The 57671-nt window shown below is 70.9% G+C and carries 43 protein-coding genes, 1 tRNA gene and 1 riboswitch (2 of these 45 running past the window's edge); of the genes, 21 read left to right on the forward strand and 23 right to left on the reverse strand.

Annotated features, from left to right (window positions below; all coding sequences use genetic code 11):
• A protein-coding gene (locus ACZ4AA_RS21925) for a rod shape-determining protein (protein WP_467604752.1) crosses the window boundary here: on the forward strand, nt 1–531 show its 3' portion. It extends 486 nt beyond the left edge of the window; the window shows 531 of its 1017 coding nt (coding positions 487–1017); its start codon lies beyond the left edge, outside the window; it ends in the stop codon at nt 529–531.
• A gap of 102 nt (nt 532–633) precedes the next feature.
• A complete protein-coding gene (locus ACZ4AA_RS21930; RefSeq protein WP_467604755.1) occupies nt 634–1251 on the forward strand; it encodes a hypothetical protein in 618 nt (205 codons plus the stop codon).
• Nucleotides 1252–1359: 108 nt separating this feature from the next.
• On the opposite strand, the gene ACZ4AA_RS21935 is transcribed toward ACZ4AA_RS21930, so the two are convergent.
• From ACZ4AA_RS21935 to ACZ4AA_RS21945, 3 genes are all read right to left on the reverse strand, one after another.
• Nucleotides 1360–1800, reverse strand: coding sequence for a VOC family protein (locus ACZ4AA_RS21935; RefSeq protein WP_467604758.1), 441 nt, complete (start codon nt 1798–1800; stop codon nt 1360–1362).
• Nucleotides 1801–2451: 651 nt separating this feature from the next.
• Nucleotides 2452–2961 carry a hypothetical protein gene (locus ACZ4AA_RS21940; RefSeq protein ID WP_467604762.1) on the reverse strand — a complete coding sequence of 170 codons (510 nt, stop codon included), beginning with the start codon at nt 2959–2961 and terminating at the stop codon, nt 2452–2454.
• Nucleotides 2962–3250: 289 nt separating this feature from the next.
• Nucleotides 3251–3859 carry a TetR/AcrR family transcriptional regulator gene (locus ACZ4AA_RS21945; protein WP_467604768.1) on the reverse strand — a complete coding sequence of 203 codons (609 nt, stop codon included), beginning with the start codon at nt 3857–3859 and terminating at the stop codon, nt 3251–3253.
• Between the two features lie 256 nt (nt 3860–4115).
• Between ACZ4AA_RS21945 and ACZ4AA_RS21950 the strand changes: the two genes are divergently transcribed.
• Nucleotides 4116–5699, forward strand: a complete 1584-nt coding sequence (locus ACZ4AA_RS21950) for an MDR family MFS transporter (RefSeq protein WP_467604771.1) — start codon at nt 4116–4118, stop codon at nt 5697–5699.
• Nucleotides 5700–5889: 190 nt separating this feature from the next.
• Here ACZ4AA_RS21950 and ACZ4AA_RS21955 read toward each other — a convergent pair whose 3' ends face one another.
• Nucleotides 5890–6723, reverse strand: a complete 834-nt coding sequence (locus ACZ4AA_RS21955) for an alpha/beta fold hydrolase (protein ID WP_467604774.1) — start codon at nt 6721–6723, stop codon at nt 5890–5892.
• Between the two features lie 231 nt (nt 6724–6954).
• On the opposite strand from ACZ4AA_RS21955, the gene ACZ4AA_RS21960 reads away from it, so the two are divergent.
• The 3 genes from ACZ4AA_RS21960 (at nt 6955) to ACZ4AA_RS21970 (ending at nt 8861) form a co-directional block, all read left to right on the forward strand.
• Nucleotides 6955–7371 carry a MarR family winged helix-turn-helix transcriptional regulator gene (locus tag ACZ4AA_RS21960; RefSeq protein WP_467605244.1) on the forward strand — a complete coding sequence of 139 codons (417 nt, stop codon included), beginning with the start codon at nt 6955–6957 and terminating at the stop codon, nt 7369–7371.
• A 139-nt stretch (nt 7372–7510) separates the two neighbouring features.
• On the forward strand, nt 7511–7975 hold the full coding sequence (locus ACZ4AA_RS21965; protein WP_467604777.1) for an SRPBCC family protein: 465 nt from the start codon (nt 7511–7513) through the stop codon (nt 7973–7975).
• 241 nt (nt 7976–8216) lie between these two features.
• Complete coding sequence (locus ACZ4AA_RS21970) at nt 8217–8861, forward strand: dihydrofolate reductase family protein (RefSeq protein WP_467604780.1); 645 nt, start codon at nt 8217–8219, stop codon at nt 8859–8861.
• 165 nt (nt 8862–9026) lie between these two features.
• Here ACZ4AA_RS21970 and ACZ4AA_RS21975 read toward each other — a convergent pair whose 3' ends face one another.
• The 4 genes from ACZ4AA_RS21975 to ACZ4AA_RS21990 all read right to left on the reverse strand — a co-directional run bounded on the left by ACZ4AA_RS21975 (nt 9027) and on the right by ACZ4AA_RS21990 (nt 12092).
• Nucleotides 9027–9341, reverse strand: a complete 315-nt coding sequence (locus ACZ4AA_RS21975) for an SCO5918 family protein (RefSeq protein ID WP_467604784.1) — start codon at nt 9339–9341, stop codon at nt 9027–9029.
• Between the two features lie 85 nt (nt 9342–9426).
• Entirely contained in the window at nt 9427–9633 is a 207-nt protein-coding gene (locus ACZ4AA_RS21980; protein ID WP_467604786.1) for a hypothetical protein, read from the reverse strand.
• Between the two features lie 241 nt (nt 9634–9874).
• On the reverse strand, nt 9875–11371 hold the full coding sequence (locus tag ACZ4AA_RS21985; protein ID WP_467604789.1) for a DEAD/DEAH box helicase: 1497 nt from the start codon (nt 11369–11371) through the stop codon (nt 9875–9877).
• A gap of 517 nt (nt 11372–11888) precedes the next feature.
• Entirely contained in the window at nt 11889–12092 is a 204-nt protein-coding gene (locus tag ACZ4AA_RS21990) for a cold-shock protein (RefSeq protein WP_103550103.1), read from the reverse strand.
• Nucleotides 12093–12934: 842 nt separating this feature from the next.
• Here ACZ4AA_RS21990 and ACZ4AA_RS21995 point away from each other — a divergent pair.
• Nucleotides 12935–16603 (forward strand): S8 family peptidase, encoded by a 3669-nt coding sequence (locus tag ACZ4AA_RS21995; RefSeq protein WP_467604793.1) that lies wholly within the window; start codon nt 12935–12937, stop codon nt 16601–16603.
• A 137-nt stretch (nt 16604–16740) separates the two neighbouring features.
• Nucleotides 16741–17742 (forward strand): helix-turn-helix domain-containing protein, encoded by a 1002-nt coding sequence (locus ACZ4AA_RS22000; protein WP_467604796.1) that lies wholly within the window; start codon nt 16741–16743, stop codon nt 17740–17742.
• 289 nt (nt 17743–18031) lie between these two features.
• Here the strand turns inward: ACZ4AA_RS22000 and ACZ4AA_RS22005 are convergent, their stop codons facing one another.
• Nucleotides 18032–18595, reverse strand: a complete 564-nt coding sequence (locus ACZ4AA_RS22005) for a dihydrofolate reductase family protein (RefSeq protein ID WP_467604799.1) — start codon at nt 18593–18595, stop codon at nt 18032–18034.
• A gap of 398 nt (nt 18596–18993) precedes the next feature.
• Nucleotides 18994–19067: transfer RNA gene (locus ACZ4AA_RS22010), tRNA-Met, on the reverse strand.
• A 283-nt stretch (nt 19068–19350) separates the two neighbouring features.
• Between ACZ4AA_RS22010 and ACZ4AA_RS22015 the strand changes: the two genes are divergently transcribed.
• The 5 genes from ACZ4AA_RS22015 to ACZ4AA_RS22035 all read left to right on the forward strand — a co-directional run bounded on the left by ACZ4AA_RS22015 (nt 19351) and on the right by ACZ4AA_RS22035 (nt 24573).
• Nucleotides 19351–20622 carry an ABC transporter substrate-binding protein gene (locus ACZ4AA_RS22015; RefSeq protein ID WP_467604802.1) on the forward strand — a complete coding sequence of 424 codons (1272 nt, stop codon included), beginning with the start codon at nt 19351–19353 and terminating at the stop codon, nt 20620–20622.
• Nucleotides 20619–21557: a carbohydrate ABC transporter permease gene (locus ACZ4AA_RS22020; protein WP_467604805.1), complete on the forward strand. Its 939-nt coding sequence runs from the start codon at nt 20619–20621 to the stop codon at nt 21555–21557. Before ACZ4AA_RS22015 ends, ACZ4AA_RS22020 begins: the two co-directional genes overlap by 4 nt.
• A complete protein-coding gene (locus ACZ4AA_RS22025; protein ID WP_467604809.1) occupies nt 21557–22390 on the forward strand; it encodes a carbohydrate ABC transporter permease in 834 nt (277 codons plus the stop codon). The genes ACZ4AA_RS22020 and ACZ4AA_RS22025 overlap by 1 nt, the downstream gene beginning before the upstream one ends.
• A 53-nt stretch (nt 22391–22443) precedes the next feature.
• Entirely contained in the window at nt 22444–23640 is a 1197-nt protein-coding gene (locus tag ACZ4AA_RS22030; RefSeq protein ID WP_467604812.1) for an ABC transporter ATP-binding protein, read from the forward strand.
• Between the two features lie 117 nt (nt 23641–23757).
• Nucleotides 23758–24573: a DUF2785 domain-containing protein gene (locus ACZ4AA_RS22035; protein ID WP_467604815.1), complete on the forward strand. Its 816-nt coding sequence runs from the start codon at nt 23758–23760 to the stop codon at nt 24571–24573.
• Between the two features lie 84 nt (nt 24574–24657).
• Here ACZ4AA_RS22035 and ACZ4AA_RS22040 read toward each other — a convergent pair whose 3' ends face one another.
• Nucleotides 24658–25323, reverse strand: coding sequence for a DUF4097 family beta strand repeat-containing protein (locus tag ACZ4AA_RS22040; RefSeq protein WP_467604819.1), 666 nt, complete (start codon nt 25321–25323; stop codon nt 24658–24660).
• A 477-nt stretch (nt 25324–25800) separates the two neighbouring features.
• Here ACZ4AA_RS22040 and ACZ4AA_RS22045 point away from each other — a divergent pair, with 477 nt between their 5' ends.
• Nucleotides 25801–26583, forward strand: coding sequence for a VOC family protein (locus ACZ4AA_RS22045; RefSeq protein ID WP_467604822.1), 783 nt, complete (start codon nt 25801–25803; stop codon nt 26581–26583).
• Nucleotides 26584–26863: 280 nt separating this feature from the next.
• Here ACZ4AA_RS22045 and ACZ4AA_RS22050 read toward each other — a convergent pair whose 3' ends face one another.
• Nucleotides 26864–27448 carry a TetR/AcrR family transcriptional regulator gene (locus ACZ4AA_RS22050; RefSeq protein ID WP_467604826.1) on the reverse strand — a complete coding sequence of 195 codons (585 nt, stop codon included), beginning with the start codon at nt 27446–27448 and terminating at the stop codon, nt 26864–26866.
• 127 nt (nt 27449–27575) lie between these two features.
• On the opposite strand from ACZ4AA_RS22050, the gene ACZ4AA_RS22055 reads away from it, so the two are divergent.
• Complete coding sequence (locus ACZ4AA_RS22055; protein ID WP_467604829.1) at nt 27576–28811, forward strand: FAD-dependent oxidoreductase; 1236 nt, start codon at nt 27576–27578, stop codon at nt 28809–28811.
• 230 nt (nt 28812–29041) lie between these two features.
• Here ACZ4AA_RS22055 and ACZ4AA_RS22060 read toward each other — a convergent pair whose 3' ends face one another.
• A complete protein-coding gene (locus ACZ4AA_RS22060) occupies nt 29042–29491 on the reverse strand; it encodes an RICIN domain-containing protein (RefSeq protein WP_467604831.1) in 450 nt (149 codons plus the stop codon).
• Nucleotides 29492–29561: 70 nt separating this feature from the next.
• Nucleotides 29562–30026, reverse strand: coding sequence for an RICIN domain-containing protein (locus ACZ4AA_RS22065; RefSeq protein ID WP_467604833.1), 465 nt, complete (start codon nt 30024–30026; stop codon nt 29562–29564).
• A gap of 288 nt (nt 30027–30314) precedes the next feature.
• Nucleotides 30315–30401: riboswitch (ZMP/ZTP riboswitch) on the forward strand.
• A 21-nt stretch (nt 30402–30422) separates the two neighbouring features.
• On the opposite strand from ACZ4AA_RS22065, the gene ACZ4AA_RS22070 reads away from it, so the two are divergent.
• The 3 genes from ACZ4AA_RS22070 to ACZ4AA_RS22080 all read left to right on the forward strand — a co-directional run bounded on the left by ACZ4AA_RS22070 (nt 30423) and on the right by ACZ4AA_RS22080 (nt 32027).
• A complete protein-coding gene (locus ACZ4AA_RS22070) occupies nt 30423–31289 on the forward strand; it encodes a bifunctional 5,10-methylenetetrahydrofolate dehydrogenase/5,10-methenyltetrahydrofolate cyclohydrolase (protein ID WP_467604837.1) in 867 nt (288 codons plus the stop codon).
• A gap of 295 nt (nt 31290–31584) precedes the next feature.
• Nucleotides 31585–31830 carry a DUF3761 domain-containing protein gene (locus tag ACZ4AA_RS22075; protein WP_467604840.1) on the forward strand — a complete coding sequence of 82 codons (246 nt, stop codon included), beginning with the start codon at nt 31585–31587 and terminating at the stop codon, nt 31828–31830.
• Nucleotides 31831–31919: 89 nt separating this feature from the next.
• Nucleotides 31920–32027: a DUF6193 family natural product biosynthesis protein gene (locus ACZ4AA_RS22080; RefSeq protein WP_467604843.1), complete on the forward strand. Its 108-nt coding sequence runs from the start codon at nt 31920–31922 to the stop codon at nt 32025–32027.
• Nucleotides 32028–32078: 51 nt separating this feature from the next.
• On the opposite strand, the gene ACZ4AA_RS22085 is transcribed toward ACZ4AA_RS22080, so the two are convergent.
• Together ACZ4AA_RS22085 and ACZ4AA_RS22090 are read right to left on the reverse strand one after the other, a co-directional pair.
• Nucleotides 32079–32723: a GAP family protein gene (locus ACZ4AA_RS22085; RefSeq protein WP_467604848.1), complete on the reverse strand. Its 645-nt coding sequence runs from the start codon at nt 32721–32723 to the stop codon at nt 32079–32081.
• Between the two features lie 328 nt (nt 32724–33051).
• Complete coding sequence (locus ACZ4AA_RS22090; protein ID WP_467604851.1) at nt 33052–34206, reverse strand: CaiB/BaiF CoA transferase family protein; 1155 nt, start codon at nt 34204–34206, stop codon at nt 33052–33054.
• 45 nt (nt 34207–34251) lie between these two features.
• On the opposite strand from ACZ4AA_RS22090, the gene ACZ4AA_RS22095 reads away from it, so the two are divergent.
• Entirely contained in the window at nt 34252–34446 is a 195-nt protein-coding gene (locus ACZ4AA_RS22095) for a hypothetical protein (protein ID WP_467604855.1), read from the forward strand.
• 140 nt (nt 34447–34586) lie between these two features.
• Here ACZ4AA_RS22095 and ACZ4AA_RS22100 read toward each other — a convergent pair whose 3' ends face one another.
• A complete protein-coding gene (locus ACZ4AA_RS22100; RefSeq protein WP_467604859.1) occupies nt 34587–36563 on the reverse strand; it encodes a lamin tail domain-containing protein in 1977 nt (658 codons plus the stop codon).
• A gap of 269 nt (nt 36564–36832) precedes the next feature.
• Between ACZ4AA_RS22100 and ACZ4AA_RS22105 the strand changes: the two genes are divergently transcribed.
• On the forward strand, nt 36833–38200 hold the full coding sequence (locus ACZ4AA_RS22105) for an MATE family efflux transporter (RefSeq protein ID WP_467604861.1): 1368 nt from the start codon (nt 36833–36835) through the stop codon (nt 38198–38200).
• Between the two features lie 68 nt (nt 38201–38268).
• Here ACZ4AA_RS22105 and dacB read toward each other — a convergent pair whose 3' ends face one another.
• Nucleotides 38269–39855 (reverse strand): D-alanyl-D-alanine carboxypeptidase/D-alanyl-D-alanine endopeptidase, encoded by a 1587-nt coding sequence (gene dacB / locus ACZ4AA_RS22110; protein WP_467604866.1) that lies wholly within the window; start codon nt 39853–39855, stop codon nt 38269–38271.
• A gap of 292 nt (nt 39856–40147) precedes the next feature.
• Nucleotides 40148–40534, reverse strand: coding sequence for a MerR family transcriptional regulator (locus tag ACZ4AA_RS22115; protein ID WP_467604868.1), 387 nt, complete (start codon nt 40532–40534; stop codon nt 40148–40150).
• Between the two features lie 68 nt (nt 40535–40602).
• Between ACZ4AA_RS22115 and ACZ4AA_RS22120 the strand changes: the two genes are divergently transcribed.
• Nucleotides 40603–41880 carry an MFS transporter gene (locus tag ACZ4AA_RS22120; protein ID WP_467604871.1) on the forward strand — a complete coding sequence of 426 codons (1278 nt, stop codon included), beginning with the start codon at nt 40603–40605 and terminating at the stop codon, nt 41878–41880.
• Here ACZ4AA_RS22120 and ACZ4AA_RS22125 read toward each other — a convergent pair.
• The 4 genes from ACZ4AA_RS22125 to ACZ4AA_RS22140 all read right to left on the reverse strand — a co-directional run.
• Nucleotides 41877–42656, reverse strand: a complete 780-nt coding sequence (locus ACZ4AA_RS22125) for an alpha/beta fold hydrolase (protein ID WP_467604874.1) — start codon at nt 42654–42656, stop codon at nt 41877–41879. The genes ACZ4AA_RS22120 and ACZ4AA_RS22125 overlap by 4 nt on opposite strands.
• 70 nt (nt 42657–42726) lie before the next feature.
• Nucleotides 42727–43863 (reverse strand): alpha/beta hydrolase, encoded by a 1137-nt coding sequence (locus ACZ4AA_RS22130; RefSeq protein WP_467604877.1) that lies wholly within the window; start codon nt 43861–43863, stop codon nt 42727–42729.
• A complete protein-coding gene (locus ACZ4AA_RS22135) occupies nt 43860–46520 on the reverse strand; it encodes a thioester reductase domain-containing protein (RefSeq protein ID WP_467604880.1) in 2661 nt (886 codons plus the stop codon). The genes ACZ4AA_RS22130 and ACZ4AA_RS22135 overlap by 4 nt, the downstream gene beginning before the upstream one ends.
• Nucleotides 46521–46593: 73 nt before the next feature.
• Nucleotides 46594–57671: the 3' portion of an SDR family NAD(P)-dependent oxidoreductase gene (locus ACZ4AA_RS22140; protein ID WP_467604883.1), read on the reverse strand. The gene runs 3403 nt beyond the window's last position; the window shows 11078 of its 14481 coding nt (coding positions 3404–14481); the start codon falls outside the window, past its right edge; its stop codon occupies nt 46594–46596.

Below are 57671 nucleotides of genomic sequence, written 5' to 3' on the forward strand. Positions count from 1 at the left end.
CTGGAGCAGGCGTGGGCCGCCGTCGTCCACGGCGGTGCGTTCGCACCATCGCCGTGGATGCCAGGACCCGGGCCGGTGTACGGAACGGTGATCACCGAGGGCGGGCCCCCTCTTCGGCCGTCGGGCGAGGTCACGCTGTCGGCAGCCGAGATCCGCGCCGTGGTGACCCCCGCATACCAGCCCGTGGCGGGTCGCGTGGCACAGGTGTTGCGTGACGCGCCGCCGGAGACCGCCCGGCAGGCGAGCGCCGGCGGGTTGGTGGTGACCGGCCCGCACCCGCCCGGTGCGGAGAACCTCCTGACCGATCTGACCGGGTTGCCCGCTCACCGGGCCACCGAACCGAAGGCCGGGCTCGACCACCCCCGGGTCCTCCGCGACGGGGTGGCCCGTCTGCTCGCCGAGAACCCACCGGCCCCCGCCCTCGCCCTGGACGGCGTCACGGACCACGACGCCGACGCGGCAAGGCAGTTGCGCCTCCTGGAGCTTCTCGCCCTGCTGCCGAAGCGTGATCCGAACGCCGACGAGCGGTAGACCGCGCGGGGGAGTCATCCGGCCGGCGTCTGAGAGGCTTCCGCGGCCCGGCCACCGCAACGACGGCGATCGTCACGGCGGAGCGGACTTGAGGGGGGATCTGTGAGGACGACCGGGCGGACATGGGCCGTGCGGCTGTTGTGGACGGTACTCGCGGTACCGGTGAGCGCGGCGCTGACGGCGATGGCGTTCGGGCTCGTCTACGGCGCGTCACTGACGCCCGTCGGATGGCGGAACACGATGGTGCTGGGCTTCGGCGGGCTCGTGCTGGCCGGGGGTCTGTGCGGGCTGGGGTTCGCGCTGTACTCCTTGCGGGAGGAGAGCGTGGTACGGGAGACCGCGGTCGCCGCCTGCGTCGCGGTGTCCATGTTCGTGTTCTGGCTCGTCCTCAAGGATCAGGCGTTGCACGAGCGGGGCCGACCCGTCCGGGCGGTGGTGACGGCCCTGGAGGGCAGCGCCGGCGTGTACGACGGCGGAACGGAGGCGGTCCTGGCGGACGCCTCCGACCACCGGCCGCTCGGCGCCATCGGCGCGGGGAAACTCGCTGTCGGTGACCATCTCATCGTCACCGTCGATCCCCGGGGCAGGTACGGCGTCAGCGCCGGCCCGCCGCCCGCCACTCCCGAATGGCTCTGGAACGCGTCCGCCGTGATCGCCGCGCTTCAGGCCCTGCTCACCGCCTCGATCGGCTTCAGTGCGGCCAGGGCGCGAGAGCGCTGACCTCGGCGGGGGCCCGGTTGCCGGCGTGCCGGCGGCGCCTTGCCCGGGGCGGGGCGGGGCGGTTCAGCACTGCGATGGTCTCCGTCGACATGGTTCGGTAGGCCCTGCTCAGTGCAATTGCTCGGCCAGGCCGACGATGATGCCCTCGGGGCCGCGCAGGTAGCAGAGCAGAAAGCTGTCCTCGAACCGGGCGATCTCGCCGACGAGTTCGGCGCCGTGGGGGCGCACTCGGGCGACGGTGTCCTCGATGTCGTCGACGGCGAACATGACCCGGTGCGTGCCCAGAACGTTGTGCGGCCGGTCGCGCGGTACGTCGCTGATCACCGCGGGGCTGAGGTACTTCGCCAGTTCCAGTCGGCTGTGACCGTCGGGGGTCCGCAGCATCGAGATGTCACAGCGGACGCCGTCGAGTCCGGTGCACTGATCGGCGAAGACACCCTCGACCGCCGTCGTACCCTCCAGCTCCATACCGAGTTCCACGAAGAACGCGACGGCGGCGTCCATGTCCTCGACGACAATGCCCACGTTGTCCATCCGCTGAATCGCCACGCCGACTTCTCCTTCTGACCGCCGATGTCCCGGGGACGGAGCGGATGCCACGTTCTCGACATCCGCAGCCCGCCGAACTCCGAGAAGTCTGTATCACGCGTCATCACCGCGGCTGTAGACGCGCGTACGTGAAACGATCAACCGCGGCGTGCCATCCCCGTCTTTCGATGCTTCCTCGACGATTTCCACGTACGGGCTCTTCGGCTTGTGACGGAATCTCCCGTGCAGCCCCCGGGGTCACCGATGGCCACCCGACAGGCGTGTTTCATCCCGAAGCCCCGGCTTCGGCCACCCGGAACCATCCGGGCCGCAGTTCGGCCAGCAGCGGTCTCAGCGACTCGACCGCGGGCCGTAGGTCCGCCTCCGTCGCGTCAACCGGTTCAGGCAAACTCCGCCCATAGCGACGCAGCCGCCAGAGGTCGAAGGTCCACGTAGCCGATCACAAGGTCCTGCGCTGTTGTCACGTGTCCCTCCCGCAGCCGAATTCGGTCCGCCACGCTGCGATCGTGGATGGCAGGCGCCGATGTCAGAGCCCCTGCCCCGTAGCCCCAGCGGGCCCTGCCGGCGACGCACGAACGCGTCGAGATCGAGCCCTACCGTCGCCGATCCCCTAACGTTGCGAACTCGTGGCGCCGACGCCTGGCCTTGGCGTCACCGGTAGTCCTCCGGGTGACCCTGCATCCACGTATTGATCTTGTCCCGCGTTCCGGTGAGCAGCTTCTGGTGTTTCTTGAGGTTCTCGAAGGAGCTGTCGTCACCCAGTTCGGCCCGCTGTTCCGCGATCCAGGCGAGAGGTTCCTTGAAATGCCCGGGGCCCTGGGGATCCGCCTTCATCGCCCCGTCGAGCCCACTGAGCTCATCGCGCACCCGCCCGAGGAAGTACTCGCAGTTCCCCGGGGTGGTGCACCCGTCGTTGTAGGTGGCTTGGAGCCCAGCGAACGCATCGCGGACCTTCTCGACTCCCGGTGTCGGTTGTGCCGTGCTCGGGGCCTGCGACTCCTCGGTCACGGGGGCGGACGCCGTACTGCGGACGTCGTGGGCGGGTGACTTCCCGTCGCTCGCGGTCGTGCCTGGGCTGCCGGAACAGGAGAGCGACAGTGACGCCAAGGCCACGACGAGCGTGGAGGCGCCGAGAGCGTGCCGTACGCGGATATTGATCACGCCGCCTACGACTCCTCAGGAGGCTCACTGGTTGCACCGCGAATCGGAACTGCGCTGCGCTCTCATGGACATGGTCACCACCGGCACTCCGTACGACACTGAGCTCACCCGGTGCGGTGTACGACACTGAGCCAGGAGTCCGCCCCGCATCAGGACCCGGTCGTCACTGGCCCTCGACGGCGATGGTGAGTGCGTGCGTGCGACGCCGCGGCCGCCCCGTAGGCACCCGGCCCCACCCTGCGTCGGCGGGCACGAACCGCCAGGACAGCACCCCCGAGAGACGAGCCACTCATCGTGCGGTGGCCGTCGGGGAGGGCGCGGGCCTGTTGGTGGTGACGGGCGGGTTGAGTAGGTACGCGATATTGCGGGCCGCGTCGGTGATCTGCTGGTCGGTGGCGTCGAGGTCCTGGCCGGCGTGGAAGGCGAAGTGGATGCTGAGCAGGGCCATGCGGATGCGGAGTGCTTCCTCGACGGAGGCGTCGGGGCCTGTGAGGGCGGCGTAGAGGGCGTTGAGGCGCTCCAGGACGCTCTCCCGGTCGGGGCGCAGCTCCTTGAGGAGGTGGTGATTGGCGAGCGCGAAGCGCATGACCGGCAGTTTCTGCTCGGAGGCCATGCCGATCATGCGGTCGATGACCTGCGCGCGCACCTCCGGGCCGGAGGGCTGAGCGTGGACCCAGGAGACGAGCTCGTCGAGGGCGGCCACATGCTCGGTGAACAGCGAGCGGACGATGTCTTCCTTGCTGGGGAAGTGGTAGTACAGCGCGGCCTTGGTCACACCCAGTCGCTCGGCGATCTCCCGCAGCGAGGTCGACTCGTAGCCCTGCTCGGTGAAAAGCTCCAGGGCTACCGCACGGATCTCGGCCTTGGTGTCGCTGCCACGCCGCTGCGCCGCGCCCATGTGGTGTGCCTTTCTGCGGTGATGCCGCGGCCGGCTGCTGCCGTCACGGAGCCTGGCTTGCCAGCTTACCGCCCGGCAAGTAAGTTACTTGACGACAGGTAAGTGACAGAGAGTCATCATAGGGCCTCTGCCGCTCCACAGGCATGTCCGCTCATATGTCCTCTCCCCTGCGCGCCTCCTCTTCGGGCCCAGCAGCACGGACGCGGATCTGCCGTGCCCCCTGCATCACAGAGCGTCCCTGAGAAAGGCAACACCCATGGCGTCGGCCGAAGCTATCCCCACCGAGGAGAAGCCGCCCGGATTCACCCATCGCGAGATCATGGCGACCATGAGCGGTCTGGTCATCGCCATGCTGCTGGCCATGCTCGACAACATGATCGTGGCCCCCGCCCTGCCGACGATCGTGGGTGACCTGGGCGGCCTCAACCACCTCGCGTGGGTGACCACCGGCTACATCCTGGCCTCGACCGTGGCCACGCCGATCTGGGGCAAGCTAGGCGACCTGTACGGCCGCCGGATGACCTTCATCGTCTCGATCTCTATCTTCCTGATCGGCTCGGCGCTGTGCGGCATGTCGCAGAACATGGGCGAGCTGATCGGCTTCCGCGCCCTCCAGGGCCTGGGCGCCGGCGGTCTGATGGTGGGCGTCATGTCGGTGATGGCCGAGATCGTGCCGGCGCGTGAACGCGGCAAGTACCAGGGTGTGCTGATGGCCGTCATGCCCGCCGCCATGATCGGCGGCCCGCTGGCCGGCGGCTACATAACCGACCACCTCACCTGGCGCTGGGCGTTCTACGTCAACCTGCCGCTGGGCGTCGCCGCGCTCGCGGTGTGCTGGTTCACCCTGGCCAAGCTCTCCCGTGGCACCGGCAAGGTCCGCATCGACTGGATCGGTACGGCGCTGCTCAGCACCTGGATCACCGCGCTGGTCCTGATCACCAGTTGGGGCGGCAACGAGTACGACTGGGACTCGGCGATGATCATCGGCCTGGCCGTGCTGACCGTCGCGGCCTTCGTGGCGTTCGTGTTCGTCGAGCGCCGCGTCGCCGAGCCGATCATGCCGCTGTCGGTCTTCAACAACCGCAACTTCTCCCTCGCCGGAGCCCTGAGCTTCATCGTCGGCTTCGCCCTCTTCGGCGGCATCACCTTCCTGCCCCAGTTCCAGCAGTTCGTGCAGGGCTCCTCGGCCACCAACAGCGGCCTGCTGCTGCTCCCGATGATGCTCGCGTCCATGGCCCTGTCCATGGGCGGCGGCGCCATCATCAGCCGCACCGGCCACTACCGCGCCCTGCCCATCGCCGGCACCATCCTCATGGCCGCGGGCCTGGGCCTGTTCGCCACCATGGGCACCGGCACCTCACGGGCCACCACCTCGCTGTACATGGTCGTCCTCGGCGCAGGCATGGGCTGCCTCATGCAGACCACCATGCTCATCGCCCAGAACAACGCCCCGCTGCGCAACATGGGTGCCGCCACCGGCGCCGCCACCTTCCTGCGCAACATGGGCGGCTCCCTCGGCGTCTCGCTCCTCGGCTCGATCTACACCTCGGCCCTGACCGACTCGCTCACCTCCCACAGCGGCGGCGCGGCCGCCGGCAGTGGTTCCGTCCACGTGGCCCAGATGACCCCGCAGGCCCTGCGCGGCCTCCCGGAGGCCGCCCAGCACCTGTTCCAGCAGGCCGTCACCGACGGTGTCGACAAGGTCTTCGCGTGGGGCGCCGTCGTCTCCGCCGTCGGCCTGATCGTCGCCCTGTTCATCCGCCACACCCCGCTGCGCGGCTTCGGCGAGGCGAAGGCCGCCGAGAGCAAGGAAGCCCCGGTTCTCCAGACCGCCGAGTAGTCCAGGCGATCCGCGTACGCCGCCCGACGAGGGCGGCGGCACACACCCCGAGAGCGCGCACCTGGCCTGGGCCGGTCCACACGGACCGGCCCGGGCCGCTTTCGTCGTCGGCGAAGGCCGGCCCTTCCAGCTCTCCGCCTCCGACCGCTCCTTGCCGCACTCCCCCGGCCATCTAGGGGACCTCGACCGATCAGCCACGCCGGGTGGGAGCACTCCCGACGGCGGCGTGGGCATCGATGTGCGCGTCCAGCGCGGCGAAGGTGGCTTCGGGTCGCTCGATGTGCGGCAGATGGCCGGCCTCGGCGATCGGCTCGAACGTCCCCCGCGCGAAAGCCCCCGCGTAGGCCCGTCCGTAAGCGGGTGTGGCGATGCGGTCGCTCTCGCCCCACAGCACGAGAACCGGGATCCGCACCCGGCCGAGCCGGTTCAGAAGCTTCGGGTCGTGCATGTACGGGTCACCGGCCAGCGCGCGAAGGACGGCCATGTTGGCTCGCTGGAGCGCGATCCGGTCCTCGGTGAGCGTGGCCGGGTCCACGGCGAAACGGGCCGGATCGTGGAACGAGTACGCGGCGATCTCGTCCGGCCGGAGTCCGAAGATCTCGCGGACCGGCTCTCCCGGAACGTCCACGCCCGCGGCGTTGACCAGCACCAGCGAGCTGATCACCGCGCCGTCGTCGCGGAAGGCCATCTCGGCCGCGGTCCAGCCGCCGAGCGAGGAGCCGACGACGAGGACGTCACGGTGACCCTCGTCCCTGAGCCAGTGCAGATAGGCGATCGCCAGATCGTCGACACCGGTGAACCAGCCGGGGCGTTCGGTGCCGTTCCAGCCCGGATGCGTGGGAACGACGGCACGCATGCCGTGCCGGTCGGCCAGGTGCGCGGCGATGCCCTGGACGGTGGCGGGCCCGCCACCGCCGTGCAGGACGAGAGCGACACGGCCGTCGGCGGGGCCGGTCTCGGTGAGGTGGAGGGGAACGTCGGGGCGCGGGTGGACGGTACGGGTACGCATCTTGGTCTCGGTCATGAGCGACACGCTATCTACGCATACGTATATACGCAACCTTAGATCCTGGATTAGGATGTGACCATGACTGCGCACCCTGAGGAACGCGGGGCCCGAGCCACGGCCGGCAGGGCTGGAAGCGGGACAGGCAACAACCGGCCCGCCACGGGCACCCCGCCCGGCTCCGCCACTTCGGCCGCCGAAGCCCCAGGCTCGCCCCCCGCTCCCGTCGCATGCGCCGATCTCGAAGAGCTGGGGCGCGCGGTGAAGGAGGCGCAGTACCGGCACCACCGCGCGCTCGACACCCGCCTCGCGGCCGTGGGCACGACGCTGGCCCAGTGGGACGCGCTGCGAGCGATCGCCCGTACGCCCGGAGCGTCCGCGCACGAACTGGCGGTCGCCACGTTCCAGGGCGATCAGTCCTTCGGCACCCTGGCCTCCCGGCTCGCGGCCCAGCACCTCATCGAGCGCCGGCCCGGCCGCGGCCGACGCATCGAACACCACCTGACGGAGACGGGCGTACACGTCCTGGCGGCGGGGCGCGCCGTCACCCGCGATGTACTGGCCGCATCGTTCGGCCCCCTGGACGCATACGAACGGGCCACGCTGCTCGGCCTGTTGCGCCGCATCGGCGCTCCGGGCGAAGGGCTCGACGATCAGCGGCCGTGACGTCTCTCCGTTCCGAAACCGGTGCCGTCACGGCACCCGCACACGCGTGCAGTGCATCCGTTCCGCCTGCCCAGCGAGAAGAAAGGGACCTCCGGCACTGCTGAAGGCCTCCGCTCCGGCACCGCGAAAGGGACGTTCCATGATCCAAGTCGAACGCACACTCACCCTGCATCACCCCCTGCCGGAGGTGGTGGCCTACCTGGCCGACTTCTCTCACACGGAGGAATGGGACCCCGGCACGGTGAGCTGCCGTCCGGCCAGTGCCGGTGCCCCTCTCGCCCAGGGCGCCGAGTGGCTCAACGTCTCGACGTTCCGCGGACGGCGCACCGAACTCCGTTACCGGCTGGTCCGGTTCGAGGACCAGCGACTGACCTTCGTCGGACGCAATCGCACCGCCACGTCCACGGACGACCTGACCTTCCGTGAGGAGAACGGCGGCGCCACCGTCCTCACCTACCAGGCCCGCATCGAGTTCCACGGCCTGGCCCGGCTCGCCTCTCCTTTCCTGCGCGGGGAGTTCGAGCGCCTGGGCGACGAGGTGACCATCCGCATGCCACAAGCCGTGGACAGCCACTTCGGCTCCGACGGTGACCCGACGGACTGATCGCCTCAACGGGGCACCATCGCGGTGGGCGGGACGGCATACTCGCCCGCCCAGGCACCGTCGACTTTGAACCGACCAGCCGTCCGTGTGGACCACGGCCGGACGGTCGGCAGGGCCGCTTCCTGACACGTTGGGAAATGAGAGTGCGGGCTGCTGTCGATCCGCCCACGTCTCGTTCGACGTCATGGTGTGGGGCGTCTCGCTCCACACCACGACGCGACAGGATCTGACGAGGAAACGCGTGCATCAACTGCTGAGAGTCATGAACTTCAACATCTCGAGCGACGGAATCGGTGCCGGTGAGCACCAGAGTCTTGAGAGACCGTTCGGTCACGACCGTCCCGAGCGGCTGTTCGCATGGGCCGGAGCCACGGCGAGCTGGCCCATGCGCACGGACCCCGGCGGGAGCCGGGGCCTCGACGACTACTTCACGCGGGACTTCGCACGCGACATCGGTGCGGAGATCATGGGCCGCAACAAGTTCGGACCCCAGCGCGGCCCCTGGCCGGACCACGAGTGGCGCGGCTGGTGGGGTGACGAACCCCCGTTCCGCACCCCGGTGTTCGTCATGACCCACCACACGCGTCCGTCGTTCACGCTGTCCGACACCACGTTCCACTTCGTCGACGGCGACGCGGCCACGGTCCTCGAACGGGCGCGGGAAGCGGCTCAGGGCAAGGATGTCCGGCTCGGCGGCGGCGTCACCACCGTCCGGCAGTTCCTCGACGCCGACCTCGTCGACACCCTGCACGTGGCGGTCGCGCCGGTGAAGCTCGGGTCCGGACTACGGCTCTGGGAGTCGCCCGACGAGCTGCTCGACCGGTTTCACCTGGAGGTCGTGCCCAGCCCCAGCGGCGTGACGCACCACCTCTTCTGGCGAAGGTGACGCAGGGGTCCACGCGGGGCTGACCTGATGGACTGGTCGGGCACTCGACAAGGACCGGCCCGTTCAGCCGATTCGCACGCGGCTCGCGAGCGCGACACGCGATGAGGGCCCCACCGGCGTGTGCCAGTGGGGCCCTCATCATGTGCTGAAAACGGGCGGCCGTCCTCAGAGTCCGAGCGGGGCGGGGCCGCCGAGCAGGGACGAGGCGTTCTGGAGCGGGCTGAGCGCGCGCGGGGGCGCGACCGTCTCCGGGGTGCGGCAGGTGAAGCCGAGCCGGGCCATGGCGCGGGTCACTTCCCCGCTCGTGAAGTCGCGGCGGTCCTGGCGGGTGATGACCTCGCCGACCTGCTTGACGGGATAGTGGCAGCGGCCGATGATCACGGATTCGCCCGTGATCGGCTCGGGCTTGATCCCCTTCATCGACTCCAGCACTCCGCTCTTCGAGAGGTCGAACGGGAAGCGGGCGATTACACAGCGCATGAAACCTCACAAGTGGCGGGAGAGTGCCGGCGGGGCCGGGAACGGTCGGCCGGGACGCGACGGCCGGGACAGGACGGCTGGACGCTCAGCAGGAGAGGGCGAGAGCGGCCGGGGCGCGGCGCAGGCGCAGGACGTCGCGCAGACGGATCCGGTCCGTGTACAAGGAGCCGTCGCGGACCATGGTGAGCTGGGCCTCGGTGACCGAGTCGGTGTGCTCATCGTCCGCGTCGCACACGAGGAGACGACGGACACGGGCGCCCGCCATCACGGCCAGGGCCACCTCGACGGTCATGTCACTCCGTACCCGCGGCCCGGACGCGTCACCGGGGTCGGCGACGACGGTCGGGAGGGGGCCCACGGAACACGGCTGCGTCTGAACGAGCGTCAAAAGGTGCCTCCTGCGGGGTGGGTGTGATGTGGAGCGCGGCGACCGGTCGTCGTGACGCGGTCGCCGGTGAGCGGGGGCCGGGGATCCGAGCGGCCGGGCCGCGGCCCGGTCCCCGCTCGACCCCGGCCGCCGCCGGAGTCACGTACTACTGCTGGGCGGACCCGCGCGTGGAGGTACCGGTGGACCGGCCCTGGCCGGAACGGCCGCGCCGGCCGCGGGAGGAGGCGGACGGGCCACGGCGCGGGCGTTCCGTGACCGGGGCGCGGATGACGACCGGCACGCCCGAGGGAGCCTGGGCTCCCGTGATGCGGCTCAGTTCTTCCTCACCCGAACGCACCTGGCTGGTCTGCGGGGTGATGCCGGCGGCCGCCATCAGCCGAGTCATGTCGCGGCGCTGGTTGGGCATCACCAGGGTGACGACGCTGCCGGACTCACCGGCGCGGGCCGTACGGCCGCCGCGGTGCAGATAGTCCTTGGGGTCGGTCGGCGGATCGACGTTGACCACGAGGTCGAGCTGGTCGACATGGATGCCGCGCGCCGCGACGTTGGTCGCCACCAGGACCGTCACATGCCCGGTCTTGAACTGTGCCAGGGTCCGGGTGCGTTGCGGCTGGGACTTGCCGCCGTGCAGGGACGCGGCGCGGACCCCGCTGTTCAGCAGGTGCTCGGTCAGCCGGTCCACCGCGTGCTTGGTGTCCAGGAACATGATCACCCGGCCGTCGCGGGCCGCGATCTCGGTGGTCGTGCGGTGCTTGTCCGCGGCGTGCACGTGGAGCACGTGGTGCTCCATCGTCGTGACCGCGCCGGCGGACGGGTCCACGGAGTGGACCACCGGGTCGCTCAGGTAGCGGCGGACCAGCAGATCGACGTTGCGGTCCAGGGTGGCGGAGAAGAGCATGCGCTGCCCGTCCGGACGCACCTGGTCGAGCAGCGCCGTCACCTGCGGCATGAAGCCCATGTCGGCCATCTGGTCGGCCTCGTCGAGGACGGTGATGGCGACCTGGTCCAGCCGGCAGTCGCCCCGCTCGATGAGGTCCTTGAGCCTGCCCGGGGTGGCGACGACGACTTCCGCCCCGCCGCGCAGTGCACCGGCCTGCCGGCCGATCGACATGCCGCCGACGACGGTGGTCATCCGCAGGCGCAGGGAACGGGCGTACGGGGTGAGCGCGTCGGTGACCTGCTGCGCCAGTTCCCGGGTCGGTACGAGGACCAGGGCCAGCGGCAGTCGGGGCTCCGCGCGCTGTCCGGCGGTGCGGGCCAGCAGCGCGAGGCCGAAGGCCAGGGTCTTGCCCGAGCCGGTGCGGCCGCGGCCGAGTACGTCACGGCCCGCCAGCGTGTTCGGCAGGGTCGCCGCCTGGATCGGGAAGGGGACGGACACGCCTTCGTGGCCGAGCGCCGCCAGCAACGGTGCCGGCAGGGCGAGGTCGGCGAACGCCTCCACGGCCGGCAGAGCAGGCGTGGTCGTCACCGGCAGCGCGAACTCGCCCTGCGGTGATGCCTGTTGACGTCCGTAGCCCTTCGACCGGGAGGGAGCGCCGGACCGGCCGGTGGAGGCGGCCCCGAAGCGGCTGCCGCCCCTGCGGGTGCCGGCGCCCTCCGTGCGGGTGCGGGTGAAGCGATCGTTCGTGCGCGTGCGGTTCATGCGGAACCTTCCTTGAACGGGCGCGTATCAAGGAATTCCCGCAGCGAATGAGCAGCGCAGAGAATTGCGAGAACGAGCCGAATGAAATTCTTCGCCGGATCTGGTCGGTGAAGAATTCTCGCGGGGCGTGACGCCTGAGAGGCGACGTCGTCCCGGAACCAGGGGGTATGGCAGGCGAAGAGAAAATGGGGGTCGTACGAGGACCCGCACCGGGCGTCGAGCCGGGAAGCGGACGTGGCGCGGGGCGACGCGGATCGGGCGGCGTGCCCCAGGTGCGGATCACGAGAAGATCGGGCGTGGACCGGGCGGTGGACCGGGTGTCGATCCGGATCGGCGTCGGCGGCGGGGGTCGGAACACGCGACGGACGGTCGCCCGGAACGCGGAAGTACCGTCGCGCGTCGGAGGCGCCGGGCGTCGCCCTGGACCGCCGGGGCGTCCGCGCCGGGCGCCGAAAATGCGGCGAGCTGGGGCCCGCACCCCAAGGTGCGGGCCCCAGCTGCGTGGTGCTTGCCGGCGTCAGGCGGAAACGATGTTCTCCGCCGTCGGGCCCTTCTGGCCCTGCGCGATGTCGAAGGAGACCTTCTGGCCCTCCTGGAGCTCACGGAAGCCGGAGCTGGCGATGTTCGAGTAGTGGGCGAAGACGTCGGCGCCGCCGCCGTCCTGCTCGATGAAGCCGAAGCCCTTTTCCGCGTTGAACCACTTCACGGTGCCAGTAGCCATGTCAATTCTCCTTCGGGACGGTGCTCGGGTTCCGCACTGTGCGGATCCCGCGTCGCCGCGATGATTGCCCCGCCGGAAAATGAATGACCGGAAATACAAAAGAACTCCACCCATATGGACAGGGTGGATGCTCGCAAGTTTTTTGGGAACCACAACTGCAACTGCTATCGACAGTAGCACGGCACGATCGACGGTGCGCAGCCGAAAATCTCACCATGCCCACCGATCAAGAAATTCTCACCGCGCCCGGCGCCCATTTCTTACGTCGCTGCGACAGATATAGGCCCACCCGGATCGGGGGTACGGCGGTCGTGCCGGGAGTGCGGCGGCTCGCCTGGCGAACGGCACCAGGGCTCAGCCCCGGAGCGTGGCAGCGACGATTACGGGCAGTCGTGTCAGGCTCGGCGCCGCGGTGAAACGAGCGAGGTGTTTCACCGTTCTCAGGGTGTTCAGGTTCTCGCGGTGCGCCGCCACCCGCCTCTCGGTCATCAGCGCGCCCCAGCGCACCCGGTCGTGCAGGGCGGGGAGGTTCTCGATCCGGGCTTTCGTGGACTCGGTCAGGTTGTCGCCGGCCGAGGCCTGACGCCGGCCGGCTGTGGGCCGCGCTCGCCGGATCGCGCCGGGCAGCGGCGCCGAGGGTTCCCGGCCGACGCTGCCTCGAAAGGTGCAACCAGGCCTGATTGAGAGCGGTTTGTGGCTGGCGAGTCCTTGCCATGGCGAGAACTTGCCGTCGTTCGGCCTTCTCGCCGACGCGAGCCTGCCGATAGACCCGGGGCATGTTCTCTCTCCCCCAGGCTCCCGCCTCCCGGTACAGACGGTGGCACCCGATCTCGGCTGCTGTCGTGGCGTCGTTGCTGGCGTCGGGACTCGCGGTTCTGCAAGAGCCCGCACAAGCCGCTCCGACCAAGCCCACCCGTCCCGCCGGCTCCACGGCGACCCACAAAGTCACCCTGGTCACCGGCGACGTCGTCACGGTCACCACGATGACCGACGGCAAGCAGACCGCCGATGTCGACCGACCCGACAACGCCGTCGGCGGCGTGAAGATGCAGACGGTCAACGGCGATCTGTTCGTCGTCCCCGACGAGGCGGCGCCCCTGCTGGGCACCGGCAAGCTGGACCGGCGACTGTTCGACGTCACCGACCTGATCGACATGGGATACGACGACGCGAAGACGTCCGCGGTGCCACTGATCGCGACGTACGCCACGTCGAAGTCCCGTACGGCAGTTGAGCCGACAGCACCCCGGGGCAGCAAGCTCACCCGCACGCTCAAGGCCATGCACGGTGCCGTGCTCAGCACCAGGAAGACGCAGGCCCGCACCTTCTGGAACACCGTCGCGCCGCGGGACGGCAAGGCGATGGGCGCGGGGCTGGCGAAGCTGTGGCTCGACGGCCGGGTGAAGGCCGACCTGAAGGAGAGCGTGCCGTTGATCGGCGCGCCCGAGGCCTGGGCGGCCGGCTACACCGGAAAGGGCGTCAAGGTCGCGGTCCTCGACACCGGCATCGACGTCAACCACCCCGACTTCGCCGGCCTCATCGACGGTACGGCCAGCTTCGTACCGGGTGAGGGCATCACCGACCTCAACGGGCACGGCACGCATGTGGCCAGCACGATCGCCGGTTCCGGCGCCGCCTCCGGAGGTGACTACAAGGGCGTCGCTCCCGGCGCCGACCTGTACATCGGCAAGGTGCTCGGCGGCGCGGAGGGCTACGGCCAGGACTCCTGGGTCATGGCCGGGATGCAGTGGGCGGCCGAGTCCGGTGCGGACGTCGTCAACATGAGCCTCGGCGACTCCTACCCGACCGACGGCAGCGACCCGATGTCGCAGGCGGTCGACGCACTGTCGGCGCAGTACGGCACGCTGTTCGTCATCGCCGCCGGCAACGCGGGCCCGGAGAGCATCTCCGCTCCGGGTGCGGCCGCCTCGGCGCTGACGGTGGCCGCCACCGACAAACAGGATCAGCTCGCGTCCTTCTCCAGCACCGGCCCCCTGGCATCCTCCGGCGCGATGAAGCCGGACATCGCGGCACCCGGTGTGGACATCACCGCTGCCCGCTCCCAGGAGATGACCGACGGCGGGACGGGGCTGTACCGCACGCTCAGCGGTACCTCCATGGCCACTCCGCACGTGGTCGGTGCGGCGGCGATCCTGGCCCAGCAGCACCCGGACTGGACCGGCGCGCAGCTCAAGGAACACCTGATGAGCACGGCGAAGGGCCTGGATGCGGGCTATTCGCCGTACGAGGTCGGCACCGGCCGCGTCGACGTGGCCGCCGCGGTGCGCACCACGGTGCGCGGCACCGGATCGCTGTTCTTCGGGAACCACACCTGGCCGTACGATCCGAGCGCCGCGGCGGTCACCAAGGACCTCACCTTCACCAACTCCGGTTCCTCCGACGCGACCCTTGACCTCCGTCTGACCGATGAGGGCGGCCCCTTCACCCTCGGCGCGACCACCGTGACCGTCCCGGCCCGTGGCACCGCGACCGTTCCGGTGACCGGTGACCCGCGATCCGTCCCGGCCGGACGGCACGTCGGCTACGTACTGGCGACCGACGCGGCCACCGGGAAGCCGGTGACCCGTACGTCCGTAGCGCTGCTCAAGGAAGAGGAGCGCTACGACCTGAACATCAAGCTGGTCGGCCGGGACGGCAAGCCCGCCTCCGGCTGGGTCGGCGTCAACCAGGCCGGCGACACCCTGCCGTGGTCGGTCTACGTCGACGGCACCACGACGATGCGCATGGCACCCGGTCTGTACACCGTCGCGGGATACCTCGACGTGGCCGGCGAAAAGGCGGACCGCTCGGGTCTGGCCGTGCTCGTCGACCCGGAGACGGTGCTCAAGGACGGCCCCGTGGATGTGGTGCTGGACGCGAGCAGGGCCCATCTGCTCCAGACCCAGGCGCCGCAGCGCACCGAGGACCGCCAGCGGAAGGTCGACTTCAACGTCCACTACGAGGGTCAGGACCCGTACACGGACTACCGCAGCGCCTACGTGCTGCCGGCGACGTACGACGACGTCTACGTCGCGCCGACGAAGCCGATGAAGCACGGCGACTTCCTTCTGACCACGCGCTGGCGCAAGGGCGAGCCGCAACTCGCTCTGAGTACGGCCGGCGGCCGTCTCGGCTTCGACGCGTTGATGCAGCCCGGCAGCACACTGGGCACCGCCACCGACAGCCGGAACGTCGTCTACGCGGGCAACGGCGCCCCGAGCGCGTACGAAAAGGTCAAAGCCAGCGGCAAGGTCGTTGTCGTCGTACGCAGCGACGAGGTCTCACCGCAGGAGCGCGCGGAGGCAGCGGTCGCGGCGGGGGCGAAGGCGCTGATCGTGGTCAACGACGACGCAGGCGCGTTGATGGAGTACGTCGGCGAGTCGGCCATCCCCGTCGCCACCGTGCACCGAGACGCCGGGAAGACCCTCATCGCGATGGCCAGGTCCGGCATCGCGAAGCTCACCGTGAAGCAGACCCGGTACACGCCGTTCGTCTACGACCTGACCCGCGACTATCCCCGTCAGGTGCCCAACCGGCCCCTGGTCTACAAGCCGTCCCCTCGTGATCTCGCCCGGATCGACGCGCACTACTACTCGGCGACAGGCGGCACGTCCGGGGAGGGCTACCGGTCCGACTTCACGCTCAGTCCGTCGTTCAACCTGCCCGAGAGCGAGTGGCATCCGGGCACGCGCACCGAGTGGGTGACACCCGGGCAGGTCTGGAGGGAGTTCCACACGCAGGGCGTCGACGGAGCCCTGCCGTGGTCGATGGTGTCGGGCGACAACACCTATTCCAAGGGAAGCACGACGCGCTTGAACTGGTTCGCTCCGGCGACCCGGCCCGGGCAGAGCGAGTCGTTCGGTGTGTACAACTCCCGATGGCAGAACTACATGACCTGGAACGTGCAGGCGTGGGCATCCGCCAGCGACAACATGCGGCTGGGCGGCTATCTGCCCTGGGGTGAGACGCCGTCCCACCTCCAGGTCTTCCAGGGCGACACACGGATCTACGACAACCCCGTCAGCGGGGACATGCAGTGGCAGGAGGTACCGGCGGGCAACCTGCCCTACCGTGCCGTCCTCGACGCGGAGCGGCCCGGCGACGTCTTCCGGCTGTCGACCCGCACGCACACGGAGTGGACGTTCATGTCCGACACCGTGGACTCGGACTTCTTCGAACCGTTCTCGGTGCTCAACCTGAACTACAAACTGGACTCGGACCTGCATGGCGACGTCAAAGCCCACAGGGCTCAGGCGATAGCACTCAAGCCGGTGTCGATGGACGGCGGCACCATACCCGGCAAGGTCACCACGGTGAAGCTCGACGTCTCGTACGACGACGGTGCCACCTGGCAGAAGGTGACCCTCGCCAAGGGCGGAGGCGGCTACTGGACGGGTTCGTTCGAGCCGGCCAAGAAGCCCGGCGGTTTCCTCTCGGTCCGCGCGAGCGCCGCCACGAGCGGCGGCTTCGGTGTCAAGAACGAGATCATCCGGGCTTACGGACTGCGATGAACCACGCTCTCGGGCCCCGGGGAGGCGACTCCCCGGGGCCCGCCGTACCGCACCCGCTGCCACCAGGGACTGTTCGGAGTTCGCCGCCATGGCCCATACTCTCCCCGCTGCGACGAGCGGAGGAGAGTCGGTCGCCGATGCTGGATGTTCTGGGCCTCGAACCGGACGATGAGCGGGTCTACCGGGCACTCCTCGGACGCCCGAACTCCACCGCGATGGATCTGGCCGATCTGCTTTCCCTGACGCGGGCTCAGGCCGACGATGCCCTGTCCCATCTGGTCGCCCGGGGACTGGTGACGGGATCGGCGGGCCATCGGTTCACCGCCGCACCGCCCGCCATGGCGCTCGGCGCCCTCATCAGCCAGCACCGGGACGGGCTGCGCGCAGCCGAGCATGCGCTGGTGACTCTGGCCGAGGAGCACCGGGCGGCCATGACCGCGAGCGGCATCGTCGATCTGATCGAGGTCGTCACGGGCATCGACGCCATCCGTCACCGCTACCTCCAGGTACAACAGGCCGCCCGCACGCAGGTCCGCACGTTCATCACCGCGCCGTTCGTCGCCCTTCCTCCTGACGAGAACACGGCCGAACCGATGGCTCTCGGCCGTGGTGTCACCTTCCGGGCGGTACTGGACCGGGCCGTCCTGGAGGAGCCGGGCATCATCCACGACGCGATCGAATCCCTGCGCAACGGTGTGCAGCTGCGCGTCGCCGACCAACTGCCCATGAAACTGATGCTGGCCGACACCGAACTGGGCCTCGTCCCGCTCGCGACCACGCCTGCCGGGGAACCTGGAGCGGTGCTGCTGCACCGCAGTGGTCTGCTGGACGCGATGGATACGCTGTTCGAGACGGTGTGGCGCACCGCCCATCCGCTGACGCTGCCTGCCGACGAGGAAGCCGAATCCACCGTCGAGCGTGAGACGGAGAGCCCGACAGCCCTCGATCGAAGGATCCTCGCGCTCCTGCTGGCCGGGGTGACCGACTCTACCGCGGCAACACAACTGGGCCTGTCACAGCGCACGATGCACCGGCGCTTGCGCCGTCTCATGGACATGGCCGGGGTTCGGACCCGGATGCAACTCGGCGGCCACGCCGTCCGGCACGGCTGGACGGAGACGCAGGCCGTGGACACCTGATGGGCGAGGTGCAGACGGGTGACCGGCACGCCCTGCTGTCCCACCCGCGGGACCGGCGTGCGGGTGATCATCAGTTCCTGTCCGGGTCGGGCACACACGCGAGAGAACACCCCGCCGGCTCCCGCACGGCGCTGTCACGGTCGACCGCGTACACGTGACCCCGGAACGGTCCGGGCCCGCGCTCCGACATCCGCGGCGATGTTCGCTCGCGAACGGCTCGCCGACGGTCTGTGGACGTGCCCCTGTCCCTCGCCGGTCGTCGTCGATGTCCGCCGCTGGACCGACGCGTTCAGCGCCTCGCCTCGTACCTGGTCAGGACCACGCCGCCGGGAAACGTCCGTGTCTCCACCAGGTTCAGGTTCGCCCAGCCGTCCAGCGCGGTGAAGAACGGTGTGCCGCTGCCCACCAGGACCGGATGGGTGACGATCGTGTACTCGTCGATGAGCCCGGCCCGCATCGCCGCCCCGGCGAGCGCCGCGCCACCGACCCTCATCGGCCCACCATCCTCGGCCTTGAGCCGAGTGATCTCCGCGACCGCGTCGCCGGTGACCAGGCGAGCGTTCCAGTCGACCTTGTCGACCGTCGAGGAGAACACCACCTTCGACGTGTCCCGCCAGTTCCGCGCGAACGCGATCTGCTCCGGGGTGACGCCCGGCTGCTGGTCGCCGGTCGGCCAGTAGGCGCTCATGGTCTCCCACAGCTTGCGCCCGTACAGGAACAGGCTGATCGCCGTCTCCTGGTCGAGCCACCACTGGAACAGCTCGTCGCTCGGTGCGCTCCAACTGAGGTCGCCGCCGGGCGCGGCGACATAGCCGTCCAGGGACACATTCATGCCGTAGAGCAGTCTCCGCATGGCGCCGGCCTTCCGTCAGTCGGTCCCGGAAGTCTAGACGGGCCTCGACCCCGAATCCTGGACACGACCATGCGGCCGGCGCGCAAACCGCGGCACGGCCCGGCTCCGGACCCTGCCCGCTCAGGTGCACGGTGCTCTGGTCCGGCCTACAGGCGTCGATCTCACCGCGGACACCGCGACCGTGGTCGGCCGCACCGTCTCCCCGAGGCGCCGCTGGCCGCACCGCTGCACCTCACCGATCGAAGGTGATCCGCGTCAACGGCTGAACGAGCTCTGCGGGCCTCCCACCGTCACGCCACGCCGAGCAGTGGGCACCATGCCGGGCAGGAGCCGGCAGCGGGATCGTCCAGGAACGCCAGAGGGCCCGGATCCATAGGGATCCGGGCCCTCTTCAGCAGTAGCGGGGACAGGATTTGAACCTGCGACCTCTGGGTTATGAGCCCAGCGAGCTACCGAGCTGCTCCACCCCGCGTCGGTAGGCCCAACAGTACGCCATCACGGCGGGTGCCAAAGACCACCGCCTGCCGCCGAGCCGCCTTGGGTCCTCCCCCCGGGCTGCTTCGTGGAGGTCCCGAGCGGAGGAAGAGGGCTTCCCGGTGCGGCTCAGGGATGGGGGCCGGGTTCCGCAGGGCCGATCGGATGAACGGTCGGTGCGGTGTGCTGGGTGAACCCCGATGTGGGCCTAGCCTGTCGCGCGTCCGGTCTTGCTCACAAATGCCCGGATTTCCCCTATTGATCCGGTAAGGAGTGTGAGGGTGGCGCCCTTGTCCGGCATCCGTGGCCTCCTGAGGATTCTGCTCGCGCTGAGCCTGTCGTCGGCTCTGCTCGCCGGTTGCGGGAGCGGAGGCGGCGGGCAGGTGACCCTCAACTGGTACAACTTCCCCGACGATTCCGGCGCACTGGCCAGTGCCGCCACGGTCTGCTCCAAGCAGTCCGGCGGACGCTACCGGATCAGTTACAACAAACTGCCCCGCACCGCGGACGGCCAGCGCCAGCAACTCGTGCGCCGGCTCGCAGCCAAGGACAACACGGTCGACATCATGGGGCTGGACGTCACCTGGCCCGCCGAGTTCGCGGAAGCCAAGTGGATCCTGCCGTGGACCGGGGGCAACCGCGCCGCGGCCGTCCGGGACACCCTGGAGGTCCCCCTGCGGACGGCGACCTGGAAGGGCCGGCTGTACGCCGTCCCGTACAACACGAACACCCAACTTCTCTGGTATCGCAAGGACTTGGTCCCCACCCCGCCCCAGACCTGGGCCGAGATGATCCTGATGGCCGGTCGCTTGGCGAAGCAGGGCCAGCCGCACTACGTGGAGATCCAGGGCGCGCAGTACGAAGGACTCACGGTCTGGTTCAACACCCTGGTGGAGAGCGCCGGCGGCTCCATCCTCAACGCGACCGCCACCGCTCCCAGGTTGGGCCCGCCCGCCGTGCGCGCGGCCTCCGTCATGAAGGCACTGGCCTCCTCGGCCGCGGCCGACCCGTCCCTGTCCAATCAGATGGAGGACCAGAACCGGCTGGCGATGGAGTCAGGCAGCGCGGCCTTCGAGATCAACTACCCCTTCGTGTATCCCTCGATGAAAGCCAACAACCCCACGCTCTTCAAGCAGTTCCGATGGGCGCCCTACCCGGGAATCGAGAAGGGCCGGCCGGCCAGGCCCACCATCGGTGGCATCGACCTGGCCATCGGCGCCTACACCCGTCACTCCGCGTTCGCCTTCGAGGCGGCCCTGTGCCTACGGAACCGGCAGAACCAGTTGACCGCGGCGCTCAAGGGAGGGCTCCCGCCCACACTCCGCCCCCTCTACTCGGATCCTGCCCTGGTCAAGAACTACCCCTTCGCCTCCACCGTCCTGGCCGCGCTGGAGAACGCCAGCATCCGGCCCAAGACCCCCGCCTACCAGAACGTGTCCATCGCGATCTCGCACACCCTGTCGCCGCCGGACGGGATCCAGCCCAGACCGGACGTACGGAAGATCAGTGGCCAGATCAAGGACGCCCTCGCCTCGAAGGGGCTGATCCCGTGACCCAGTCGGCTCCGACCACCCCTCAGGACGCACCGGCGCCCAAAGACGGCGCTCTGTCCGAAGGAGCCCGGCAGGAGCGCCGGCTGGGCTGGCTGTTGTGCGCGCCCGCCGTGATCGTCATGCTCGCCGTCACCGCCTACCCCATCGTCTACGCGATCTATCTCTCGCTCCAGCGCTACGACCTGCGCTTCCCTTCGCAGGCGCGGTTCGTCGGCTTCAGCAACTACGGGGCCGTACTGTCCTCCGAGTTCTGGTGGCAGGCCCTGTGGGTGACGGTGCTCATCACCGTGGTCTCCGTGGTCGTGGAACTCGTCCTCGGGTTCGCCCTGGCGCTGGTGATGCATCGCACGATCTTCGGCCGCGGGACGGTCCGCACCGCCATCCTGATCCCGTACGGCATCGTCACGGTGGTCGCCGCCTACTCCTGGCAGTACGCATGGACCCCGGAGACCGGCTACCTGGCCGATCTCCTGCCCACCGGATCCGCACCCCTCACCGAACAGTGGCCCGCCATCGGCCTGATCATCCTGGCCGAGGTGTGGAAGACCACTCCCTTCATGGCCCTGCTGCTGCTCGCCGGCCTCGCACTGGTGCCGGAGGAGACGCTCCGCGCGGCCCAGGTGGACGGTGCCGGGGCCTGGCAGCGCTTCTTCCTGGTGACCGTGCCCCTGATGAAGCCGGCCATCCTGGTCGCCCTGCTCTTCCGGACCCTGGACGCCTTCCGGATCTTCGACAACATCTACATCCTCACGTCCGGCGCGCACAACACCGGCTCGGTGTCCATCCTGGGCTACGACAACCTCTTCACCGCGCTCAACCTCGGCATCGGCTCGGCCATCTCCGTACTGATCTTCCTGTGCGTGGCGCTGATCGCGTTCGCCTTCATCAAACTCTTCGGTGCGGCCGCTCCCGGCGCCCAGCAAGGGGGACGCTGATGTCCACCACCGGACGACGACGGACGTCGGGATGGGCCGCGGTCAACATCCTGGTCATCCTCTACGCGCTGTTCCCTGTCTGGTGGATCATCGCCCTGTCCTTCAAGGCCCCCAGCACCCTCACCGACGGCAACTTCATCCCGACCAAGTGGACTTGGGAGAACTACCGCGGGATCTTCCAGACCTCCGAGTTCACCCGCGCACTGATCAACTCCATCGGGATCGCCCTGATCTCCACGGTGATCGCGGTGGTTCTCGGCACCATGGCGGCCTATGCCGTCGCCCGGCTCCGGTTTCCCGGCAAGAGCCTGCTGATCGGCATGTCGCTGCTGATCGCCATGTTCCCGCCGATCTCGCTGGTCTCGCCGTTGTTCAACATCGAGCGGATCATCGGCATCTTCGACACCTGGACCGGGCTGATCATCCCGTACATGACCTTCTCCCTGCCCCTCGCCATCTACACCCTGTCGGCCTTCTTCCGGGAGATCCCCTGGGACCTGGAGAAGGCAGCCAAGGTCGACGGGGCCACTCCCGCGCAGGCGTTCCGGCTGGTGATCGCTCCCCTCGCGGCACCGGGGGTGTTCACCACGGCGATCCTGGTGTTCATCTTCTGCTGGAACGACTTCCTCTTCGCGATCTCGCTGACCTCGACCTCGGCGGCCAGGACGGTGCCGGCGGCCATCGCCTTCTTCACCGGGAGCAGCCAGTTCGCCCAGCCCACCGGTTCGATCGCCGCGGCCGCCGTGGTGATCACCATTCCCATCATCATCTTCGTGCTGCTCTTCCAGCGGCGCATCGTGGCCGGGCTCACCTCCGGAGCCGTCAAGGGCTGACCGGTAACAGCCTTTCGTTCAGGAGAAGTTCGTCAGGACAAGAAGGACCGACCGTGGCAGAGATCGTTCTCGAAGGCATCACCAAGCGGTACCCCGACGGTGCGGTGGCGGTGAAGGACGTCAACCTCACTGTCGGGGACGGTGAGTTCGTCATCCTCGTCGGTCCCTCCGGCTGCGGTAAGTCCACCACCCTCAACATGATCGCCGGGCTGGAGGACATCACCGAGGGAACCCTCCTGATCGACGGGCAAGTCGTCAACGACAAGAGCCCGAAGGACCGTGACATCGCCATGGTCTTCCAGAGTTACGCCCTCTACCCGCACATGAGCGTGCGCGAGAACATGGGCTTCTCGCTCCGACTGGCCAAGGTGGACAAGGCGACCATGCGCGAGAAGGTCGAAGAAGCCGCGCGCATTCTCGACCTGACGGAGCATCTGGACCGCAAGCCCGCGAACCTCTCCGGCGGCCAGCGCCAACGGGTGGCGATGGGGCGCGCCATCGTGCGCGACCCGAAGGCGTTCCTGATGGACGAGCCGCTCTCCAACCTGGACGCCAAGCTCCGCGTCCAGATGCGCACCCAGATCTCCCGCCTCCAGCAACGCCTCGGCAGCACCACGGTCTACGTCACCCACGACCAGACCGAAGCCATGACCCTGGGCGACCGGGTGGTGGTGATGCGCGGCGGAGTCGTCCAGCAGATCGGAACCCCGCAGCACCTCTACGAACAGCCGAAGAACCTCTTCGTCGCGGGCTTCATCGGCTCACCCGCGATGAACTTCCTGCACGCCACCGTCGAGGACAACCGCCTGCACACGTCGGTCGGAGACCTCGACCTCGGCGACCGGCTGCGCCGAACCCTCGAACAGCACAACGCCCCCCGCGACCTGATCGTGGGGCTGCGCCCGGAAGCCTTCGAGGACGCCGCCCTGGTGGAAGAGAGCCGGGTCGCATCGGGTACGACCTTCAGCGTGGACATCGACGTGGTGGAGTCCCTGGGATCGGACGTCTACGCGTACTTCACCGAGGACGAGTGGCAGCCGACCGCCACCTCCGAACTCGCCGAGCTCGCGGCCGACTCGGGGATGACCGACACCGGCGCGGGCGGGCACCAGATCGTCACCCGTCTCAACGCCTCGACGCGGGTACGCGAGGGCAGCCGGGCCGAACTCTGGGTGGACACCGCCAAGATGCACGTCTTCGACCCGTCCTCCGGAACCAACCTGACCCTGACCGACGAGCCGGCCGACTGACCGCCGGGACCGGAACCGCAGAGGCACTCGACCACACCCGGCCGGGCCGGTTCAGACCCCACACCGGGATGTCCGGTACCTCTTCCCCGACGGCGGGGTCGTGACTAGGGTGTCGCGATGCCCATGGATGATTTCACCTGGTCGTCGCTCGCAACTGAGGGCTTCCCGTTCCCCGAGGGCGTTCCCGCCTCCAGGCTCGGCGACGAACTGTCCGCCATGCTCGTCTCCCCCGACCCCAAGGTCCGCGATGATCAGGCGTACACGGCCGCGGCGCGCTGGATAGGTGAAGGCCGTCTCGACGAGGTCCTCGAGAGCCTCGGAGACTCGGCCGCGGGGCGCTTCGCGCATCCCGAGGTCCAGGCGCGGACATTCGCACCACTCGTCCTGCGATGCGTACTGGCACGCGCGGTCGCTGCGCCCGACGCCCTGCCGAAGACCGCCGCTGAACGCTGGTACGCTCCCTTCAACGCCTGGTATCTGGCCGAGCGCGACATCCGTGGCTGGGACGACTCCCTGGGCTGGCTGCACGCCGTCGCCCATGGCGCCGACGCCGCCGCGGCGTTCGCCCAGGTGCTGCCGGAACGGCGTACGAACGTGCTGGAGTTGTGCGCCCGCCGGATGACGGCGACGGGCGACTACCGGTACGTCCAGATGGAGGAATCCCGTCTGGCCCGCGCGATCAGCCGCATCCTGCTCGCGCCCGGCCTCTCGGCCGAGCAGGCGACTGGATGGCTCAGCGTGGTCACCAAGGCGCTGGAGGACGGCGGTCCCGGTCCTGTACCTCCCTGGGCGTTCAACACGTTCGCGACCTTGCAGTCGCTGCATCTGCATCTGACCCGCGGCCTCGCCGAGGGAGGGGTTCCCTGCCACGCAGCCGTCGTTGCCGAGGAAGTGGCGACCGTCCTCCGCCTGCCCTATCCCTGGCTCGCCTGACGAAGGCCGGGGTGAGCTCGGCGATGGCGGCCCGGAATCGCCAGTCACCTGAAACCGTACGGCCGTTGGGGGCAACTCCGTTGGTCAGAGGCTGTGGGCGCTGATGTTGCCGTGGGCGGTGGTGGCGTGGATCGTCAGGTCGGGGGTGTCGGTGTTCTTGAGGGTGTTGCTGATCCGGCCGAGGGTGGTGCCGGCGTCCAGGGCAGCGGAGACACCGGGGGCGGCGCCGATCGTGATGTCGCCCATCAGAGTGCTCAGCGTGAGGGTTCCCCGGGCGGCCTCGCCGATCGTCAGGTCGCCCTTCTGGGTGCTGATCTCGGCCGGTCCGTTCAGACGGCCGACCGTGATGTCCGCGTCGAGGCCGGTCAGGTGAACGGTGTCGGCTTCGTCGAGCTTGACCGAGCGGTGGCCGCCCTCGAAGGTGACGTCGCCGAGCCGCCCCACACCCCGGAACTCGGCGGCGGCCGCCTTCGCCTGGACGCGGGAGCCGGCCGGTACCTGCACGGTCACCTCGACGGACCCTGTCGAGCCAAGGATCCGGCTCTTGCTCTCCGGGGCCTCGACGCGCAGCACGCCGTCGGTGCAGTCGATCCGGACCAGGGCGGCCGCCTTCACGTCGCGGCTCTTGGAACGGTTGGCGGGCAGGACCTCGACAGTGGTGTCCGTGCGGTCGGCGGCGATGAACTGAATACGACCCGCGGGGATGTCGACGATCGCCGAGACGGGGGCGGGGGTGTCGAACTTCTGCATCATGCTCTCCTTCTCCGGCACCGCGCACCTCCGACCGGCACGCTACTTTCCGACGACAGAAACGCTACGTTGCATTCACCGATCCCGCAACACAACCGTTGCGCCGGACTCACATATCAGCAGGTGAATGTCGGCATTTCGTTGCAACAGGTCCGAACTTAACGCAACACCCCTATCTGACGCCCGTTGCATTGGATGAGAGTGAACGCTATGACTGACGGGGGGCGACAGGGCTGCGAGAACACGGGGGTCAGCGGTCTGCGGAGAGCGGCGCAGGCTCGGACGCCGACGCTCCACGGCACCGGTGTCGACGGATGCGCGGCAGCCTCTCCCCCGCCACGGGCGTTCACCGCGAGGCGCGCACTACTCCGTACGAGTGAAGCCGACGGGCCGCCGGTGGTGACCGGTGGCTCCGAGCGGGCCCGGTCGGCATCGTTGCCCGTGGCCCGATCGACCGACATCACCGGAGGACTCCTCATGCTCGGTACAGACTTCCAGCTCGGATCGCCCAACTGGCTCGACCTCGGCAGTCCCGACACCGAGGCGGCGGCCGCGTTCTACGGTGCCGTCTTCGGCTGGCAGTTCGTCTCGGCCGGACCGGACGCGGGCGGGTACGGGTTCTTCCAGGCCGGCGGGAAGACCGTCGCCGCGCTCGGGCCGCTCACCCAGGAGGGTGCGAAGTCCGCCTGGATGATCCACTTCAAGGCCGACGACATCCAGGCCACCGCCGCGGCCATCACGGCCGGCGGCGGCACGATCCGGCTGGAGCCCATGGACGTCATGGGCGAGGGCCATCTGGCACAGGCCACCGACCCGCAGGGCGCCGAGTTCGCGCTCTGGCAGCCCGGCAAGACCGTCGGGCTGGAGACCGCCTCCGCTCCGAACACCCTGCTCTGGGTCGAGCTGCACGCCCCCGACCCCCTCGCGGCCATCGCCTTCTACCAGGGACTGTTCGGCTGGCGCACCCAGGACATGCCGGCCCCCGGCATGACGTACCGCGTACTGAGCACCAAGGACGGCGACCAGCAGGACGCCTCCTTCGGCGGAGTCGCGCCGATGGGCGACGTCACCGGGGAACAGCCCCGCTGGGTGCCCTACTTCCACGCCGAGGACGCCGACGCCATCGCCGCGGCGGCCGCGGCCCATGGCGGGAGCGTCCTCATGCCGGCCGAGGACGTCCCGGAAGTCGGCCGGATCGCCTGGCTCGCGGATCCCTTCGGCGCGACATTCGCCCTCCTCAAGCCGGACCCCCGGATGTGACACCCCGTCCCACCAGGACCCGCCCGGCTCACGTCGGCACCTCGGGCTGACACACCGCACCACCGGAGATGCCCGCGCCGCCGGTAGCGGCCGGGACCGTTCGTCCGGCTCGGCGTCCACGGGTGCCGGGCCGGGCGGGGGCTGGGCACGTCCGAGGCGCGGGGTCGGCAGTACGGCGTCGGGCCGGGCGAAAAGAAGCAACGGCGGATCGGGCATCACCCGCACCGACCCGGCGCCACTGGTGCCGTACCGCTTGTAGCGCCTGGGAGCTGACGTCGGGTCAGTCGGCGCGTGTGCCGGTCCAGCCGTTGTCGAGCAGGTCGAAGACGCGGTCGAGGGCGGCGTCGGGGTCGCGGGATCCGCGCACGAGAACAGGCGCCTCCAGGGCGAAGTGGGCCAGCACCCTGCACCCTGAGTCGTCGGCGGGCAGTCCGACGTCGTCGGCGATCGCGGCAGCCAGGGCGTGCTCGTGCCGCAGCCACATCCGGCGGGCGTACTCGCGCAGCGCCGGGGTGGTGTCGATCAGGCGCAGGAAGGCGTCGAACCCGGGGTCGTCGTGGACCCGCCGGGAGTGTTCGCCCAACAGCATCCGATGCAGGGCCTGCGGTACGGACTGGCCGGTGGGGCGTTCGCGGATCGCTGCGACCAGGGTGGCCTCGCGGTCCACGTCCTGGTCGAAGACGAGCGCCTCCTTGCCGTCGGGGAAGTGCTTGAAGAGGGTCGTCACCGAGACGTCGGCCGCGTCGGCGATCTCGCGGACGCCGACATCGTCGTAGCCCCGCTCGGTGAAGAGCCGCAGCGCCGCGTCCGCCAGGGCTTGGCGGGTGGCTGCCTTCTTGCGCTCTCGGCGCCCTGTCTCCGTCACCCGACCACCCTACCCCGTCTGTGCATCGACTCAGACAGTTTATCTGTTACGCTTTTTTAGCGGTTGCACTTACCGCTGCATTGTCACGCCCCGTTCACGATCTGTGCCATCCAAGGAGAAGGTCCCGATGACGAACAGCACCCCACGCATCTGCATAGTCGGCGGCGGACCCGCCGGCCTCACCAGTGCCCGCGTCCTGCAAGGGCACGGCATCGAGGTCACCGTGTACGACGCCGACGAGTCCGTGGACTCCCGAGACTCCGGCGGCACACTCGACCTGCACGCCGACTCCGGGCAGATCGCCCTCGCCGACGCCGGACTGCTCGACGCCTTCCTGGCGCGCGCCCGGCCCGAGGGGCAGGCCAAGACCCGCCGCGACCACCACGGCACGGTCCTGGCGGAGTTCACCCCGGGCCCAGGCGACGAGGCCGCGCCGGAGATCGACCGCGGCCGGCTGCGCCGTCTGCTCTTCGACCACCTGCGGCCCGGCACGGTCCGCTGGGGCCACCGGCTCGTAGGCGTGACTCCGTTCGGCCACGCTGGGCACCGCCTGGAGTTCGCCGACGGCACCGGCGTGGAAGCCGATCTGGTGATCGGCGCGGACGGGGCGTGGTCGAAGGTCCGCCCCCTGGTCAGCGACGCCGCGCCCCAGCACCTGGGGGTCTGCTTCCTGGACGCCCGATTCGACGACGTCGACCACCGCCACCCCGAGGTCGCCGAGATCGTCGGCGCCGGCCACCTGTTCTCCAACGACGACGACGGCCGAGCGGTGATCCTGCAACGCAACGGCGACGGCGTGGTCCGCGGCTACATCGCGTTCCGTGCCGCACCGGACTGGCACGTAGGGGCCGGAGTCGACCTCACGGACCGGGAGAGCATCCGCTCCCACCTGGAGCGGGAGTTCGGCCACTGGTCGGCGGCCATGCGCGCAATGATCGTCCGCAATGACGGCGACTACGTACCGCGGTCCTTCTCGGCACTGCCCGCACCGCTCACGTGGGAACACGTCCCCGGAGTCACGCTGATCGGCGACGCGGCCCACCTGATGGCACCCTTCGGCGGGCACGGAGCCAATCTCGCGATGCTGGACGGCGCGGAACTGGCGCACGCCATCAGCCGCGTGGACGACCCCGACCCCACGGCTGGGCTCGACGCCGCTGTCGCCGGCTACGAATCGGACATGTTCGCCCGCTCCGGAGACCTGGCCGTGAGCTCGAACGACGCCCTGGTCGAATTCTTCGCCACCACGGACACCCCGGACCTCCCACCGGACCCCGAACAGGAGCACCGCGCCTACCTCGCCCGGGCGCAGGCCTACCGACAGGAGCGGGACCGGCGGATGGGTGAGCGCGCTCAGGCTTGAGCCGGCAGCGGTACGGCAGCACCGCCCCCGGGAACCCCTCCTCCACCGCCGACGACGCACACGCCCGCACGCGCACCGGCACCGGCACCGGCACCGGCACCGGCACCGGCATGTGGGACCACCACACACGTCCGGCACACGCCCCGCGCACGCAGACGGGCCCCGGTCGCCCAGGGCCCGTCTCATCTCGCAGGTCTCGCGGGACGTCGGGCGGTCAGGTCCTCAGGTCGTCACGACCAGAGCTGGTAGACGTTTCCGTCGTTGCACTCGTGTGTGTAGACCTTCTTGTCGTCGTTGGCGTCGAGGCATTCGCCGGTGGCCGCGTTCCGCAGCTTCCAGCCGTCACCGGTGTTGACCTCGTGCCAGCGCTGGTAGTCGTTCCGGCCGCTGCTGCACGCCTCCACGTAGGCGTCGTGGTCGGTGTAGCCGGTGAGGCAGGAGCCCGGGACCTCCGCCAGCCGCTCGATCCAGACATCACCTCCGACGTTGACGTCGTGCCACTTCGCGGCGCCGAACGAGCAGGGGTAGAGGCCCACGTTGTTCCAGCCGCTGTGGTGGTCCCACATGCCGGTGAGACAGCCTCCGCCGTTCTTGTGGTTCCACACGACGTCGCCGTCGGCGTGGGCCGCGGCGCTCGCTCCGACGACCAGGAGCGGTGCGGCGAGAGTCGCCCCCAGCACTCGCCCAATTCGCTGCCGAATCAATTCAGTTCCCTCTCAAGGTGATGGTGTGCGGCAGGTCGACCTGGTCTCAGTACCAGAGCTGGTACTCGTTTCCGTCGTTGCACTGGTGCATGTAGACGGAGCTACCGTTGCTGTCGAGGCATTCGTGGGTCTGACGGTTCCGCAGCTTCCAGCCGTTGCCCGTGTCGATCTCGTCCCAGCGCTGGTAGTTGTTTCCGCTGCACGACTCCAGGTAGACGTCGTGGTCCGTGTAGGCCGTCATGCAGTAGCGGCTGTTGGTGGCGTCCCTCTCCAGCCAGCTTCCGTCGCTCTGGTGCACGTCGTGCCAGAAGGCGACGCTGTTGTGACAGTTGTCGACCTCGACGTCGTCCGGTGTGCCGGCCCAGTTGTAGCTCGGCTCCAGGCACGCGTTGTCCCCCTTGTGGGTCCAGTGGACGTCCGAGTCGGCGTGAGCCGCCGCGCTCGTCGCCAGGACGAGGAGCGGACCGAGAGCCATCGTCCCGACGGCCTGAGCAATGCGCTTCGCACGCATGGTTGTTCCCCCTGTGTTCGCACTTCGGTGGTCGCGTGTCCGGGCTCCCCCGGAGTCCGGACACGCAGGCATCGGCTCCCGCCGACGTCCCACGCAACCGTATGCAGCCGAGCGCCGACGAGCAGTGAGCAAAAGGTCCCGGGATTCGTCCCGCGGTCATCTCACGTGCGTGACCTGCGACTTGGGACGCCGAGTGCCTCCGTCCCTGGGACGTCCCGAGATGACCTCCTCTGACCCGTCACCTGAACTGCGCCTCAAGGAAGAGTGAATCGGCATCCAGTAGGGTGGTGCGCGGGCCGTGACTGGCGCTGAGGTGGAGCACCACCGGGGAGCGGTCTGACGAACGAGTCGATGCCGTGCGCCTGGGCGAGTGGTCAGTGACGCCTGGAGGCGACCATGTCCCACACGCAGACAGCCCAGCTCATGGATGGAGTCGGCCCCGCCCGGCGCATCGTCGAGGAGACTTCGGACAGGGCGGCGGAGCTGACGCGTCGCACCGGCGTGACGCCCTGCCTGGCAACGGTGTTGGTGGGTGAGGACCCGGCCTCGGTGACGTACGTCCGGATGAAGCGGGCCCGTTGTGCGAAGGCGGGCATCGAGTCCCGGCTCGTCAGCCTGCCGGCCGACACGACGACCGCGGGGCTGGTGGAGACTCTCCGGTCGCTCTCACAGGACACCGGAGTGCACGGCATCCTGCTTCAGCACCCCTGTGGCGCTCATATCGACGAGCGGGCGGCCTTCGAGGCCATCGCGCCGGAGAAGGACGTCGACGGGGTCACGATGACCTCCTTCGGTGCGATGAGCTTCGGACTGCCTGGCTTCGCTTCGTGCACCCCGGCCGGGATCATGCGGCTCCTGGACAAGTACGACGTCGATCTGGCCGGCCGGCGCGCCGTGGTCGTGGGGCGGAGCGCGATCCTCGGCAAGCCCGTCGGAATGCTCCTGCTCGCCCGGGACGCCACCGTCACCTACTGCCACTCCCGTACGGCCGATCTCGCCGCGGCCGTACGGGAGGCGGACGTCGTCGTCGCGGCAGTGGGGCGACCGCGGCTGATTCGCGGCGAGGACGTCAAGCCGGGGGCCGTCGTGATCGACGCCGGCTACAACCCCGGCAACGTCGGTGACGTCGACTTCGACACGGCGCGCACGCGTGCCCGCCTGATCACGCCGGTTCCCGGTGGCGTCGGCCCCATGACCATCGCGGTCCTGCTGGCTCAGACGGTCGAGGCCGCTGCCCTCCAGCTCGGGCACACCGGCCGCTGAGCTCGGACATCGCCTGAGCACGAACCTGTGGGGACCCGGCGAGCCGGGCCCCCACAGAACACCCCGGCCTCACGCCCGGTGGGGATCCCGCTCTTCCCTCATGGCTCGCCGCCTGCTGGACGGGTTCCTCGGATCATGCTGCCGCGATCCAGCCGTACGAGTGTTCGCGCAGGTCGAACGCCCGGTGACGGGACGGCCACGACTGTCACGATCCGGCGACCCAGGGACGGCATCACGTCATGAAGATCAGCCGACGGTGGCACGATCGCATCTTCACATCAATGAGGGGGACTTCATGCTGACCAGATTCCGGGGCGCTGTCGCCGCGGCCGTCATGGCGGGCGCCCTGCTGGTACCTGTGGCCGCCGCCACCGATGCCGCAGCCGCGTCGTGCGCCCACCACACCACGGGTGTGTGCAAGGCGAACACGCGCCATCCGCACGGCGCGACGGCCAAGTGCAAGGACGGCACGTACTCCTACAGCGCCAGTTTCCGTGGGACCTGTTCCCACCACCGGGGTGTCAAGTACTGGTACCGGTAGGCGGACAGCCGGGGACGCCTCCAGCCCTGGGCGGGAGGCGTCCCCGGCCCATCGGGCCGCTCCGCGGTTCCGGAGGGACACCGCTCGCTGTGATCGGCGAGGTCGAGACCGCCGAAGAGGCCGTGGCCCTTCTGGTCGGGCTCCTGCCCGCCGGACACGAGCCGGTCATCACCGTCGCCGCGGACGGGCACGTCTGACCGCGTGTGGCGACGCTCGACCGGGCCAGGGGCACCCGGCGACGCCCGGCATCAGGACACGAGATCGTAGATGCTCCGTGCCGTCAGCCACAGTCCGACGAGCAGGGAGAGCGTGACGATCAGCTGTTCCTGGTGGCCGTCCATCCAGGTGCGCAGGGCGTTCAGCCGGGCGTTCGCGGCCGTCGGCGCCCAGGTGGTGTACATCTCCATGACGATGAGGCTGAGCGTGGCCAGCAGGCAGTAGCCCGTCAGGGCGAGCCAGTCGGCGGCGGTGGAGAGGTTCGCGTCGACGGCGGTGGCGGCGCCGGCTCCAACCAGGGCCCAGGGCTGGAGTACCCACGCCAGGCCGGCCGAGGTGACGAGGGAGGCGTCGTCGATCCGGGCCCTCCAGCGCGGCGGCCCGTGCGGGGGCGGCGGTCGGCGGTGGCGGTACGCGCCGTAGAGCGCCAATGCCACGCCGATGGCGAGCTTCACCGCGACCGCGGCGGTCGAGGGCGCGCTGTGACGGGCCGGGGGCTGGCCGCCGGTCAGCAGCACCACACAGGCGATGACCACGGCCAGGTTGGCCAGCCACGACAGCAGAAACGCCAGGCCCTGGCGAACGCCTCGGCGTGAGGAGAGCAGCAGGATGAAGGCGCTGTTGTGCAGGGGGCCCAGGGTGATGGCTGTACCGATCACGAGGAGGTCGAGGACCATCGGATCAGTCGCTCCTGGATGTCGGGACCGTCCTCCGCCTGTGACGGGCCGGCCGGTCGGCACGATCGGGCGGCGCCGACGCGGTGCCGCATGCCGACTTTGCAGGGGGCGATACGGCAGGTCAAGCAGGCTGGGTCCGTGTCCCCCGTACCGCCGGGTCTGTTCGAGGGCGATGTCGCACCACCTGGTTCCGACCGCCGGTGTCCGTCGTACGCGGCCGGGGATCGGCCCGGGTGGCGGATCGGTCGGGGTGCCGGGGATCGGCCAAGTGTTGGCAATCTGCTGGGTGGCAGGGATCGGCCGAGGGGGCGGGGGGCAGCAACCGGTGTCAGGAGTCGAGCCAGGCCCTGCTGTCCTCGGTGTGCTCGCCGAGCCGGGGCGGCCTGCGTTCGTAGCGGGGCGGGGTGCCGGACAGGCCGATGGGGTTGGCGACCAGGTCCATCGGCGCGCCGTCCGGTCCGGTGACGGTGGCGCGCGGGCCGAGGCCCAGGCGTTCGGCCAGACCGAACGCCTGGGCCAGGTCGTTCACCGGTCCGCACGGCACTCCCAACGGGGTGAGCAGGTCGGACCACTCGGCCGCGGTCCGTGCCGAGAGCGACTCACCGAGCAGTGGGGCGAGTTCGTCGACGTGTGCCACCCGGTCGGTGTTGGTCGCGAAGCGTGGATCGTCGGCCAGATGCGGCACGTCAAGACCCTGGCACAGGGCGCGGAACTGACGGTCGTTGCCGACGGCGACGACCAGCGGTCTGTCCTTGGCAGGAAAGACCTCGTAGGGCGCGATCGACGGATGCCGGTTGCCGAGGATGCCCGGCACCTGACCCGCGAGCGTGTAGCCGCCGGACTGGTTGACCAGGCTGGACAGCAGACAGGAGAGAAGGTCGACCTCGACGTGCTGGCCTTCGCCGGTGGCCTCGCGGTGGCGCAGGGCGGCCAGGACGCCGATGGCCGCGTGGAGCCCGGTGAGGACGTCCACCAGGGCCGCTCCCGCCTTCACGGGCTGCCCGGGGGCCGGGCCGGTGACGCTCATCAGGCCGCCGACGGCCTGGACCAGCAGGTCGTAGCCGGGCAGGGCGGCTCCCGCGCCGGCGCCGAAGCCGGTGACCGAGCAGTAGACGAGGCCGGGATTGAGCTCGCGGGCCCTGTCGTGGCCGAGCCCGTACTTGTCCATGGTCCCGGGCCGGAAGTTCTCGAACAGGACGTCGGCCCGGCGGACCAGCTCGGTGGCGGTGCGCAGGTCACGGCCGTCGCGCAGGTCGAGTGCGAGGGAGCGTTTGTTGCGGTTGACGGACAGGAAGTACGTGGCCTCGCCCTGGGCGTGGGGAGGTCCCCAGGCCCGGGTGTCGTCACCGGTGACGGGATGCTCGACCTTGATCACGTCGGCGCCGAGGTCGGCCAGCAGCATCGTGGCGTACGGGGCGGCCAGGACGCGTCCGAAGTCGGCGACCAGGACTCCGGCCAGTGGTCCGCGGGGTGCCGTACTCACGATTGACTCCCTTTCATCGATCCGGTTGTCCGACCGTACGTCCGCATGTCTGTACGTCACGCGCACCGCGTGGGCGCGTCCCGGGCTTCCGAGGCGCCCTTGCGCGAGCGCCCTCGGACGAGCCGCGAGGTGGGGGTCGAACGGGCAGCCGTACGCACCCCCGAGGTCGACTGGAGCGTGCTCCGCGTCCAGCCGCCCGCCGATCCCTCCCGGCCTGCGCGGTCCTCCGCCATCGGCTGAAGCCCGGTCCGCGGCGGGCACGACGAAACTCCCGGCGATCGGCGGACGACCTTGGTCGTCATCCCGTCCACCAGGAGCTTCGTCACCGCGTCCTGTCCGGTCGCCTCACTCGGGAGGCGGTGCCGCCGCGGCCGGCGGGATCAGCAGGGGAAGGTACCGCTGTAGAGGGCGTGTCCGTAGGACGAGGTTCCGGAGCCGAAGCCGTAGATGCCGTCGTCGCTCCAGACCGCCTCGCGGAAGCCGCTGACGCAGGTCGAGGTGGGCGCGAGCGCGAAGCCCTCCAGGTTGTCGGTCGGCATGACGGCCGGGTTCGTGTAGGTCACGTCCGGCACGATCGCGCCGGAGGCGTTGACCTTCATGAAGGTGTGGGTCTCACCGCAGGTGTTGTCGCAGGTCGCCACGAGACGCTGGGTGCCGGCGTCGTAGGTCACGTCCATCACGGCGGCCTTGCCGGTCGCGATCGTGCCGAACGTGGTGAACGTGCCGTCGGAGTTCAGACCGTAGACGTGCAGCGAGCCGTCCCACTCCAGGCCGGCGAAGTACAGGCCCGACCCGTGCAGCGGGTAGTTCGCCGGGTTGTAGGCGGCGCCGGTGAGCGGGTCGATCCAGCCGTTCGCGGTCAGCCAGCTGTCCGGCACGTATCCGACGCCCTCGAAGCCGAGGTTGGCGTCGTCCTTGCTCCCGGTGTTGAGCTGCGGGAACTGGGAGGTCATGTCCCACTGGTGGAGCGGCGTGAGCGTCGATCCGGTCGCGGCCGGGTCGAACTCCAGGATCGTGTCCTTGGGCGCCGTGTTGTTGGTGTTGTCACGCTCGGAGGTCACGTAGACGTGGCCGTTGCCGCCGACCGTCAGCCCCTCGGAGTCGGGCTCGCCGGAGCCGCCCGTGAAGCGGATCTGCTTGCCGGTCGCGCTCCAGGTCGCGTCCGGGATCCACTTGCCGTTGCTCTTGACCAGCTTGTACAGCCAGTTCTTGTTCTTCGCGGCCCACAGCACGGACGGGTTCGCCGGGTCGAACGCCAGACCGCTCACGTCGCGGCCTTCCGGGCCGGTGGACGTGGTGAACGCGCAGACGTTGTCCGCGATCGTGACGTCCAGCCCGCCGGGCCATGCCGATGTGCCGGTCGGCGTGGAACCCGTACCGGACGGCGCTTCGGGCGTGCAGCCGCTGGTGAGCGAGCCGCCGCCACCCAGCAACTGGCCGGTCTGCGAGCCGCCGCCACCACCGCTGCTGCCCGAGCAGGAGTTGGCGCCGCCGAACGTCGCGGTCGCGGCGGTCTGGAACCAGCCGCTGCCGTTGGCGCAGCGCTCGTCCGACGGCGAGGCGGCGCCGGCCGCCCAGGTCAGCGAGTCGACGGTGTTGCCGCTGCTGTCGAGGAGGAAGACCGAGTCGTTGCCGCCGAGGCCGATGGTCGAGTTGAACGTGACGTAGCCGCCCGCGGGGATGCTGCTCGCGCTCGGCGAGGAGGACGAGACGGTCACGGCGGAGTGGGAGGTGTCGGCGTCGACGTACTTCCACGATCCGACGCTGACCGCGCTCGTACCGCCGTTGTACAGCTCCACGGTGTCGGAGCCGTCCGAGGTGACCTCGTTGATACGGACCCGGCTCGCCGCCGGGATCGACGACGGGCAGCCCGAGGCGTTGGCGGCGCCGAACGAGGCCGCCGTGGCCGCGGTCACCCATGCTCCGGTGCCGTCGCCGCCGCAACGCGCCATCGCCGGCTTCGCCTTGTCGGTCGCCCACTCGACGCGGTCGACCACCGTGCCGCCGGACGTGTAGAGCACCACCTTGTCCGTATCACCCAGCCCCTTGGGCGAGTTGAAGGTGACGAAGCCGCCGGCCGGGATCGTGGTGGCGGAAGGGGTGAACGTCTGCGCCGAGAAGCTGTCGTCGGACATCTTCCAGCCACTGATGCTCACGGCGGTCGAGCCGGTGTTGTACAGCTCCACCGTGTCGTTGCCCGACGAGGTGACTTCGTTGATCCGAACGTTCTGATAGCCGGTGGGATCCGCGGCGGCCGCAGGCTGAGCGGCCAGCAGTCCGGTGGCGAGGAGTCCCGAGAGCGACAAAGCGACGGCGCACACAGAGGTGACGCCGGCACGCGAAGGTGAGGTAGGCACGAGGGGGAACTCTTGCGAGATGATCTTGAAACGGCGTGTACTCCGGCTGAACGCCAGGTTCTGGCCACCGGAACGTCCGGCGCGCACGCCGCGAGGAGCCACCCTTGCACGGTTCGGGGCAGGATGATCGGGTCGGTCGAGGACGGCCGTGTGGGCTCTCACGTCGCCCTCCACCGCGTGACCGGGTTCGGCCGTGCCTGGGCAACTCGTGTGCGGGGAGGCCGAGTCGCGTGGCAGGATCTGCGCGTGTGAGCGACCGCGGCGCATTCATGACCATTGCCAGGGCGGCCGCACCGCTCTACGTGACCACCCTCGCCGCTTCGGCGGGCTCCCTCGTCGACACCGCGCTCCTGGGTCGCCACGCCACCCTCTCCCTGGCCGCGTTCGCCGTGACGGTGGCCGTCTTCAGCCCGGCCACCGCCACCGTGGCGGGTGCGCTGCGCGGGGTGATGCCGTTCGTCGCGCCGCACCGCGACTCCCCCGGCGACCTGCTGCCGCTGGTGCGCGGCGGAATGTGGCTGGCGTTCGCCGTGGGCGGGGTGTGCGCGGCGGCGGTCGCCGCGGTGCCGCTGCTCGGCGGACTGTTCGGAGTCCGGCCCGGCGTCCTCGCTCAACTGGGCCCGTTCCCCTGGCTGTTGGCGGGCAGTGTTCTGCTGATCGCGGTCGGCCAGTCGGCGACGTCCGTGCTCGTCGCCCTCGGCCGCTCCGCGCAGGTCATGCGGTCCGGTCTGGTGGGCACCGCGGTGTCGGTGACCCTGTCGGTGCTGCTCGTCGGAGGTCCGGGACCGCTGCCGAGCTACGGGCTGACCGGTGTGGGAGCGGCCATGCTCGCCTCCAGCCTGGTCGGCGCCGGCCTCAACCAGTACGCGCTGCGCCGTCGTACGGTACTGGCCGGCCGGCGGATACGGCCCGGCCGGCCGGATCCGCGCCTCATTCTGCGTCTGGCCCGGGTGGGACTCCCGCTCGGCGGAACCGTACTCGTCAAGTTCTCGGTGCTCGGCGTGCTGACCTTCGCGGCCGCCCGCATCAGCACCGACAGCGCCGCCGTGCACAGCGTGTCCGAGTCGCTGGTCAACGTCGTCTTCACCGCGGCGGTCGCGGTCGGTCAGGCCACGGTTCCGCTGATCGCCGCGTACGCCGAGGAACGGGACGCCGTGCGCGTCCGGCGCAGCGTGTGGGCCGGGATCCGGGTGGCGCTGTGCGCGGTCGCCGCCCTGGGGATCGTCCTGCTCCTGCTGCGCGGCCCGCTGGTGGGCCTGTTCACCAGGACCCCGGCGCTGGAGCACCGGGTGATCGGGCTGTTGCCGCTGATCCTGGCCGTGGTGGTCACCGACGCCCTGCAAGCGGTCGCGGGCTTCGGCCTCATCGGACTGAAACGCGCAGGGCCGGGCCTGACGTCCACCGCGGTGTGGTTCGGGATCCTGGCCGTTCTGTCCGTCCCCGTCGCCGACACGGCCGGACTACCCGGCCTGTGGACCGCCCTGGCCTGCGCGAACCTGCTCCAGGCCGTCACCAAGCTGATGTCCTTCCTGCGCCACAGCGCCCGGATCGACGCGCCTCGCGGTCGGTCGGCCAGGAAGAGTGAGGCGGCCCCGCCCGGTGGTCCGGGCGGGGCCGCTTCGGCGATCGAGCGATGAGGTCGGCCGCGTGCGGTGCCGCGACAGGCGACGTCCGCGCGTAGGGGCGGACGTCGCCTGTGATGGCGCTATTCGTGGTCGGAGGCCTGCTCCTGGAGGAGGGCGGTGATCTGGTTGACGTCGTTGAAGATGCTGATGAAGCTGTCGAGGTCGTCGGTGGCGGCGCCGTTGACGCCGACGAAGAAGGTCAGCAGCCGGCCGTCGTCGGTCTTGAGGTAGCCGGCCTCGTTCTGGGCGGTGGCCGCGAGCTGCTGGTTCAGGTCGTCGACACCGATGATGGTGCCGGGCTTGGCGAACACCTTGCCCTTGGCCGGGCAGTCGGTGGTGCAGGAGATCCCGTTCGAACCGTCGACGCCGAGGATCGGGAGCAGCTTGCGGAAGGCCGTGGCGTCGGGCGTGTGCAGCCAGTAGGTGAGGAGTTCGACGAGGCCGTTCGGTGTGACCCGCTCGGGCGGCGTGCCGCCGCGTCCGTCGGAGAGCTGGAACTGCTTCGGGTCCACGTGCGCGACGTCGGTGAGGAACTCGTGCTCGATCGGGAACGCGTCGAAGCAGTTCTTGCTTCCGCGGGCGACGGCCATGTTGCACAGGGCCAGGTTGGCGCCGAGGTTGTGACTGACCTTCAGGATCAGCTTGGCGTACTGGCTGTACGGCGGCGAGACGTACGCGGCGACACGGCGGTCGCCCCGGTACGAAGCGGGCAGCTGGTTCTGCGGGTTGACCCCCGTGGGCGGGGCGGTGACGGTGACGCCGACACGGCCGAGGGCCTCGATCAGCGCGGTGCGGCCGAAGGCGTTCGGGTCCTGGATGCCGGAGACCCGCAGCAGAGGCTGCGATCCGGCGGCGATGGTGCCGGAGAGGTGGATCTGGGTGCCGTCGGGCGAGGCGGTCACGTTGACGGAGGTGGTCCCCCCGCGCGAGACCGTCCGGACGCTGGAGGTGACGTGGTACGGCGACACCTGCGGGCGCCACGACAGCTTCGCCGCCTGCCCGGGCCTGGTCGGGGTCGTCAGCAGGTCGATCAGGTTGTCGTTGAGGATCAGCGGGGTGGGCTGCGGGCTCAGATCCGGCAGCTTGAACAGGCGGGGGTCGATGATGACGTTGCCGTCGACCCTGGTGATGCCGGAGTCACGGATCTGCCGGGCGATCTGGTTGATGCCGGCGAGCGGGTTCTCGGGGGTGAGGGTCGCACCGGGGAGTTCGGCCTCGGTGTGGTCGATGTTCGTGTAGTCCACGGAACCGTCGGGCTTGGTGCGCCCGCCCATGGTCAGGTCGCCCTGGGCGACCAGCGCCAGGTTCCCGTGCAGCGTGGACCCGGTGCGGGTGCCGGTCGCCATCACCGGAGTGGTGAAACGGTGGTTGGGGCCGAGGGTGTGCCAGGCGGTCGAGATGGTGACCAGCTTGACCGTGGAACCGGGGACGAAGAACTGGTTCGCGAACTGGGAGTGGATCACCCGGCCGCTTTCCGGGTCCGTCTCCAGCACGCCCCACTGCGCGTGCTGGTATTCGGGCTTGTGCATGATCGCCTCGATGGCGGGCCCGAGGTCGTCGCCGTGCGCGGCCGCCGGGGGGCCGGCTGCCGCCGCTCCCGCCAGGAACGTGAGGGTGGCACCGGCAGCGGCCCAGGTCCGTAGCCGCCCACAGTTGATCGGTCTCATGCATTCCGCCGTTTCTGGAGTCGAACAAGCCGGGTCGAGGAGGCCCTCGTCGCTCCAGGCCGCTCGCGCGGTCCCTGCTCGCCGGGGCGCTCCTGGCCGCATCGTAGGAACAGGAACCGCGCACGTTTCCGCTGATCGGTGCCGTGCCGACGGTGCGTGGGAGAACTTCATCCGGTCGGTCGATCGCCGAAGCCGAGGACAGCGGGAGGCGCCTCCCCAGGACCTCTCCGGCAAGGGGGCGAGCGCGTCGGGGGTGCGGAGGGCCGCACCGGCAGCAGTGCCGCGGGCTCGGTCAGGCGCTGTCCGGCTCGGCCGGGGTGCGGTGGCGCTCCACCTCCGCCAGATACTCGGTCATCGCGTTCCGGTTCCGGGTGAGTACCTCGATCCGCTCGGTCAGCTTGTCGCGCTCCGAGGTCAGCAGCGCCAGCATGTCCGGGGTCGCGTCCGGGAAGTGGATGGACCTGGGCTTGTCCAGGCACGGCAGGATCTGCTTGATGAGCCGGGTCGGCAGGCCCGCCGCCAGCAGACCGCGTATCTGCTTCACCCGGTCGGCGTTCCGCTCGTCGTAGTCGCGGTATCCGTTCGCCGACCGGTCCGGCACGATCAGGCCCTGCTCCTCGTAGTACCGCAGGAGGCGCCGGGACACGCCCGTCACGCACGACAGTTCACCGATCCGCATCCGCCTGAGGCTAGCCGCCCGGTCCGAGCTTGACCATCACATGTATGTGAGGGTTTCACGATCGGTGCATGACGACCCCAACCGCCTCTTCGACACGACCTGATGGCCTGCCCTGGCCCGCACTGCTGGCCCTGGGCACCGCGGTGTTCATCACCAGCCTGACCGAGACCCTGCCCGCGGGCGTCCTGCCGCAGATGTCCGCCTCCCTCGGCATCGGCTCCGGTGCGGCGGGCCAGAGCGTCACGGTCTACGCCGTCGGTACCGCTCTGACCGCCATACCGTTGGCCGCCGCCACGGCGGGAATCCGGCGCAAGCCGTTGCTGCTGGGTGCCATGGCCGTCTTCCTGGTCGCGAACACGCTCAGCGCCGCCGCGACCGGCTACGCGGACCTGCTCGTCTCCCGGTTCCTCGCGGGCGTCGCCGCCGGACTCGCGTGGGCCCTCCTCGCCGGATACGCGCGGCGCATCGCGCCTGCCGGTCAGGAAGGACGTGCCATCGCGATCGCCATGACCGGGATCCCCCTGGCACTGTCGCTCGGCGTTCCCGCCGGAACACTGATCGGGCAACAGGTCGGCTGGCGCGTGTCCTTCAGTGCCGTCTCGGCGATCACTCTCGCCGTCCTCGGGTGGATCACGTTCGGCGTTCCCGACGTCGGCCGGCCGCCGACGACGACGCGCGGGCCGAAGCCGACCACCCGGCAGACGCTCCGGGTGCCCGGCGTGAGCGCCGTCATGGTCGTCGTCGTGACCTTCGTCCTCGGCCACACGGTCATGTACGCGTACATCGCGCCGTACGTGGCCCATGCCGGACTCGGCACTGCGGCGGACGCGATCCTGCTGGCCTTCGGCAGCGCGTGCCTGGTCAGCATCTGGTACACCGGCCGCCACATCGACACGCGCCTTCGCGGGCTGGCCCTGATCGCCGCGACGCTGTTCACCCTCGCCACGGCCGCCTTCGCCGCCACCACGGCACAGGCCGTCGTATGGGTCGCGGCCGTCGCGTGGGGCCTGGGCTGGGGCGCCGTACCCACGCTGCTTCAGACCGCGGCCGGTCAGGCCGGCACACGAAGCGGTCCTGCCGTCGCCGACACCGCGCAGGCCGTCCTCGTGACCCTGTGGAACGTGGCCATGGCCCTCGGCGGCATCCTGGGCGGCGTGCTCCTCCAGCAAGTCGACGTCACCGCCGACGCCGTCGCCGCGGCAGGACTCGGAGGCCTCAGCCTGGCCGTGATCGCCCTCACCCGCCATCATGCCTTCGGCCCGAAGGAGTTCGGCGTGCGCCTCGAAGGGGACGCGGGTGACGACGGCCGGCGCGTGTCGACCCGCGCCCGGGGCACGGCTCGCTAGGGCTGGTCGCTCACGAACCGGGCGACCACCGCGGTGAGTTCCTCCGGCTTCTCCACCGGCAGTTCGTGACCGGCGTCCACGATCCGCACCACGGCGTCCGGATACGCCTTGGCCATCCGCAGCATCTGTGACACGGGCAGCTGGATGTCGTGGTAGCCGTGGACCAGGAGCGTGGGGGTGCGGATCTCGCCGAGCCGGTCGAGGACGTCGAAGGACCGCATGGCGCCGTAGCACGTCATGACCACCTCCCGGGGCGTACCGGCCGAGGCGCGGACGTACTCGCGGATCTTCTCGCGCGGGTAGCCGGGGGCGAAGGCCCGCTGGATGTTGGCGGCGACGAACACCTTGAACGGCACCAGGGTCGAGACCGCCATCAGCAGCCCCCTCCCCCGGCTGTACGTCATCCTGCTGATCGAGTTCACCAGCACCAGCCGCTCGACCCGCTCGGGGTGGTCGAGTGTCAGGGTCTGCGCGATCATCCCGCCCATCGAGTGGCCGACGAGGACGAACCGGTCGAGTTCGAGGTGATCGAGGACGGCGAGCACGTCACCGGCCAGCTCCGCCACCGTCGACCGCCCCGACCCGTCGCTCTCCCCGTGGCCGCGCAGGTCAAGACGGACGACCCGCCGCTTCTGGGCGAAGTGCTCCACCTGGTGGTCCCAGCGGTGCCGGTCGGCCGTCCAACCGTGGATGAACACCAGGGGCACGCCGTCACCGTCGCGGGGGCCCTCGTCGTCGTACGTCAGCGCGGCGCCGTCGACTTCGAGCTGCGGCATGGGGCCTCCTGGAGTGCGGTTCGGTCCATCTGGTTACTGGTCGGTACGGTAACGGTCCGCGGGGCCGGCGTCACCGTCGTTCGCCGAGGAATTCGAGGATGTGTCCGAACACGTCGAGCGCGGCGCCCCGGCCCAGGAACGTGTCCAGGTGGCCGTAGGCGGGAATCTCGGTGTACGAGACGTCCAGCTGGGGCTGCCGGTGCGCCAGCACCTCGTGGCAGAGCTTCTGCGAGTCCAGCCAGAGTCCGTTCTCGCTGCCCGCGAGCAGCAGTACCGGGGTGTCGATGCGGTCGGCCGCGTCCAGCGCGTTGGGCGGCAGCGCCCGGTAGCGGTGGTCGGTGTCGTGCCAGCGGACGACGCTGCGGGCGAGTTCGATCCGGCGCAGGTGCGGCAGGATCCACAGGGGAGCGGGCCCGAGGAGCTCGGCGAGCCGGTCGTGCGTCGCGTCGGACAGGTTCTCGTGCAGGAAGAGCGAAGCACCCGAGCCCCAGGCGGAGTTGTGCAGGATCTGGCAGGTCGGGTCCGGGCAGCCGGCCCCGCGGGAGGCCAGCGCGAACAGCGGCGTGTACTTCGAACGGAGGCCCACCTTGCGGAAGTCGACCGGAATGTGGTCGATCCGGTTCCTCAGCAGCTCACCGGCCACCGTCATCCGCAGCGAGGTGCGGCCCGCGAGCTTGGGAGTCAGGAACACGCCTTGGGAGACGACGCCCGCGAGGCCGGGCACCAGGCCGGCCGTCATGCTCATCGACAGGGTGAGGGAGCCGATGCAGTGGGCGACCACGAACAGCGGCCGGTCGCCGATGCGTTCGCGGATACGGGCGACGGCCTCGGGGATGTCATGGAGGGCGACGTCGTCGTAGGTGTACCGGCCGCCGGTCTCGTTGTAGGGAAGTCGGCAGCTGCCCCGCCAGTCGAGCAGCCAGGGTTCGTAGCCGTCGTCGAGCAGGACGTCGACCAGGTTGCGGGTCTCGGGGAGCAGGAACATGTCGGCGGACGCGGTGTGGCCGTGCAGGAGCAGCACGGCGGGCCGGTCCCGGTCCCCGCTGTCGACGCGGGTGAGTCCGAGCCGTACGCCGTCCCGGGCGCTGAAGGGGATCTCCTCGACGCGCGCGGGATCGAGCCGGTGGCGCAGCGGACGCAGGGCGGGCCCCGTCCTGACCTTGCGGATCAGCGGCCTGGTACGGGAGTTGCGGGTTCTGAGGATCATCGGTGGCCCTCCGAGGGGGTCCGGGTACGGCGCAGTTCGAGGAGGTCCGCGGCGGCGCGGGCGAAGGGGTTGATCAGGCCTCGGCCCATCTCCAGGCCGAACCAGGCGAGCCACGTCAGTTTGGCGGCGCGCTTCTCCGGGCCGGTCAGCCGCGGGTCGACCTTGATGCCGTCGATCTGGTCGCGCACATAGGTGTCCGCGGGTACGAGGAGTTCGCCGGCGAGGCTCGCCGGTTCGCCCTCGCGGCCCATCTCGACGCTGAGCGCGCGGGTCTGCCGCCATACGTCACGGCGGGCACGGGCGTACTTGTGGCCTTCCAGCCACCAGCGGCCTCCGTCGGCATCCCGCAACGTCAGCCGGTAGCGCAGGAGTTGGCCGCGCATGCCGTGCCGTTGCGGGATGCCCTCCTCGGGGCGGATCCAGAGGTCGCCGCGTTCCACGAGCAGCGGTTCGGGATGGACGGCGGCACAGGTCAGCTCTCCGCGGGCGTCCACCCGGCGCTCCTTGACCAGTTGGTACATGCTGGCGATGGAGAGGGTGAGGGCCATCGAACAAGGGGTACCGGCTCCGGCCGGGTCGTCCGTGCCGACCGGGCCCAGGGCGCCCTCGGTCGTCTCGGAGAACCACAGGTACGGCTGATCGTCCTTCTGCGGGAGCCGGGCCAGGCCGTCCTCGGCGAGCCGCTCGAACGTCCTGAGCTGGGCCTGCGCGTCGTAGCGGGCCGCGGGGCGCAGCCCGAGCGCCTCGACGAGCGCGGCGGTGCGTTCGCCGCCGGCCGCCGGCCCCTTCAGGGTCGCCTCGCACAGTTTGAGAGCGGTGGGGCTCTTCAACACCCGCGTGAGGAAGCCGAGTTCGGGTACCGGCTCGGCCTCCAGGCGGGCCAGGGCGTCGGTGCGCCACTCGTCCCAGTCCTGCACGCGCACATGCATCCCGCCAAAAGCCATGTCCCGTACGACGTCGTCGAGGGTGTTGGGGACGCCGGTCAGGTTGTAGTCGAAGCCCCAGGCGTCGGGTTCGCAGACGACGGCGGCCGTGACCCGGCTGACCCAGTCCACGGGGGCCGCGTTCAGACGGTGGAAGGCGGGCACGGTGCGAAGGCGCCCGAAGGCCGCGATCAGACCGCTGCTGAGGTCCTGCGGGTTGTGGGCGCCCGTCCGGGTGTGGCCGCCGATCCCTCCGGGGCGCAGAGCGGTGACGATCAGACCGTGGTCGCGGGCCCGCCGCAGGGCGACCTCGGCGGCCCACTTGGTCTGGTCGTAGCCCGCGACGAGGCGGTCGGCGTGGGCGAGCGGGTCGTCCTCGCCCATGGAGGCGATGCCCACCTCGTTGAAGACCGCGATCGAGGAGATGTGGTGCAGCGGCTTGGGCGGGCCGGTCGCGGCCAGTTCGGCCAGGGTCAGCGCGCCGATGACATTGCTCTGGCGCAGCGACTGATAGCCGCGCAGGAAGTCCACGGCCGCCGCCACGCCCACGATGCTGTCCAGTTCGTGGGCGAGGTCGTTCCACACCTCGTCGGACAGGCCGAGGCGGGGACGCCTGATGTCGCCGGGGAGCACGGTGATCCGGCGGCGGATCTCCGAGGACCAGGGCAGCCGGTGGCTCCTGAGCGCCTCGCCGAGGCGGGCCGTGGCCGCGTCCACGTCGGCCGCGCGAACAAGGCAGTGGACATGGGCGTCGCTGTGCCGGAGCAGGTCGAGGAGCAGATGGCTGCCGAGGAAGCCGGTGGCGCCGGTGAGCAGGATTCGGCGGGGCGGCACGGGCTCGGGCGAGCCGGTCCAGGGCAGACGATCGGCCAGGGAGAGGTCGGCCAGGATCTGGTCGAGGTCTTCCTGACGGGCCGTGGCGTACGGGGTGCCGCCGCCGGGGGTCCGGGCGGTGACCGTCGCCCCGGGCGGGTTGCGCGGCGCCGGGATGGACGGGGTGTCCGTGGCGGGCGTGGGGCGGGATACCGGGGCGAAGGCAGCAGGGCTCACGCCATGGACGGGCGCGGGACCCCCACCCAAGACGGAGAGCGGCGGGGTGGGCTGTGCCAGCGCGGCACCGGGCGCCGATGCCGGCGAGGCCGCGATCCGCTCGGCGGTCCGCTCGTCCGTCGCCGTCGACCATCGGGCCGGCGCCGACACGGCGGCGGTCGTGGCGTCCACGGTCGCCACCCAGCGCAGCGCCAGGCTGCGCGGCCGGGCGTCCGCGAACACCTCGTCGAGATCGATCTCCATGCCCAGCTCGTCCTCCAGCGCCGCGACGAGCTCCACCGCTCCCACGGAGGTGCCCCCGGCGTCGAAGAAGTCGCTGTCGGGCGCCAGGTGCCCTCCGGGGACGAAGCGACCGGCGGCGATGGCGATGACGGCGGCCAGACCCTCCGCGTCGGGTACGGCGGAGGGCGGGTTGTCGGGACCCCGACCGTGCCCGGCACCGGCGTCGTGGCCCGCTTCGACGTCGCCGCCCTCGTCGGCGTCCGCACCGGTACGGGAGGCGGAGCCGTCCGCCTCCGGCTCTGTTCCGGTTCCGGGTCCGGCCATCGAGGGTTCGGATACGGGAGCCTGTCTGATCCTGGCCAGGAGGGCCTCCACGCCCGGCCCGCCGTCACCCCGCTCGATCGCCTCGCCGATCGCCCGCTGTCCGGCGTGGTCCGCCGCGTCCTCGTTCAACTCACTCATGAGAGCCCTTCGCGCTGTGCACGGTGCACTGTCCTTGTCCGCATTGCCTCGGCGGGCCTGACCGCCGGTCCTCTCACCGCTTCCGCCAGGATCGGAAGCCCCGCAGGTGTTCCGGTGTGACCACGCTCTCCAGGCGCTCGTCGTCCTGGTCGCCGCCACCGAGCGCGGCCAACAGGCGTCGGGCCGGTACGTTGCGGTCGGTGCGCAGCGCCGTCAGCCGGACCTTCGCGCTGCCGAGCTGGTCGGCTCGGTCCGCCAGCCACTGCAACAGCCGTTCCTCGACGCCTCGGCCGAGGGCACGGCAGCTCAAGTTCCAGGCGAGAACGTCGACTCGGTCGCCGTCCGCGCGCAGGGCGAGCAGGCCGATCTGTCCGTAGTCGCCGAAGCGGTCTCGCGCGGCGACCGTCCACACCTCGCCGTCCTCCCGCCAGCGCGCCAGATCGCCGCCGTCGGCCGACCGGGGACGGAGGGTGAACTGATTGGTGCGGCGGACGAGTTGTTCGGCCCGTTCGACGTCGGCATCGGACAGGGCCCGGATGTCGACCTCAAGTCCGAGTTGGGCGAGGAACTCCTCGAAGCCGGCCTGTGCGCGCACCGCGTCCCGTTCCCGTTCCTGTGCGTAGAACCCGGCCCGCAGTCCGTCCTCGGCCGTGGCCGCCGCCGGAACGAGCGGCCACAACCGCCTTAGGAAGGCGTCCAGTTCGGCGGCCGGAGGGCAGGTCACGGACAGGACGTCCGGCAGCGCCGACCGCATTCCGGCGATCTCGACCGCGTTGTCGTCGAGGAACAGGAAGCTGTCCAGCCCCAGGTTGAGGGTGCGCGCGGCCTCCCTGAGGCGCTCGGGCTTCGGGCCCCAGCCGGCGGACAGCACGGTGAGGTGTTCCGCCCTCAGCAGGCTGTCCGGACGGTCCAGAACGGCCCGTACGGTGTCCTCGTCGTTGTTGCTGACCAGGGCGAGCAGCGCGCCCGCGGTACGCCATCGCAGCAGCGTCCTCGCCAGTGCGGCGCGCGGTCCGGTCAGGTCGACCGACTCGGGGCCGGTCTCTCCGGCGACCCCGCCCCAGAGGGTCTCGTCGCCGTCCACCGCGATCACCTTCGGCGCGGGACGCAGCACGGCTCGTACGACCTGGGCCAGCCGCAGGGCGACCGCCGCCTGGAAGCGGGGGGTGAAGGGCAGATGAGCGAGCCGCTCGGTCCGTTCGTCGAAGGGTTCGGCGACGGTGTGGTGGTGTGTCCAGTCGTCCGGGCCCAGCACCGCGATGCCGGGCGCCTCGGTCAGTTCGTCGACGAGGTCGCTCTCCCACAGCGCGAAGCGGTCGTCCCGCCGCGCCGAGGGGAGGATGCCGACGATCAGTGGTCCGCGGGTCCGCTCGGACAGGGCGCGCAGCGCGGCCGGGTAGGCGGTTCGCAGTTCGGTCAGTACCGCGTCGGTGACCGGGCCGAAGCGTTCGAGGTCAGCGGCCCGCAGCAGCACCACGCCCACCGCCGTGGCCGGATCGGTGAAGACTCCCGAGGGATCGCGCAGGGCGGCGAGCACCTGGTGGTACGGCGCCTCCGTCACCGTCAGTCCCTCGTCCCGGCCTCTCCCCTCCCGCGCTCCCTCCTGGGTGCCGTCCGCCACCGCCGCCTCGCACAGCAGCGGCAGATCGCCGAGCGCGAAGGTGGCGGCGAGGGCGAGCGAGCGACGCGTACGGGCCACCGGCGCCCCCTCAACGGGCTTCCCTTCAAGTGGTGTTGCCGTCGCCTCTATGGCGACCGGAGGCGGTGTGGCACCCGGTGCGCGAACAGCCGTCGTCGGGTCCTCGGCCGTCTCGGCGAGCAGCCGCAGGAACGCCTCCGCGAGTCCGGTGGAGGTCGCCGCGTCGAGGATGTCGAGATTGTGATCGAGCCGGACGCGGCCGGCGTCCGGGGTCATGGTGATCATGAGGTCGAGGTCGGAGTAGCCCGTTCCGGCCGGAAGCACCTCCAGCCGGCCGAGGGGTGCCGCAGAGGAGCGTACGTAGTTGAAGTACACCTCCACCAGCGGGGCGTTCGCCCGGTGCAGCCCCTGCCTGGCCAGTGCCGGCAGCACGTCCGAGAACATGGCGCCCTTGGAGAGGACCCGGTCCAGGCGCGCGTCCGTCCGGCACAGCACCTCCTCGATCCGCTCCCCCGCCGCCGCCTGTGCCGGGAAGGGCACCGGCACACCGAAGAAGCCCACCGCGTCGTACGCGTCGGCGTGGATGCGTGTGTCGACGGGCACGGCGAGCACGAAGCGCTCCCGCTCCCGCATCCTGGCCAGCAGGACGGTCAGGGTACCGAGGCAGAAGGCGGCCGGTGTGACGGCGAGCCTGCTCGCGGCCGCCGACACCCGCTCCATCAGCCCGCCGGGTATCTGCACGGTCACGCTCCCGGCCCGGTACGAACGCTTCTCCGGGCGCGGCCGGGCGAGCGTCAGGTCGAGGCGTTCGCTGCCCTGGAAGTCCTCGCGCCACTCGGTGCCGGCGGCTGCGGAGGCATCGCCGGTCCGCTGGGCCTCGACGAGCAGGTCGATGTCACGGTTGGTGACCGTGTCGCCGAGCGGGGTTCCGGACAGTTCAGCGTCGATCTCGCCCGCGACCAGGAGCAGCGACTGGAGATCGCTCACCGCGTGGTGCGCGCCGAACAGCAGGATCTGGCCGCGTGCGCCGGCGTCGAGCAGCTCGAACCGCCACAGGGGCGTTCTCGCCAGGTCGAACGGCGGCTCCAGGAGCCGGGACAACCGGTCGTCGGCGTCGGGTACGGCGTCGGCGGGCACGTGTGTCCAGCGCAGCAGCGGCTCGGCCGGCTCCCGTTCCACCCGCAGCTGTCGTCCCCTGCCGGTACCCGCGTCGATCGCGGTGCGCAGGGCCGCGTGGCGCCCGGCGAGCCGGGTGACGATGCCGGTGAGCGCCTCGCGGGTGGTCGGCGCGGTGAGCCGTACGGCGAGGCCGATGGCGTGTGCCGCGTCGGGCATGCCGGGCTGGGCGCTGCGCAGCAGCCTGACGACGTCGCGGGTCGCGGGCCGCAGCGCGGTCTCGGGCACCTCGGTGGCGGCCTCGGACCGTGGCTCGGTCCTCCCTGTCGTGGTACCCCGTTCGGGCAGCACCTCGCCGAGGGCCCGTGCGAGGCCCCGGATGTCGGACGCCGAGAAGACGGCGGCGGCCGGGAGTTCGACGCCCAGCTCACGCGCGAAGGCGTTGCGCAGCCGGACCAGCATCAGCGAGTCCAGGCCCAGTTGCTTGAGGGCCGTGGTGGCGGACAGCTCGACGGCACCGCCGGAGACCTGGCCGACCTTGGCCCGTACGTACGCTTCGAGCCGTGCGGCCCGGTCCTCGTCGGTCGCCGCCACGAACACCCGTGCGACGAGGTCGTCCGTGCCCGCCGCGTTCCCGGTGACGGTGATCAGGTCGCCCAGGATCGGGCGGGCGCGGGCCGCGTCCTCGTCGAGCTCCAGTGCGGCCCTGTCCAGAGCGACGGGGGCGAGCTGACGGCGGGAGGAGGCGAGCACCCGGTCGAACATCTCGCCGCCTTCGGCCGGGGTGAAGGCCATCAGGCCCGTACGACTGGTCTCGGCGGCACGGTCGGCGGAGCCTGCGACCATGCCGACCTCCGCCCAGGCGCCCCAGTCAAGGCTCAGTGCCGGGCGGCCGGCGCGGGAGAGGTGGTGGGCCCAGGCGTCGAGGAAGGCGTTCGCCGCCGCGTACGGGCTCTGGCCGGCCGAGCCGAGGACGCCCGCCACCGAGGCGAAGAGGACGAACCTGCCTGCCTCCGGGGCGAGTTCGGTGAGCAGGGCGGTGCCGAGGACCTTGGGGGCGAGGACGCGTCGTACGCGTTCGCCGGTCAGGTTCGCCACCGTGGCGTCGTCGAGGACACCCGCCGTGTGGACGACCGCGGCGATCGGCCCGGCCGCGCGCCGTACGCCGTCCAGGGCGGCGGTCAGCGCGCCGCGGTCGGCGACGTCCGCGCGGGCGAGGTGCACGGTGACGCCGCGGGCCTCGATGCCCTTGATCCAGCTCTCCGCGGCCGCGTCGGGGCCGCTGCGGCTCAGCAGGGCCAGCCGACGGGCGCCCCGGCGGACCAGCCGTTCGGCGGCCACCTTGCCGAGTCCGCCGAGACCGCCGGTGATCAGGTGCACTCCGTCCGCGGAGATCCCCTCGTCACCGCCGTCGTCCGGGCGGGTGCGGGCGAGGCGGGGCACCAGCCTGCCCGATTCGCGCAGCGCGACGAGCCGTTCGTCGTCGGCGTGACGCACCTGCGTCCACAGGGCCTCGTGGTCGTCCGTTGCCGGCAGGTCGATCAACGTGGTCGACAGCTCCGGGTACTCCTGGGCCACCGAGAGTCCGAGGCCCCAGGCCAGCGCCTGCTGAGGGTGTGTCACCTGAGTGCTGTCACCGGCCGCCTGGCTGCCCCGTACGACAATGAACAGGCGCGGGGCGCGGCCCCGGGGGCGGTCGGCGAGCGCCCGTACCAGGTGCAGGGTGCTCAAGCAGCAGCACAGCGCCGCCTCTTCGGCCGTGGCGGTGTCCTGGACGGCCGGCGCGTCGAGTGCGGACAGCTGCACCACCCGCTCCGGCGGACCGTCGGCGAAGGCCTCGTCGAGCAGACGGGTCAACTGCCCTGGATCGGCCGGGTCGAAGACGTAACGGCCGGGTCCCTCGGCGGCGAACGCGGCTCCCCTGCGCGCGATCACATGGGGCACCGCGGCGGCGGACAGCCGCTCCGCGAGCGCGTCGGCCACTCCGGTCTCGTCGGCCAGGACGAGCCAGCCGCCGTCGACCGGCTTCTCCCGTGCGGGCGGGCGCGGCTGCCAGCGGGTCTCGAAGAGTGCGCCGTCCAGCGGCGAAAGCGCGGCGAGCTCGAACTCCGCCGCCTCCAGCACCAGTTGGTCCTTCTCGTCCCAGAGCCGCAGATCCAGGAGGGCGGTGTCGCCGTCCACGGAGCGCAGCCGGCAGGTCGCCCAGGCGGGTGCGGAGCGCAGACCGGTGAACCGCACGCGCCCCACACCGGCGGGCACGAAGGCCCGGCCCGTCGGCGCGCCGGCAGGCAGGGCCGCGGTGTGGAAGGCGGCGTCGAGGACGGCGGGATGCAGCAGATGACCGGCGGAGGGCTGCCGGGCGAGCCGGCCGATCGCCGCGGTCTCGGTGCGGTGCCCCTGTTCCAGGAGCCGGAAGGCGGGGCCGTAGTCGATGCCCAGGGCCGCGAGTCCCGCGTAGACGGCGGGCAGGTCAGCCTCTTCCCCGCACCGCTCGCGCAGCACGGCGGGCTCTTCGCCCCGCTCCAGGGTGTCGGGCACGCGGGGCGCGTCCGTCACACCGGCCGTGGGTACGGGGCCGACGTCGAGGACCCTGCCGGTGACATGCCGTTCCCACGGCGCGGGCCGTGCCCCGGCGGCCGAGGAGGCGATGACGAACTCCTGGGAGCCGTCCTCCGTCGCGGGCATCATCACCAGTTGCAGCCGTACGGGACGGTCCGCGTCCAGAGCCAGCGGCCGCACGAACCTCACGTCGGCCAGCCGGACCTCACCGCCGTCCCGCAGCGCGGACGCGGCCTCCACGGCCAGGTCGAGGAAGGCGGCGCCCGGCAGCCAGACCTCGCCGCCGACCCGGTGGTCGGTGAGGTAGGCGAAGCGGCTGTCCCGCAGGTCGATGTCGCTCTGGAAGATGTGCCGGCCGGGGGTGTCGCTGGCCTCGACATGCGTGCCGAGCAACGGTGAGGTTCCGGCCGTCGCGGTGGCCGGGGCGGGCGCGCGCCAGTGGCGCTCGCGGGCGAAGGCGTACGTGGGCAGTTCGGTCCGGCGGCCCTGCGGGAACAGCGCAGGCCAGTCGGGCGTGTACCCGGCCTCGTACAACTCCCCCAGCCGGCCGAGCAGAACGCCCCGTCCGTCCTGTCCACGGCCGAGCGAACCGATCGCGACCGCGTCGATCCCCGCTTCGGCCGCCACCGCCTCGATCGAGGCCGTCAGCGAGGGATGCGGGCTCAGTTCGACGAAGTAGCGGTAGCCGTCGTCCAGCATCCGCCGGATCGTCTCCGCGAAACGGACGGGCCGTCCGAGGTTCGCGTACCAGTGGTCGGCGTCCAGCCGGTCTCCGGGCACCGGTTCGGCCGCCACCGTCGAGTACAACGGGGTCGGAGCGCACTTGCCGCTCATTCCGCCCAGCAGGTTCAGCAGTTCGGCGCGGACCGGGTCCATCAAGGGGGTGTGGGAGGCGAACGGCGTCGACAGCCTCCGTACCGGGATCTCCGACGCCTCCAGCCGCGCCCGCAGTTCGGCCAGCGCCTCGGTGTCGCCGGAGACGGCCGTGGAGTGGGCGCTGTTGACCGCCGCGACGAACAGCCGGCCGGCGGAGGGCGCGAGGAGCTTCTCGGTCTCCGTGCGGGACAGTTCCAGGGACAGCATGCCGCCCTGTCCCACGAGCGGGGCGACCGCCTGGGCGCGGGCGGTCACCACGGCGACGGCGTCGTCCAGGGTGAGGGCTCCCGCGCTGTACGCGGCGGCGATCTCCCCCAGGCTGTGCCCGGCCACGGCGTCCGGGCGCACGCCGAGCCCGCGCCAGGCGGCCGCCAGGGCCGAGTTGACCGCGAAGAGCACCGGCTGGAGGAACTCGGTGCGGCCGAACGGAGCGAACTCCTCGGGTGCCCGCAGCACGTCGATCACCGACCAGCCGACCCGGCGGCGCACCGCCTCGTCGATACGGGCCAGTTCCTCGCGGAAGGCCTCCGACTCGGCCGCCAGCTCCACGCCCATGCCGGGCCACTGGCCGCCGTGACCGGCGAAGACGAAGGCCACCTTGCCCGTCCGCTCACCGCGGGGCGGGGCCGACGCCGTCCGTCCGGCCGCCAACGCCTCCAGTTTCGCACGCAGTTCGTCGCGGTCACCGGCGACGATCCCGGCGCGCTGTTCGAAGTGGCTGCGGTGGCGCGCCAGGGTGTGGGCGACGTCGGGCAGGGAGGCGTCCTCGTCCAGGTGCCGGGCCAGCCGTGCGGCCTGTCCCCTTACGGCGGTCTCACCGCGCCCGGACAGCACGAACAGCCGCTTCTCCGGGGTGATGTCGCGCTCCGGCAGGACTTCGGCCGGTTCGGCCTCCTCCACGATCAGGTGCGCGTTGGTTCCGCTGATCCCGAAGGCGCTCACACCGGCCCGCCGCACGCGGTCGCCCGATGACGGCCAGGCGACCGTCTCCCCCAGCAGACGCAACCCGCTGTCGTCCCAGTCGACATGGCGACTGGGGGCGGAGGCGTGCAGGGTGCGGGGCAGGGACCGGTGCCGCAGGGACTGCACGACCTTGATGAGCCCTGCCACACCCGAAGCGGCCTGAGTGTGACCGATGTTGGACTTGAGCGAGCCGAGATACAGCGGCCGGCCCTCGGGGCGCGAGGCGCCGAACACCTCCGCGAGGGCGTTCGCCTCGATGGGGTCGCCGAGGGTGGTGCCGGTCCCGTGGGCCTCGACGTAGTCGATGTCGGCGGGTTCGAGTCCTGACAGCTCCAACGCCCGCCTGATCACCTGTTCCTGGGCAGGACCGTTCGGCGCGGACAGGCCCTGGCTGCGGCCGTCCTGGTTGACGGCCGTCCCGCGCAGCACGGCCAGCACCTCGTCGCCGTCACGCCGTGCGTCACCGAGCCGCTTGAGGACGACCATGCCCGCGCCCTCCGCCCAGACGGCGCCGTCGGCGTCGTCGGAGAAGGAGCGGCAGCGGCCGGTCGGGGACAGTCCTCTCAGCCGGCTGAACTCGACGAAGGTCCCGGGCGTCACCATCAGCGTCACCCCGCCGGCGAGCGCCAGGTCGCACTCGCCGGACCGCAGTGCCTGCGCCGCCAGGTGCAGCGCCACCAGGGACGAGGAGCAGGCGGTGTCCACCGTCAGGGCAGGACCGTTCAGGCCCAGCGTGTACGCGAGGCGGCCCGAGGCCACGCTCGGCGCCGATCCCGTGCCGACGTATCCGTCGAGGTCGTCGAGCCGTGATCCCGCGAGGTAGTCGCTGCCGAACATGCCGACGTACACGCCGGTCGCGGTGCCCGCGAGTTCGGCCGGGACGATCCCGGCGCGTTCCAGCGCCTCCCACGCCGTCTCCAGCAGCAGCCGCTGCTGCGGGTCCATGGCGTCCGCTTCCTTCGGGGTGATGCCGAAGAACCCCGCGTCGAAGGACTCCAGGTCGTCGAGGAAGCCGCCCTCCTTGGCGTAGGACTTGCCCAGGGCCTCCGGGTCGGGGTCGTGCAGCGTGTCCACGTCCCAGCGGTCCGCCGGGAACGGGCCCACCGCGTCACGGCCCTCCGCGACGAGGTGCCAGAGTCCCTCGGGGTCGTTCACCCCGCCGGGCAGACGGCAGGCCATCGCCACCAGGGCCAGCGGCTCGTCGGACGGCGGGGCGGGGGTGCGCGGGGATCGAGGCCCGGGTACGCCTCGTCCGGAGGTTCCGCCGTCCGTGGCGAGTGCGGTGGTCAGCAGATGGGCGCAGAGCCGGGCCGCGGTGGGGTGGTCGAACAGCAGGGTGGCGGGGAGCCTGGCGCCGATGCGGGTGCCGATGCGGTTGCGCAGCTCCACCGCCGTCACCGAGTCCATCCCGAGCTCGCGCAGCGGCTGATCGGGACCGACGGACTCGGCCGATCGCAGGCCGAGCGCGCGGGACGCCTCCTCGCGGACCAGGGCCAGGACGCGGGCGGCGCGGTCGGCCTCCGTCAGCCGGGCCAGCCTGGCCGCCAGACCCGTACCACCGTCCTGAGCGGTGCGGGGTGCGGGCAGAAGCGAGCGCCACAGGGCCGCCGTACCGTCGTCCGTGGCAGCCGTGGTCTCCCGCAGGCGGGGCAGGTCGAGGGACGTGGCGATCAGGTGCGGAGCGCCCCGGCGCAGGGCGAGTTCGACGAGTTCGCGGCCCTGGTCGGGCGTGAGGCTTCGGTGGCCCAGCCGGGCCATCCGGTCCAGGTCGGCATGTTCGGCGGCGAGGCCTTCGCCCGACCAGGCGCCGAAGGACACCGAGACCCCGGGCAGCCCCAAGGACCGCCTGTGGTGCGCGAGTTGGTCGAGGAAGACGTTGGCCGCCGCGTAGTTCGCCTGCCCCGGGCTGCCGAGCAGGCCGGCCGCCGAGGAGATCAGCAGGAACAGGTCGAGGGGTGCGTCGGCGGTGAGCCGGTGCAGATGGGCGGCGCCGTCCACCTTGGGACGCAGCACCCGGGCGAGGCGTTCGGGGGTCAGCTCGGCGACCACTCCGTCGTCCAGGATTCCGGCGCAGTGCACGACACCGCGAAGCGGCAGCGCGTCGCCGACCCGGGCGAGGACGCCGGCCAGGGCGGCGGCATCGGCGACGTCGCACTCCGCGATCTCGACCTGGCAGCCGAGCGCGGTCAGTTCGGCGGTGACCTCGGCGGCGCGTGGATCCGAACTGCCCTGACGTGATGTCAGAAGCAGCCGGGGGACCCCGTGTTCGGCGAGGAGCCGGCCGATCTGCCGGCCGACGGCGCCGAGCCCTCCGGTGATCAGCACGGTGCCGTCGGTGGGCACCGGGGCGCCCTGGCCGAGGAGGTCGAGGACGACAGGGGTGCTCGATGCCCCGCGCCGCCGTATCGCCTCACGTGCGGCGGTGACGGGCAGGACCTGGGCACGCGCGGTGCGCGCCGGATCGGCGACGGCCTCGCGCAGCGTCCGGGCCCACTCCTCGCTGTCGGCGGCGCGGTCGGGCGCGAGGGGCAGGGCCGCCGCCACGGTGAACGGCACGTCGTCCGGGAGCACCGTGACCAGCCGCGCGTCCGCCACCGCCTGGGAGCCGGGCGGGGTGTCGGCGAGCGCGAGGACCCGCAGGCCCGGGGTCAGGTCCACCACGTCGTCGGCGGTCTCGGTGACCACACCGGAGCAGACGGTGTGCCGCCGCTGTTCGCCGGGCCCGGGTACGGCCACGGCGTGCGCCTGGATCCGCACCTGGCCCGAGGTCAGGGCGGGGGGCGTGACAGCGTGCAGGGTCGGGTCGTCCGCGGTTCCGGCCAGTTCGTAGCAGTCACCGGCCGGAATCCGCAGCGTGTCCGTCGCGCGGGCCCGTACGAGCCGCGGAGCAAGCAAGACGCCTTCCCTGAAGGCGAGTTCGGGCTCGTCGGCGTGGGCCGCGGCCGTCGGCAGGACGTCGGCGGGATCGGAGCCGGTGAGGTCGAGCAGGGTCAGCCCGAGGTGCGGGTGTTCGGCCCGGGCGCTGCGGGCGAGGCCCCACAGCACCGACTGGGCCAGGCCCGGCACGCCGTCCCCCGCGCCGGTCGCGACCGCGCCGCGGGTCACCCACAGGGTCCGGGCGGGCCGCTCGTCGTCCGCGAACGCGATCAGGGCGCGCAGTTCGGCCAGCGCCGTCGCGGCCAACTCGTGCGCCGTGGAGGCGGGTTCGGCGTCGGGCGCGGGCCGCGGCCAGAATCGTACGACGGTGTGGGCGTCGGTCTCGCGCAGCTGGACGCCTGCCGCCGCCAGCTCGCGCAGGGCGGCCGCCACCTCCGGGTCCGCGGGGTCTCCGTGGACGGCCCACGCGGCGGACGGTGCCGGCTCGGGGTGTTCGGTCACGGCCGTCCACGCCACTTCGTACAGGTGCCGGGCGTTCTCCGAGGCGCCGTTCAGGTCCGCCGGGTCGGCGGCCCGCAGCCGTACGTCCTCCAGGCGGCCCGCGGGAAGACCGTCGGAGTCCCACAGGGTCACGTCGAGGACGACGTCGGTCCCCGAGCCGCCCGAGCGGCGCACCAGCGCGGTGAGGTCGCTCGGTCCGCCCGGCGGCAGGACGCAGCGGCCCACCGCGACGGGCAGCAGCACCCGGCCGTCGGACGGGTCCAGCGCCGCGGCCACGTGCAGTGCGGCGTCCAGCAGTGCCGGGTGCACGGGGTAGGGACCGGCCGCGTCACGGGCCACGGACGGCAGCGACAGCCGGACCAGCAGTTCGCCGTCGGCGGGCGTCGTGACCGCCGAGCGGACACCCTGGAAGCAGGGACCGTAGCCGAGACCGAGCGCGGCCAGCCGTTCGTAGGTCGCCGGGCCCCAGACGGACTCGGCGGCCTCCGGCCACTTCGGCGGCTGGGCCGCCGTCACCGGGGCGGGGGCGGCCGCCGAGGCGGTGGCGTGCAGGGTCCAGCCCGGGGCCTCCCCGCCGCGCGGGCGGCTGTGCACGGTGATCTCGGGCGTGGATCCGGCGG

It is taken from the genome of Streptomyces sp. NPDC024698 (genome assembly GCF_055559015.1).

What these genes read in the sequence shown, in the direction of transcription:
- ACZ4AA_RS21945 (WP_467604768.1), bottom strand. Translation starts at nt 3,859, where the DNA reads ATGGGCGCGGCGCAGCGGCGTGGCAGCGACACCAAGGCCGAGATCCGT.
- ACZ4AA_RS21950 (WP_467604771.1), top strand. Translation starts at nt 4,116, where the DNA reads ATGGCGTCGGCCGAAGCTATCCCCACCGAGGAGAAGCCGCCCGGATTC.
- ACZ4AA_RS21955 (WP_467604774.1), bottom strand. Translation starts at nt 6,723, where the DNA reads ATGACCGAGACCAAGATGCGTACCCGTACCGTCCACCCGCGCCCCGAC.
- ACZ4AA_RS21965 (WP_467604777.1), top strand. Translation starts at nt 7,511, where the DNA reads ATGATCCAAGTCGAACGCACACTCACCCTGCATCACCCCCTGCCGGAG.
- ACZ4AA_RS21975 (WP_467604784.1), bottom strand. Translation starts at nt 9,341, where the DNA reads ATGCGCTGTGTAATCGCCCGCTTCCCGTTCGACCTCTCGAAGAGCGGA.
- ACZ4AA_RS21980 (WP_467604786.1), bottom strand. Translation starts at nt 9,633, where the DNA reads ATGACCGTCGAGGTGGCCCTGGCCGTGATGGCGGGCGCCCGTGTCCGT.
- ACZ4AA_RS21985 (WP_467604789.1), bottom strand. Translation starts at nt 11,371, where the DNA reads ATGAACCGCACGCGCACGAACGATCGCTTCACCCGCACCCGCACGGAG.
- ACZ4AA_RS21990 (WP_103550103.1), bottom strand. Translation starts at nt 12,092, where the DNA reads ATGGCTACTGGCACCGTGAAGTGGTTCAACGCGGAAAAGGGCTTCGGC.
- ACZ4AA_RS22000 (WP_467604796.1), top strand. Translation starts at nt 16,741, where the DNA reads ATGCTGGATGTTCTGGGCCTCGAACCGGACGATGAGCGGGTCTACCGG.
- ACZ4AA_RS22005 (WP_467604799.1), bottom strand. Translation starts at nt 18,595, where the DNA reads ATGCGGAGACTGCTCTACGGCATGAATGTGTCCCTGGACGGCTATGTC.
- ACZ4AA_RS22025 (WP_467604809.1), top strand. Translation starts at nt 21,557, where the DNA reads ATGTCCACCACCGGACGACGACGGACGTCGGGATGGGCCGCGGTCAAC.
- ACZ4AA_RS22035 (WP_467604815.1), top strand. Translation starts at nt 23,758, where the DNA reads ATGCCCATGGATGATTTCACCTGGTCGTCGCTCGCAACTGAGGGCTTC.
- ACZ4AA_RS22040 (WP_467604819.1), bottom strand. Translation starts at nt 25,323, where the DNA reads ATGCAGAAGTTCGACACCCCCGCCCCCGTCTCGGCGATCGTCGACATC.
- ACZ4AA_RS22045 (WP_467604822.1), top strand. Translation starts at nt 25,801, where the DNA reads ATGCTCGGTACAGACTTCCAGCTCGGATCGCCCAACTGGCTCGACCTC.
- ACZ4AA_RS22055 (WP_467604829.1), top strand. Translation starts at nt 27,576, where the DNA reads ATGACGAACAGCACCCCACGCATCTGCATAGTCGGCGGCGGACCCGCC.
- ACZ4AA_RS22065 (WP_467604833.1), bottom strand. Translation starts at nt 30,026, where the DNA reads ATGCGTGCGAAGCGCATTGCTCAGGCCGTCGGGACGATGGCTCTCGGT.
- ACZ4AA_RS22070 (WP_467604837.1), top strand. Translation starts at nt 30,423, where the DNA reads ATGTCCCACACGCAGACAGCCCAGCTCATGGATGGAGTCGGCCCCGCC.
- ACZ4AA_RS22075 (WP_467604840.1), top strand. Translation starts at nt 31,585, where the DNA reads ATGCTGACCAGATTCCGGGGCGCTGTCGCCGCGGCCGTCATGGCGGGC.
- ACZ4AA_RS22085 (WP_467604848.1), bottom strand. Translation starts at nt 32,723, where the DNA reads ATGGTCCTCGACCTCCTCGTGATCGGTACAGCCATCACCCTGGGCCCC.
- ACZ4AA_RS22095 (WP_467604855.1), top strand. Translation starts at nt 34,252, where the DNA reads ATGTCTGTACGTCACGCGCACCGCGTGGGCGCGTCCCGGGCTTCCGAG.
- ACZ4AA_RS22105 (WP_467604861.1), top strand. Translation starts at nt 36,833, where the DNA reads ATGACCATTGCCAGGGCGGCCGCACCGCTCTACGTGACCACCCTCGCC.
- dacB (WP_467604866.1), bottom strand. Translation starts at nt 39,855, where the DNA reads ATGAGACCGATCAACTGTGGGCGGCTACGGACCTGGGCCGCTGCCGGT.
- ACZ4AA_RS22115 (WP_467604868.1), bottom strand. Translation starts at nt 40,534, where the DNA reads ATGCGGATCGGTGAACTGTCGTGCGTGACGGGCGTGTCCCGGCGCCTC.
- ACZ4AA_RS22120 (WP_467604871.1), top strand. Translation starts at nt 40,603, where the DNA reads ATGACGACCCCAACCGCCTCTTCGACACGACCTGATGGCCTGCCCTGG.
- ACZ4AA_RS22125 (WP_467604874.1), bottom strand. Translation starts at nt 42,656, where the DNA reads ATGCCGCAGCTCGAAGTCGACGGCGCCGCGCTGACGTACGACGACGAG.
- ACZ4AA_RS22130 (WP_467604877.1), bottom strand. Translation starts at nt 43,863, where the DNA reads ATGATCCTCAGAACCCGCAACTCCCGTACCAGGCCGCTGATCCGCAAG.
- ACZ4AA_RS22135 (WP_467604880.1), bottom strand. Translation starts at nt 46,520, where the DNA reads ATGAGTGAGTTGAACGAGGACGCGGCGGACCACGCCGGACAGCGGGCG.